Annotated in this window: 52 protein-coding genes and 1 tRNA gene (1 of these 53 only partly in view); 24 read left to right on the top strand and 29 right to left on the bottom strand. The window is 72.5% G+C overall.

What is annotated here, in order from left to right; genetic code table 11:
- Positions 1–92, bottom strand: the beginning of a protein-coding gene (locus IE109_RS06165; protein WP_189549725.1) for a cystathionine gamma-lyase. Its footprint begins 1,030 nt before the window's first position; the window shows 92 of its 1,122 coding nt (coding positions 1–92); its start codon is at positions 90–92; the stop codon falls past the left edge of the window.
- 80 nt (positions 93–172) lie between these two features.
- Positions 173–553: a phage holin family protein gene (locus tag IE109_RS06160; RefSeq protein WP_189549724.1), complete on the bottom strand. Its 381-nt coding sequence runs from the start codon at positions 551–553 to the stop codon at positions 173–175.
- Positions 554–604: 51 nt separating this feature from the next.
- On the opposite strand from IE109_RS06160, the gene IE109_RS06155 reads away from it, so the two are divergent.
- From IE109_RS06155 to IE109_RS06140, 4 genes are all read left to right on the top strand, one after another.
- Complete coding sequence (locus IE109_RS06155; RefSeq protein WP_189549723.1) at positions 605–922, top strand: cupin domain-containing protein; 318 nt, start codon at positions 605–607, stop codon at positions 920–922.
- Between the two features lie 163 nt (positions 923–1,085).
- Positions 1,086–1,298 (top strand): DUF5326 family protein, encoded by a 213-nt coding sequence (locus tag IE109_RS06150; protein ID WP_189550097.1) that lies wholly within the window; start codon positions 1,086–1,088, stop codon positions 1,296–1,298.
- 368 nt (positions 1,299–1,666) lie between these two features.
- Complete coding sequence (locus IE109_RS06145) at positions 1,667–2,392, top strand: IclR family transcriptional regulator (protein ID WP_229890628.1); 726 nt, start codon at positions 1,667–1,669, stop codon at positions 2,390–2,392.
- Between the two features lie 149 nt (positions 2,393–2,541).
- Positions 2,542–2,976: an SsgA family sporulation/cell division regulator gene (locus tag IE109_RS06140; protein WP_189549722.1), complete on the top strand. Its 435-nt coding sequence runs from the start codon at positions 2,542–2,544 to the stop codon at positions 2,974–2,976.
- A gap of 116 nt (positions 2,977–3,092) precedes the next feature.
- Here IE109_RS06140 and IE109_RS06135 read toward each other — a convergent pair whose 3' ends face one another.
- Complete coding sequence (locus IE109_RS06135) at positions 3,093–4,427, bottom strand: YibE/F family protein (RefSeq protein ID WP_189549721.1); 1,335 nt, start codon at positions 4,425–4,427, stop codon at positions 3,093–3,095.
- 199 nt (positions 4,428–4,626) lie between these two features.
- Between IE109_RS06135 and thiC the strand changes: the two genes are divergently transcribed.
- Entirely contained in the window at positions 4,627–6,408 is a 1,782-nt protein-coding gene (gene thiC / locus IE109_RS06130) for a phosphomethylpyrimidine synthase ThiC (RefSeq protein WP_189549720.1), read from the top strand.
- A gap of 95 nt (positions 6,409–6,503) precedes the next feature.
- Here thiC and IE109_RS06125 read toward each other — a convergent pair whose 3' ends face one another.
- The 3 genes from IE109_RS06125 to IE109_RS06115 all read right to left on the bottom strand — a co-directional run bounded on the left by IE109_RS06125 (position 6,504) and on the right by IE109_RS06115 (position 9,919).
- Entirely contained in the window at positions 6,504–7,328 is an 825-nt protein-coding gene (locus tag IE109_RS06125; protein WP_189549719.1) for an ABC transporter permease, read from the bottom strand.
- 160 nt (positions 7,329–7,488) lie between these two features.
- Positions 7,489–8,580, bottom strand: coding sequence for a metallophosphoesterase (locus tag IE109_RS06120; protein WP_189549718.1), 1,092 nt, complete (start codon positions 8,578–8,580; stop codon positions 7,489–7,491).
- A gap of 232 nt (positions 8,581–8,812) precedes the next feature.
- Positions 8,813–9,919, bottom strand: a complete 1,107-nt coding sequence (locus tag IE109_RS06115; protein ID WP_189549717.1) for a LacI family DNA-binding transcriptional regulator — start codon at positions 9,917–9,919, stop codon at positions 8,813–8,815.
- A 448-nt stretch (positions 9,920–10,367) separates the two neighbouring features.
- On the opposite strand from IE109_RS06115, the gene hisC reads away from it, so the two are divergent.
- Positions 10,368–11,450, top strand: a complete 1,083-nt coding sequence (hisC, locus tag IE109_RS06110) for a histidinol-phosphate transaminase (RefSeq protein WP_189549716.1) — start codon at positions 10,368–10,370, stop codon at positions 11,448–11,450.
- A gap of 397 nt (positions 11,451–11,847) precedes the next feature.
- Here the strand turns inward: hisC and IE109_RS06105 are convergent, their stop codons facing one another.
- A complete protein-coding gene (locus IE109_RS06105; protein WP_189549715.1) occupies positions 11,848–12,219 on the bottom strand; it encodes a cyclophilin-like fold protein in 372 nt (123 codons plus the stop codon).
- Between the two features lie 198 nt (positions 12,220–12,417).
- Here IE109_RS06105 and IE109_RS06100 point away from each other — a divergent pair, with 198 nt between their 5' ends.
- The 5 genes from IE109_RS06100 (at position 12,418) to IE109_RS06080 (ending at position 21,721) form a co-directional block, all read left to right on the top strand.
- A complete protein-coding gene (locus IE109_RS06100; RefSeq protein ID WP_189549714.1) occupies positions 12,418–13,944 on the top strand; it encodes a cytochrome ubiquinol oxidase subunit I in 1,527 nt (508 codons plus the stop codon).
- A gap of 16 nt (positions 13,945–13,960) precedes the next feature.
- Entirely contained in the window at positions 13,961–14,962 is a 1,002-nt protein-coding gene (cydB, locus tag IE109_RS06095; RefSeq protein ID WP_189549713.1) for a cytochrome d ubiquinol oxidase subunit II, read from the top strand.
- 23 nt (positions 14,963–14,985) lie between these two features.
- Positions 14,986–18,552, top strand: a complete 3,567-nt coding sequence (gene cydD / locus IE109_RS06090) for a thiol reductant ABC exporter subunit CydD (protein WP_189549712.1) — start codon at positions 14,986–14,988, stop codon at positions 18,550–18,552.
- A 23-nt stretch (positions 18,553–18,575) separates the two neighbouring features.
- Positions 18,576–20,438 (top strand): sensor histidine kinase, encoded by a 1,863-nt coding sequence (locus IE109_RS06085; RefSeq protein ID WP_189549711.1) that lies wholly within the window; start codon positions 18,576–18,578, stop codon positions 20,436–20,438.
- Positions 20,439–20,527: 89 nt separating this feature from the next.
- Positions 20,528–21,721, top strand: coding sequence for a M23 family metallopeptidase (locus tag IE109_RS06080; protein WP_189549710.1), 1,194 nt, complete (start codon positions 20,528–20,530; stop codon positions 21,719–21,721).
- Between the two features lie 92 nt (positions 21,722–21,813).
- Here IE109_RS06080 and IE109_RS06075 read toward each other — a convergent pair whose 3' ends face one another.
- On the bottom strand, positions 21,814–22,671 hold the full coding sequence (locus IE109_RS06075; protein WP_189549709.1) for a Cof-type HAD-IIB family hydrolase: 858 nt from the start codon (positions 22,669–22,671) through the stop codon (positions 21,814–21,816).
- A 95-nt stretch (positions 22,672–22,766) separates the two neighbouring features.
- Here IE109_RS06075 and IE109_RS06070 point away from each other — a divergent pair, with 95 nt between their 5' ends.
- Positions 22,767–23,660, top strand: a complete 894-nt coding sequence (locus IE109_RS06070) for an LLM class flavin-dependent oxidoreductase (RefSeq protein WP_189549708.1) — start codon at positions 22,767–22,769, stop codon at positions 23,658–23,660.
- Between the two features lie 102 nt (positions 23,661–23,762).
- On the opposite strand, the gene IE109_RS06065 is transcribed toward IE109_RS06070, so the two are convergent.
- From IE109_RS06065 to IE109_RS06055, 3 genes are all read right to left on the bottom strand, one after another.
- Positions 23,763–24,395: an RNA 2'-phosphotransferase gene (locus IE109_RS06065; RefSeq protein ID WP_189549707.1), complete on the bottom strand. Its 633-nt coding sequence runs from the start codon at positions 24,393–24,395 to the stop codon at positions 23,763–23,765.
- A gap of 122 nt (positions 24,396–24,517) precedes the next feature.
- Entirely contained in the window at positions 24,518–25,474 is a 957-nt protein-coding gene (locus tag IE109_RS06060; RefSeq protein ID WP_189550095.1) for a MerR family transcriptional regulator, read from the bottom strand.
- A gap of 126 nt (positions 25,475–25,600) precedes the next feature.
- Positions 25,601–27,379: an SDR family oxidoreductase gene (locus IE109_RS06055; RefSeq protein WP_189549706.1), complete on the bottom strand. Its 1,779-nt coding sequence runs from the start codon at positions 27,377–27,379 to the stop codon at positions 25,601–25,603.
- Positions 27,380–27,933: 554 nt separating this feature from the next.
- Between IE109_RS06055 and IE109_RS06050 the strand changes: the two genes are divergently transcribed.
- From IE109_RS06050 to IE109_RS06035, 4 genes are read left to right on the top strand one after another with little or no spacing between them, the layout of a single operon-like run.
- Positions 27,934–28,908, top strand: coding sequence for an ABC transporter ATP-binding protein (locus IE109_RS06050; protein WP_189550094.1), 975 nt, complete (start codon positions 27,934–27,936; stop codon positions 28,906–28,908).
- Complete coding sequence (locus IE109_RS06045; RefSeq protein WP_189549705.1) at positions 28,905–29,798, top strand: ABC transporter permease; 894 nt, start codon at positions 28,905–28,907, stop codon at positions 29,796–29,798. The genes IE109_RS06050 and IE109_RS06045 overlap by 4 nt, the downstream gene beginning before the upstream one ends.
- Positions 29,795–30,706 carry an ABC transporter ATP-binding protein gene (locus IE109_RS06040; protein WP_189549704.1) on the top strand — a complete coding sequence of 304 codons (912 nt, stop codon included), beginning with the start codon at positions 29,795–29,797 and terminating at the stop codon, positions 30,704–30,706. The genes IE109_RS06045 and IE109_RS06040 overlap by 4 nt, the downstream gene beginning before the upstream one ends.
- A gap of 16 nt (positions 30,707–30,722) precedes the next feature.
- Positions 30,723–31,442: an ABC transporter permease gene (locus IE109_RS06035; RefSeq protein ID WP_189549703.1), complete on the top strand. Its 720-nt coding sequence runs from the start codon at positions 30,723–30,725 to the stop codon at positions 31,440–31,442.
- Positions 31,443–31,497: 55 nt separating this feature from the next.
- Here the strand turns inward: IE109_RS06035 and IE109_RS06030 are convergent, their stop codons facing one another.
- Complete coding sequence (locus tag IE109_RS06030) at positions 31,498–32,763, bottom strand: CynX/NimT family MFS transporter (protein WP_189549702.1); 1,266 nt, start codon at positions 32,761–32,763, stop codon at positions 31,498–31,500.
- Between the two features lie 192 nt (positions 32,764–32,955).
- The gene (locus IE109_RS06025) at positions 32,956–33,633 is read right to left on the bottom strand and encodes a FadR/GntR family transcriptional regulator (RefSeq protein ID WP_189549701.1); all 678 of its coding nucleotides are present in this window, start codon (positions 33,631–33,633) and stop codon (positions 32,956–32,958) included.
- Positions 33,634–33,744: 111 nt separating this feature from the next.
- Here IE109_RS06025 and lpdA point away from each other — a divergent pair, with 111 nt between their 5' ends.
- Entirely contained in the window at positions 33,745–35,148 is a 1,404-nt protein-coding gene (lpdA, locus tag IE109_RS06020) for a dihydrolipoyl dehydrogenase (protein ID WP_189549700.1), read from the top strand.
- Positions 35,149–35,435: 287 nt separating this feature from the next.
- Here lpdA and IE109_RS06015 read toward each other — a convergent pair whose 3' ends face one another.
- The 9 genes from IE109_RS06015 to IE109_RS05975 all read right to left on the bottom strand — a co-directional run bounded on the left by IE109_RS06015 (position 35,436) and on the right by IE109_RS05975 (position 45,010).
- Positions 35,436–36,242 (bottom strand): HAD family hydrolase, encoded by an 807-nt coding sequence (locus IE109_RS06015; protein ID WP_189549699.1) that lies wholly within the window; start codon positions 36,240–36,242, stop codon positions 35,436–35,438.
- The gene (gene serS, locus IE109_RS06010) at positions 36,239–37,516 is read right to left on the bottom strand and encodes a serine--tRNA ligase (RefSeq protein ID WP_189549698.1); all 1,278 of its coding nucleotides are present in this window, start codon (positions 37,514–37,516) and stop codon (positions 36,239–36,241) included. Before serS ends, IE109_RS06015 begins: the two co-directional genes overlap by 4 nt.
- A 522-nt stretch (positions 37,517–38,038) precedes the next feature.
- A complete protein-coding gene (gene pheA / locus IE109_RS06005; protein ID WP_189549697.1) occupies positions 38,039–38,974 on the bottom strand; it encodes a prephenate dehydratase in 936 nt (311 codons plus the stop codon).
- Between the two features lie 34 nt (positions 38,975–39,008).
- The gene (gene efeB, locus IE109_RS06000) at positions 39,009–40,247 is read right to left on the bottom strand and encodes an iron uptake transporter deferrochelatase/peroxidase subunit (RefSeq protein ID WP_189549696.1); all 1,239 of its coding nucleotides are present in this window, start codon (positions 40,245–40,247) and stop codon (positions 39,009–39,011) included.
- A 7-nt stretch (positions 40,248–40,254) separates the two neighbouring features.
- Positions 40,255–42,171, bottom strand: a complete 1,917-nt coding sequence (locus IE109_RS05995; protein ID WP_189549695.1) for a copper resistance CopC/CopD family protein — start codon at positions 42,169–42,171, stop codon at positions 40,255–40,257.
- Positions 42,168–42,608 carry a copper chaperone PCu(A)C gene (locus tag IE109_RS05990; RefSeq protein ID WP_189550093.1) on the bottom strand — a complete coding sequence of 147 codons (441 nt, stop codon included), beginning with the start codon at positions 42,606–42,608 and terminating at the stop codon, positions 42,168–42,170. Before IE109_RS05990 ends, IE109_RS05995 begins: the two co-directional genes overlap by 4 nt.
- 35 nt (positions 42,609–42,643) lie before the next feature.
- Positions 42,644–43,336, bottom strand: a complete 693-nt coding sequence (locus IE109_RS05985; RefSeq protein ID WP_189549694.1) for an SCO family protein — start codon at positions 43,334–43,336, stop codon at positions 42,644–42,646.
- A gap of 35 nt (positions 43,337–43,371) precedes the next feature.
- Positions 43,372–44,109, bottom strand: coding sequence for a YcnI family copper-binding membrane protein (locus tag IE109_RS05980; RefSeq protein ID WP_189549693.1), 738 nt, complete (start codon positions 44,107–44,109; stop codon positions 43,372–43,374).
- An 85-nt stretch (positions 44,110–44,194) separates the two neighbouring features.
- Entirely contained in the window at positions 44,195–45,010 is an 816-nt protein-coding gene (locus tag IE109_RS05975) for a hypothetical protein (RefSeq protein WP_189549692.1), read from the bottom strand.
- Positions 45,011–45,244: 234 nt separating this feature from the next.
- On the opposite strand from IE109_RS05975, the gene IE109_RS05970 reads away from it, so the two are divergent.
- On the top strand, positions 45,245–45,697 hold the full coding sequence (locus IE109_RS05970; RefSeq protein ID WP_189549691.1) for an ATP-binding protein: 453 nt from the start codon (positions 45,245–45,247) through the stop codon (positions 45,695–45,697).
- Positions 45,698–45,774: 77 nt separating this feature from the next.
- Here IE109_RS05970 and IE109_RS05965 read toward each other — a convergent pair whose 3' ends face one another.
- Both IE109_RS05965 and IE109_RS05960 read right to left on the bottom strand, forming a co-directional pair.
- Complete coding sequence (locus IE109_RS05965; RefSeq protein ID WP_189549690.1) at positions 45,775–47,238, bottom strand: aminopeptidase P family protein; 1,464 nt, start codon at positions 47,236–47,238, stop codon at positions 45,775–45,777.
- Between the two features lie 122 nt (positions 47,239–47,360).
- The gene (locus IE109_RS05960) at positions 47,361–48,875 is read right to left on the bottom strand and encodes a PP2C family protein-serine/threonine phosphatase (RefSeq protein ID WP_189550092.1); all 1,515 of its coding nucleotides are present in this window, start codon (positions 48,873–48,875) and stop codon (positions 47,361–47,363) included.
- Positions 48,876–49,408: 533 nt separating this feature from the next.
- On the opposite strand from IE109_RS05960, the gene IE109_RS05955 reads away from it, so the two are divergent.
- Both IE109_RS05955 and IE109_RS05950 read left to right on the top strand, forming a co-directional pair.
- Entirely contained in the window at positions 49,409–50,122 is a 714-nt protein-coding gene (locus IE109_RS05955; protein ID WP_189549689.1) for a bifunctional DNA primase/polymerase, read from the top strand.
- A 178-nt stretch (positions 50,123–50,300) separates the two neighbouring features.
- Entirely contained in the window at positions 50,301–50,897 is a 597-nt protein-coding gene (locus IE109_RS05950; RefSeq protein ID WP_189549688.1) for a hypothetical protein, read from the top strand.
- A 222-nt stretch (positions 50,898–51,119) separates the two neighbouring features.
- On the opposite strand, the gene IE109_RS05945 is transcribed toward IE109_RS05950, so the two are convergent.
- The 3 genes from IE109_RS05945 to IE109_RS05935 all read right to left on the bottom strand — a co-directional run bounded on the left by IE109_RS05945 (position 51,120) and on the right by IE109_RS05935 (position 53,962).
- Positions 51,120–52,097 (bottom strand): DUF5926 family protein, encoded by a 978-nt coding sequence (locus tag IE109_RS05945; protein ID WP_189549687.1) that lies wholly within the window; start codon positions 52,095–52,097, stop codon positions 51,120–51,122.
- A 390-nt stretch (positions 52,098–52,487) separates the two neighbouring features.
- Complete coding sequence (locus IE109_RS05940) at positions 52,488–53,108, bottom strand: ATP-binding protein (RefSeq protein WP_189549686.1); 621 nt, start codon at positions 53,106–53,108, stop codon at positions 52,488–52,490.
- Positions 53,109–53,161: 53 nt separating this feature from the next.
- On the bottom strand, positions 53,162–53,962 hold the full coding sequence (locus IE109_RS05935) for a glycerophosphodiester phosphodiesterase (protein WP_189549685.1): 801 nt from the start codon (positions 53,960–53,962) through the stop codon (positions 53,162–53,164).
- A 223-nt stretch (positions 53,963–54,185) separates the two neighbouring features.
- On the opposite strand from IE109_RS05935, the gene IE109_RS05930 reads away from it, so the two are divergent.
- From IE109_RS05930 to IE109_RS05915, 4 genes are all read left to right on the top strand, one after another.
- Complete coding sequence (locus tag IE109_RS05930) at positions 54,186–55,622, top strand: S1C family serine protease (protein ID WP_189549684.1); 1,437 nt, start codon at positions 54,186–54,188, stop codon at positions 55,620–55,622.
- Between the two features lie 68 nt (positions 55,623–55,690).
- Positions 55,691–55,915, top strand: coding sequence for a hypothetical protein (locus IE109_RS05925; protein ID WP_189549683.1), 225 nt, complete (start codon positions 55,691–55,693; stop codon positions 55,913–55,915).
- Between the two features lie 67 nt (positions 55,916–55,982).
- Positions 55,983–56,069, top strand: a tRNA-Ser gene (locus IE109_RS05920).
- Positions 56,070–56,259: 190 nt separating this feature from the next.
- Complete coding sequence (locus IE109_RS05915) at positions 56,260–56,478, top strand: hypothetical protein (protein WP_189549682.1); 219 nt, start codon at positions 56,260–56,262, stop codon at positions 56,476–56,478.
- 18 nt (positions 56,479–56,496) lie between these two features.
- Here IE109_RS05915 and IE109_RS05910 read toward each other — a convergent pair whose 3' ends face one another.
- A complete protein-coding gene (locus tag IE109_RS05910) occupies positions 56,497–56,802 on the bottom strand; it encodes a transcriptional regulator (RefSeq protein ID WP_189549681.1) in 306 nt (101 codons plus the stop codon).
- Positions 56,799–57,296 carry a hypothetical protein gene (locus IE109_RS05905; protein WP_189549680.1) on the bottom strand — a complete coding sequence of 166 codons (498 nt, stop codon included), beginning with the start codon at positions 57,294–57,296 and terminating at the stop codon, positions 56,799–56,801. The genes IE109_RS05910 and IE109_RS05905 overlap by 4 nt, the downstream gene beginning before the upstream one ends.
- Positions 57,297–57,335: the final 39 nt, after the last annotated feature.

Raw genomic sequence — 57,335 nt, 5'->3', positions numbered from 1 at the left:
GCGGCGAACACCGGCCCCGGCAGGGTCGGCTCGTAGGCCCTCGCTTCGGGCAGCCCGGCCCGTACCGCCCTCGTCCCCTCGCCCCACGTCATGCGCCACGCTCCTTCGGACTCCGCCGGGCCTCGGGGCCGCGGCAACCGTATTCTCGTGGACCCGCCGGACCGGGCGACGGTCAGTCCTTGCCGTCGGGGAGGACCACGTTCATCGCCCACGAGACCACGGAAATGATCAGGCCGCCCAGGACCGCGGTCCAGAAGCCCTCGACGTGGAAGCTCAGGTCGAGCTTGTCGGCCAGCCACGAGGTGAGCAGCAGCATCAGCGCGTTGACGACCAGCGTGAACAGGCCGAGCGTGAGGATGAACAGGGGCAGCGTGAGCAGCTTCACGACCGGCTTGACCAGAACGTTCACGATGCCGAAGACCAGGGCCACCAGGACCAGCGTCAGGGCCTTCCTGCCGGTGCTGTCACCGGTCAGGGTGATGTCGGCGAGCAGCCAGATCGCCACGGCCAGAGCGGCCGCGTTCGCGATCGTCTTGACGAGGAAATTCATCATGTGTCTGATCGTGGCAGACATGACAGCACCGAGCGCAGGGACGGACGGGCGATGAGGGCATTCCGACTGGACGAGCTGGAGGCGGAACGCGCCGCCAACGACGGCGCGTATCTGCAGTTCCTGCGTGAGCGGAACATGTCGGTGGGCCTGTACGCGCTCGACGCGGGACAGCTCGACCCGCAGCAGCCGCACAAGGAGGACGAGGTGTACTTCGTCGTCAGCGGGCGCGCGTCGATCACGGTGGGGACGGAGACCACGCAGGTGGGGCGGGGCAGCGTCGTCTACGTACCGGCCGGCGTGCCGCACAAGTTCCACCACATCACCGAGGACCTGCGGGTCATGGTGGTGTTCTCCCCTCCGGAGAGCTGACGGCCGGCGCCCGGCCGGAGGCTTCGGGGCGGGGTTCCCTAGGGGGAGGATCAGGGGGAAGCGGGGGCCGGGGAGCGTCCGGCCGGGGTTCCCGGCACCTAGCATCGAGGGTGTCCGAACGACAGGACGTGTCACCGGAGATGAGGTAGGGACAATGGCGGCGATTCGGAACGTTCTCGCGGGGATGCCCTGGTGGGTGAAGTGGATCGCCATACCCGTCATCGCCCTCGTGGTGTTCGGCAGCCTGATCGGGACGGTGCTCGGCGTGCTGATCGGGCTGTTGTTCAAGGTGCTCGTGTTCGCGGTGCTCGTCGGCGGACTGATCTACGTCGTGCGGAAGTTCATGTCCTCGTCGTCGTCGCGCGGGGACTGGTGACGCCTTCCGGGACCGCGCCGGGACAGGCGTACGAAAACCTCGTCCGCCTGCCCGGCCGGGAATCCGGCCGTTAGCCCGCGCGGGGGAACGGCCCCGGCGAAACCTCACCCCGAACGGAGGCTGCCATTAGAGTGGCGAGTCTCCACTGCCCTTGGATTCAAGGGGTCTACTTACGCCCTACCAGCGGTTTGTACGACTGTACGGGGCGAAACGCCTGGGGGTGACCTTTGGCCACGGCACCGCATTCCCGTACCCCTTCCCGAACCGCGACCTCTCCCACGATCCCTGTCCCGAGCCTTTCCGCGAGCCCCGCAACGAGCCCTTCGGCGAGTTCTTCCGCGCCCGCTCCGCCGACCCTGATCGCCTCCGTGCAGCGGGCGTTGCGGCTGCTGGAAGCCGTCGGGTCGCATGCCGACGGCGCTCCCGCCAAGCAGCTCGCCCGTGAGGCGGGTATGCCGCTTCCCACGGCGTACCACCTGCTGCGGACGCTCACGTACGAGGGTTATCTGCGCCGGGAGCAGGGGTTGTTCGTCCTCGGTGACGCGGTGGGGCGGCTGGCGCGTGGCGAAGCTCTGCAGAATCGTCGCAGCAAGATCGAGAATTCTCTCGCGCACTGGCGCGACACGATCGGCGTCCCGGTGTACTTCGCGGTGTACCGGGACGGTGAGATCGAACTCGTCTCGGTCTCCGACACCCCCGCGGCGCCCGCCGTCGACGAGTGGGCCGACTTCCGCGAGACGGGCCACGCCCATGCGATCGGCCAGTGCCTGCTGAGCCAGCTCGACGAGCGGGACCGCCGCGACCACCTGGACCGCCACCCCGTCCAGCCCATCACCCCGTACACCGTGCGTGACGGCCGGACGCTGCTGGCGAGGCTGAGGACCACCGAGCGGACCGGGCCGGTGATCGAACGTCAGGAGTACGCCCTCGGTACGGTCTGTGCGGCCATCCCCATTTCGGCGGGTTCCGCCGTTGCCACAATGGCCATTTCCGTACCCTCCCACCAGGAACAACGGTTGCTTCCGGCAGTCGATCGGCTGCGCCGGGAGGTGGGACAGCTCTTCAACTCGCTTGCTTTCTCTATCAGTATCTGAAAACTCACTCCTTGTGATCCTGTAGTGCTTACAGGACGATTACGTCAAGAGGTCAGCACGGATCATTACTGGCCGTTTTTCCAGCCGCTTTCCTCACCGATCTTCATCAGCCGTTGTTCACCACTGCTTCATCCATTGCGGGGTACATGATGCGCGAGTCGGTTCAGGCCGAAGTCCTGATGAGCTTCGTCGTCTCCGAGGAGCTGTCCTTCAGGATTCCGGTCGAGCTGGGGTACGAGACCAGAGACCCCTTTGCTGTCCGGATGACATTCCACCTTCCCGGCGACGCGCCTGTGACCTGGGCATTCGGTAGAGAACTGTTGGTGGACGGCATCAACGGACCGAGCGGCGACGGCGATGTGCACATCTCCCCGACCGGCCTCGAGGACCTGTCGGACGTCAGCATCCAGCTGCAGGTCGGTGCCGACCGCGCGCTGTTCCGGTCCAGCGCCCCCCCGCTGGTGGCCTTCCTCGACCGGACGGACAAGCTGGTGCCGCTGGGCCAGGAGCGCACGCTCGGGGACTTCGAGGAGCACCTGGAGGAGGCCCTCGGCCGGATCCTCGCGGAGGAGAACGCCGGCTGACGGCGGCGGCCGGCCCGGGGACGCCGCACGGCGCGCCCCGGGCCGGCCGCTCCCCGCGGACACGGCGTCAGGGAGCGGCCGTCGCCGGTGCGTACGGCACCGGCCGGCCGGTGCGGTTACTTCTTGCGCCGCCGGCCGCGTCCGCCTCCACGTGCCGCCGTCGCCGGTGTGGCGCCCGGCCGGTCCGCTGAGACGACCAGGGCCGCCAGCGCGGTGGTCACCGGCACCGAGGCCACCAGGCCGATCGAACCCACCAGAGTCCGCACGATTTCCTCGGCGACCAGTTCGCTGTTGGCGACCGTCCCGACGCTGCTCTGCGCGATCGAGAACAGCAGCAGCAGGGGAAGCGCCGCACCCGCGTAGGCGAGCACCAGGGTGTTCACCACCGAGGCGATGTGGTCACGGCCGATGCGGATGCCGGCGCGGTACAGGGCGCGTGGCCCCATCCTGGGGTCCGCTTGGTGCAGTTCCCACACCGCCGACGTCTGGGTCACCGTCACGTCGTCCAGGACGCCGAGCGACCCGATGATGACGCCCGCGAGCAGCAGACCGGACATGTCGATGTTCGGGTAGAGGCCGTGGATGAGGCCCGTGTTGTCGTCGGTGTTGCCGGTCAGCGAGGCCCAGCCGATGAACAGCGAGCCCAGCAGCCCGATCAGCAGCAGCGAGATCAGCGTGCCGATCACGGCCACCGAGGTGCGTGCGGTCAGGCCATGGCAGCTGTAGAGCGCGATCAGCATGATCGCGCTGGATCCCACCACCGCCACCACCAAGGGGTTGGAACCCTGGAGGATGGCGGGGAGGATGAACAGCGTCAGGACGGCGAAGCTGACCGCCAGCGCGACCAGGGCCATCACGCCCCGCATCCGGCCGACCGCCACCACGGCCAGCGCGAAGATGCCGGCCAGGAGCAGCATCGGTACCTTGCGGTTCACGTCGGTGACCGAATACTGCAGGTCACGAGGGGCGTCGGGGGCGTACGCCACCACCACGCCCTGGCCCTGCTCCAGTTGCCGGGGAGCGTCCGGCTGCACGATCTCGACGAAGGTGCGGCCCTGGTTCTCCCCGGTGGTGACCTCGATCGTCGCCTTCGCGCACTGTCCCCGCTGGGCGTCGACCGCCTCGCGCCCCTCGGGCGTGGTGGTGTCGCCGGTCGGCGGGACCTGCGCGGCGTTCACGTCCTTGCAGTCGACCCGGTCGACCCGGACCACCGTCCCCTGCTCGGTCTGCCGGTCGAAGCCCACACCCGTCCGCTCGTGCTCCGGGGCGCCGCCCGGCCACAGGACGGCGAGGCCGACCAGCACCGCGGTCGCGAAGGGGATCAGGACCGCGGCGATGACCTTGCGCAGGTGCTTGGAGACGGGCGCCGCGGGGCCGTGGCTGTGGCCGTGGCTATGGGTATGACCATGTGCCTGTCCGGTCGGTTCGGGGGACTGCTGCGAGGAAGTCACCGACCGATCATCGCAAGAACGACCGGGGCCCTCTGTTCAGCGCGGCCGGGATGGCGCTAGCGTGGTGGCACCTTTGCACACGCGGGAGCTCGGAGCACCGGGCTGAGAGGGCGCTGACATCCGTACGAAGGGTACGGAAACGGCTGCGTCGACCGCCGAACCTGTTACCGGGTAATGCCGGCGTAGGGAGTAGGTCACGATGACCGTTCAGGACGCACGCACGCCTGCCTCGAACCAGAACGACGAGGCCGGGAAGTCCATCGGCTGGCACAAGGGGTACATCGAGGGCTCGCGCCCCGACCTCCGGGTGCCGGTCCGCAAGGTGCACCTCACCAACGGCAAGGACGTGACGCTGTACGACACGTCGGGGCCGTACACCGACCCGAACGTCGAGACCGATGTACGCCGCGGCCTGGAGCCGCTGCGGGAGAACTGGATCATCGCCCGTGGTGACACCGAGGAGTACGCGGGCCGCCCGGTCCGCCCCGAGGACGACGGGATCAAGCACACCTCGCCGCGCGGTGGACTGCGCAACCTCGACGCGGTCTTCCCCGGCCGCCCGCGCCAGCCCCGCCGAGGCCGCGACGGGCAGGCGGTGACGCAGCTGGCGTACGCCCGCCGGGGCGAGATCACTCCCGAGATGGAGTACGTCGCCATCCGCGAGAACGTCTCCCCCGAGGTCGTGCGGGAGGAGATCGCGGCCGGCCGGGCGGTGCTGCCGGCCAACGTCAACCACCCGGAGATCGAGCCGATGATCATCGGCAAGCGGTTCCTGGTCAAGGTCAACGCCAACATCGGCAACTCGGCGGTCACCTCCTCCATCGAGGAGGAGGTGGAGAAGATGACCTGGGCCACCCGCTGGGGAGCCGACACGGTCATGGACCTCTCCACCGGCCGCAACATCCACACCACCCGTGAATGGGTGCTGCGCAACTCGCCGGTCCCGATCGGCACCGTGCCGCTCTACCAGGCCCTGGAGAAGGTCGACGGCAAGGCCGAGGAACTGACCTGGGAGATCTACAAGGACACGGTCATCGAGCAGGCCGAGCAGGGCGTCGACTACATGACGGTCCACGCCGGCGTGCTCCTGCGGTACGTGCCGCTGACGGCCCGCCGCAAGACCGGCATCGTGTCCCGTGGCGGCTCCATCATGGCGGCGTGGTGCCTGGCGCACCACAAGGAGTCGTTCCTGTACGAGAACTTCGAGGAGCTTTGCGAGATCCTCGCCGCGTACGACGTGACGTACTCGCTCGGCGACGGCCTGCGCCCCGGATCGATCGCGGACGCGAACGACGAGGCGCAGTTCGCGGAGCTCAGGACGCTCGGTGAGCTGAACACGATCGCCAAGCGGCACAACGTACAGACCATGATCGAGGGCCCGGGCCACGTCCCGATGCACAAGATCAAGGAGAACATCGACCTCCAGCAGGAGATCTGCGAGGAGGCGCCGTTCTACACGCTCGGACCGCTGACCACCGATGTGGCCCCGGCCTACGACCACATCACCTCGGGCATCGGCGCGGCGATGATCGCCTGGTGGGGTACGGCGATGCTCTGCTACGTCACGCCCAAGGAGCACCTGGGCCTGCCCAACCGGGACGACGTGAAGACCGGTGTCATCACCTACAAGATCGCCGCGCATGCGGCGGACCTCGCCAAGGGCCACCCGGGGGCTCAGGAGTGGGACGACGCGCTGTCGGACGCCCGGTTCGAGTTCCGGTGGGAGGACCAGTTCAACCTGGCCCTCGACCCGGACACCGCGCGGGAGTTCCACGACGAGACGCTGCCCGCCGAGCCGGCCAAGACCGCTCACTTCTGCTCGATGTGCGGGCCGAAGTTCTGCTCCATGAAGATCTCCCAGGACATCCGGCGCGAGCACGGTGGTGATCTCAAGGAGCGGGAGATCGAGGACGGCATGGCGGAGAAGTCCAAGGAGTTCGCCGCGGCGGGCAACCGGGTCTACCTGCCACTGGCCGACTGACCGCGACCGGGGGAGCGCCGGCCTGTTTCACGTGAAACATCTGTTCGTTCCACGTGAAACAGGCGCTTGTCCCGGTGAGTACCGGCCAGGGTGCCTCAATCAGGCCGGTGCTCCGGGCCCCCGAAATCGGGGCTGCTGAAGTCGGGGCTGGTGAAGGTGGGCCGGGAGCCGGTGCCGCCCTCACTGGGGCTCGAGAACTCCGGTCCGCTGTACCCCATCTTCGGGATGCGGCCGACGTGGTGCGGCGGCACCCCTGAGAGGGGGTCCGCACTGGGATCCGCCAGCGCGTCCCGCAGGAACGGCAGGATGCCCCGCTCCAGCAGGGCGTGGCGCCACGCCTCCTTGGCGCGGGCGACCTCGTCGGGCAGCTCGTCCCCCGGCTCCTGCGCGGGTACCTGGGTTGAGCTGTTGCGCAGCGCGGTGATCAGCAGGCCGATCGCGGCGGCGAGGATGCCGACCGCCGTGACGGCTCCGAAGAACCACCCTGCCGCCAGCAGGGAGTCCGCGAAGGCGGGAGCCGGGTCGAGCATCTTCAGGACGTAGCCGACCAGCAGGAAGATGACGGCGGCCGTACCGGCCAGAACCGGCGCCAGCACGGTGACGATGACACCGACCCCGGCGCCCGGTCCGTCGCCGGTCCCGTCACCGGGTGAAGCCAGGACGGACTCGATCGCGGACACCCCGCCGGAGGTGCGGGATTCCTCGCGCACCTTGACGAAGTGGTCGTACTCCGCGGCGGCGGCCGCGGATATCAGCGCGGTTGCGTTCAGCGCCATGGTGCGCAGCTGCTCGTTGTTGAGCCGCTGCCCGATCCCGGCGAGATCCGGACGGTCGTGCGCGGTGCGCAGTGCGTCGTCGAGGACCCGCTCGTACTCGGCGCGGTCCTCGGTCAGCAGGTGCGGAGCGCTTTTCATCTGCATCCCCCGATGCTCCGTAGGACCCGGACCGCCCGCGGAGAACGGGCCGCCGGGCAGAAACGGAGGAGAGCCTGCCAAGGAAATACCGATGGTAGAGCGGGCACGGCCGGGGGTGACAGGGGAATTCCTGAAATCGCCTGGTCCGACTGCGCTGCGTTATGCCTCAGTTGGGCAAGGGGAGCTGTACGACCAGCAGCTTTCCGGCCATCGTCACACCGCCGTCCATGGCGATCGCCAGACCGTCCGCGTATACGTGTGGTCCTTCGACGGTCGGGCCGCCGCCGTCCTCGCCGTCCTCGGACCCCACTTCGCCCAGCAGATACGGAATCGGGCTGTGGCCGTGGACGATGCGCTCGCCGCCGTAGGCGGCGAGCAGCTCCTGCACGGCCGTGGACCCGGACTCGTCCCGGAAGGCGAAGCGCTTGGTGAGCTTGCGGAACAGGTCCCAGCACTCGTCGGCGTCGTTGCGGGTGAGGATCTCGTGGACGGTGTCGTTGACGTCCTCGATGGTGGATCCGTACTCCAGGTAGGCGGTGGTGTCGGAGTGCACCAGCAGGTGCCCGTCCTCCTCCACCACGGCGTCCAGCCGGGACATCCACTGCAGGTGGACGTCCTGGAGGCGGTCCATGTCGCTCTTCTGGCCGCCGTTGAGCAGCCAGGCCGCCTGGAAGGTGGCCGTGCCGGCGCCCGAGTTGACGGGGGTGTCCGCGAACCGCTTGGCACCGATCAGCAGCAGCTCGTGATTGCCCATCAGCGCCTTGCAGTAGCCGCCCGCGGCGGCCGCCTCGGCGGAGAGGCGCATGACCAGGTCGATCACGCCGATGCCGTCGGGGCCGCGGTCGGTGAAGTCGCCGAGGAACCACAGCCGGGCGTTGCCCGCCGCCCAGCGTCCCTCGGAGTCGATGAGGCCCTGCTGGTGCAGGGCCGCGAGCAGCTCGTCGAGGTAGCCGTGGACGTCGCCCACCACGTACAGGGGACCAGGCCCGCCCTCGGGCGCGGGTGCCGCCGCCGGTGCCTGGGCGGGCACCTGGTCGGGGGCGACGGTCACCTGGACGGTGTCGCCGCGATTGATCACCGGCAGGTCGCGCTCGGTCGGCGTGTACCCCTCGGGCAGCTCACCCTCGGGGAACGCGTTGCCCGGGTGAGCGGCATGAGCCGACTGAGCCTGCACGGGCACCTGGGCGTACGGCGGTACGCGGAAGTCGCGCAACGTCGCCGTCCGCACCACGGGTCCTTGACCGGCCCCCTGAGTCATCGACCCCTCCACCACCGTCGCGACGCCCTACACCTGGCGGACCGGCCTGGTCGGGGCGGTCCGCGGTGTCGTCCGCCCATCATAGGAATGAGCCTTGTGCTGTGTGACGCACCAGGGGTGGTGAATCCGGGTGCGCCCCGGGTTCTCCGGTCGATTCTTCCCCAATTGCGGCAGTATGCCCTTGGTGTTGACCGCGTCGCGGCGCCCGTCGTCGACGGGCGCCACGTGTCGGTCACTCCTGGGAGGGGGACCGCGGGGGGCTGACGGTCGTCCGCGGGGGCCGCCGCTGGGACGATGTCCGGACGATCAACTCGGTCGGTATCACCTGCTCGACGGGCCGATCGGTGTCGATGCCCTCGATGGCGTCGATGAGCAGTTGGACGACCGCGGTGCCGATCCGGCGGGGCTTGAGCGAGAGCGTGGTGATGGGTGGCTCGGTGGCGGCGTAGACGGTCGACTCGCTGCAGCAGACCAGCAGCAGGTCGTCCGGTACGCGCAGGCCGTAGCGCCGGGCCGCCGCCAGCAGATCGGTGCCGTTGGGGTCGAAGAGCCCGTACACCGCGTCGGGGCGGTCGGGGCGGGCCAGCAGCCGGTCGGCGGCGACCGCGCCGGCGCAGGGGTCGTGGGCCGGATAGGCCTCGTAGACCGGGTCCTGACCGACCCGCTCGCACCAGCTGAGGTACGCGGTGGTGGACAGACGGGTGTACGTGTCGGTGGTGGTGCCGGTGAGCAGGCCGATCCGGCGGGCGCCGGCGGCGGCGAGGTGGTCGAGGAGGTCGAGGACGGCGGCCTCGTGGTCGTTGTCCACCCAGGCGGTGACCGGGAGGGTGCCGGCCGGGCGGCCGTCGGAGACCACGGGCAGGCCCTGGCGGACGAGCTCGGTGACGACGGGGTCGTGGTCGGACGGGTCGATGACGACGGTGCCGTCGAGGGCGACGTTCGACCAGACGTCATGGCGGGAGGTGGCGGGCAGGATGACCAGGGCGTAGCCGCGCGCGAGCGCGGCGGAGGTGGCGGCCCTGGCCATCTCGGCGAAGTACGCGAACTCGGTGAAGGTGAAAGGTTCATCCCCGTAGGTCGTCACGGTCAGGCCGATGAGGCCGGACTTGCCGGTACGGAGCGTGCGGGCCGCTGCGGACGGGCGATAGCCCAGCCGGTCGGCGACCTCGCGGACATGGCGGCGGGTGGCGTCCGGGAGCCGGCCCTTGCCGTTGAGCGCGTCGGAGACAGTCGTGATGGAGACCCCGGCTGCGGCGGCCACGTCCCGGATGCCCGCTCGCCCTTGCCGGCTTCCCCGGGTCTGTGCCCGGCTCACCTGGTGCTTCCCTGCTGCTGTCATGGCGAGCCGATAGTAGGGCGATGTCGGGCGGTTGGGCCGTTCGCATATTCACTTGTTGACAGGCACGTTTCTGCACGGTCGCCACCCCGCAATGGCCATGGAAAGCAAGGCAGTTAAGGCGTTTTGCTTGCTGCCGCGAGTTGTCGGCGTGCGTGAGCCTGCCAAATGGACGAGGTTTCGACGAGGTCTCAACTCACCTCTACGGGGGACGCGCGCCACGGCGCGAGCCATGGGCGCACGCCACCCGGGGGAGCGCTCCCCCAGGCCGTCGCGCCGGGGGCGCGGGTGCGCGCCGGCACGGACGGCGTGCGCGGAGCCCCGTCAGGAGGCCGTCGGCGCCCCTCCGGGACGCCCGGTGAGGGCGGCTGGAAAATCGGCCATTCGCAGCGGGCCGGAATCCTCATATGGTGAGCAGTATTGGTGGTACGTACGGTCGAGGAGGACCAGAGTGAGCGAGACGAGCCCGAAGCTGCGCGCCGTGCTGGGCGGCATCCCCACCTACAAGCCGGGCAAGCCCGCCGCGGCCGAGGGGCCGGTCGCGTACAAGCTGTCCTCCAACGAGAACCCGTACCCGCCGCTGCCGGGGGTCATGGAGAGCGCGCTGGCCGCGGCCGCGGCGTTCAACCGGTACCCGGACATGGCCTGTACGGGGCTGATGAACGAGCTCGCCGAGCGGTTCGGGGTGCCGGTCTCGCACCTGGCCACCGGCACGGGCTCGGTGGGCGTGGCCCAGCAGCTGGTGCAGGCCACCTCCGGCCCGGGCGACGAGGTGATCTACGCCTGGCGCTCCTTCGAGGCGTACCCGATCATCACGCAGGTCAGCGGTGCGACGCCGGTGCAGGTGCCGCTGACCCCCGGTGATGTGCACGACCTGGACGCGATGGCCGACGCGATCACCGACCGCACGCGGCTGATCTTCGTCTGCAACCCGAACAACCCGACCGGCACCGTGGTGCGCCGGGCCGAGCTGGAGCGCTTCCTGGACCGGGTGCCGTCCGACGTGCTGGTCGTGCTGGACGAGGCGTACCGCGAGTTCATCCGGGACGTCGAGGTGCCGGACGGCGTGGAGATCTACCGCGAGCGCCCCAACGTGGCCGTGCTGCGCACGTTCTCCAAGGCGTACGGCCTCGCCGGGCTGCGCGTCGGCTTCGCGGTCGCGCACGAGCCGGTGGCCGCCGCGCTGCGCAAGACCGCGGTTCCGTTCGGCGTCAGCCAGCTCGCGCAGGACGCGGCCGTGGCCTCCCTGCGCGCGGAGGACGAGCTGCTGGGGCGGGTGGGCTCCCTGGTGTGCGAGCGGCAGCGGGTCTCCGAGGGGCTCGTCGGCCAGGGCTGGACGGTCCCGGAGACGCAGGCCAACTTCGTCTGGCTCCGGCTGGGCGAGCTCACCGTGGACTTCGCGGCGGCGTGTGAGCAGGCAGGCGTGGTCGTGCGGGCGTTCCCGGGGGAGGGCGTCCGGGTCACCATCGGCGAGACCGAGGCGAACGACATCTTCCTGCGCGCGGCGGAGGCCTTCCGCAAGGAGCGGTACTAGGCGGCCGGTCCGCGGGGCCCGGGGTGAGGTCCCGGGCCTGGGCGGTCGGGCGGTCCGGCGGCGCGTGGCGGGCGCATGGACGGACAGGCCGCCCGGGACCGGATTCCCGGTCCGCCGCCGCCGCCGTCGCCGTCGCCCTCGCCACCGGTGCCGGTGCCGGTGCCGGTGACGTGCGGCCGGCCGCGCGTCGGCGTCGGGGGCCGGGCCCGCGGGGTCTCGGGCCCGCCCTTGACCTCTTCCGCGCGGGGCGGGGGCGGCGGGAGGCGTACACCGTTCCGGCGGTGACGCGTTCCGGCGGCGAGGCGGCCCGGCAGCGGTGTTCCGTACGTCCGTGCCTACGCCTGCGCGGGGGCGGACCCGGATTCCGTCCGGGCGCCGGTGCCGACCTCGGGCGGGATCACGACGCCGGTTCGACGCGGATGGGGTCGCCCGGGCGGACCGTGGCGAGGGCGCGGGGGTCGCCGTCGATCCGGCCGAGCACGTTGCACGGGCTCGCCAGCCGGGACTCTTCCCCGCGCGAGATCGGTGTGGGGCCGTAGGGGAGGGCCAGGGCGTCGCCCTCGGTCCAGAAGGCGACCGTGCCGGGCTCGACCACCTGCCGGGCGCCGGCCTCCAGGGCCGGGGAGGCCGGGGTCTCGAAGTAGACCTCCTCGCCCCAGGTGCGGGCGGTCGAGGTGATCGGGAGGACCGCTGCGAGCGCCTTGGCCGTGGGCGTTTCGTCAAGCGTGGCGGTGACCTGGCCGGCGGGCCAGGAGATACGTATCTGCATGGCGAAAATTCAACAAGATGTTGAAGTTTTCGGGAAGGGCACCCCCGGCTTCGGCTTCGGATTTCGTTTGAGTCATAATAGCTTGTGATTGTGAACGCATTCACAAGCGCGCCTGGTTCCTCCCAAGATCCACCGGAATCGGCGGGGCGACGCAAGGACGTCCGGACCGCAGGACGTAGGCCGTAAGGAGAAGCTGACGTGGACCTGGCTCTGGCGCCAGAGACGCTGGCGAGGTGGCAGTTCGGTATCACCACCGTCTACCACTTCCTCTTCGTCCCCCTGACGATCTCCCTCGCCGCACTCACCGCCGGTCTCCAGACGGCATGGGTGCGGACCGAGAAGGAGAAGTACCTCAGGGCGACGAAGTTCTGGGGGAAGTTGTTCCTCATCAACATCGCGATGGGCGTGGTCACCGGCATCGTGCAGGAGTTCCAGTTCGGTATGAACTGGTCCGACTACTCGCGCTTCGTCGGGGACGTCTTCGGGGCGCCCCTCGCCTTCGAGGCACTGATCGCGTTCTTCTTCGAGTCGACGTTCATCGGGCTGTGGATCTTCGGCTGGGACAAGCTGCCGAAGAGGATCCACCTGGCCTGCATATGGATGGTGTCGATCGGCACCATCCTCTCCGCGTACTTCATCCTGGCGGCGAACTCCTGGATGCAGCACCCGGTCGGCTACAGGATCAACGAGAAGACCGGCCGTGCCGAGCTCACCGACTTCTGGCTCGTGCTCACGCAGAACACGACCCTGACGCAGGTCTTCCACACCATGTCGGCGGCCTTCCTGACGGGTGGCGCGTTCATGGTCGGCATCGCCGCCTTCCACCTGGCGCGCAGGAAGCACATCCCGGTCATGAAGACCTCGCTGCGGCTGGGTCTGGTCACCGTGGTGATCGGTGGCATGTTCACCGCCATCAGCGGTGACTTCCTCGGCAAGGTCATGTACGAACAGCAGCCGATGAAGATGGCCGCCGCCGAGGCGCTGTGGGAGGGGGAGAAGCCGGCGCCGTTCTCGGTCTTCGCCGTGGGTGACGTGGACAAGGGCCACAACAAGGTCGCGGTGGAGATCCCCGGGCTGCTGTCCTTCCTCGCCCACAGCGACTTCGAGTCGTACGTCCCCGGCATCAACGACACCAACAAGGCCCTCCAGGAGAAGTACGGCCCCGGTGACTACCGGCCCAACATCCCCGTCGCCTACTGGGGTTTCCGGTGGATGATCGGCTTCGGCATGGCGTCCTTCTCTCTCGGCCTGCTCGGCCTGTGGCTGACCCGCAAGCGGTTCCTGCTGCCCGAACGGCTGCGGGTGGCGCGGGACGAGGTGCCCCACCTGGTGCTGTTCCGCACACCCCTCAGCCCGAAGCTCACCCGGCTCTACTGGCTGGTCGCCCTGTGGACCCTGGCCTTCCCGCTCATCGCCAACTCCTGGGGCTGGATCTTCACCGAGATGGGCCGCCAGCCCTGGGTGGTGTACGGCGTGCTGCGCACCCGTGACGCCGTCTCGCCCGGTGTCTCGCAGGCCGAGGTGATCACCTCGATGGTGGTCTTCACCGCTCTCTACGCGGTGCTCGCCGTGATCGAGGTCCGGCTGCTCGTGAAGTACGTGAAGGCCGGCCCGCCCGAGCTGAGCGAGTCCGACCTCAACCCGCCCACCAGGATCGGCGGCCACGACCGGGACCCGGAGAACCCCGGGCGTGAAGTCGACCGGCCGATGGCCTTTTCGTACTGAGGACTGGAGCTGAGGCATGGAACTTCACGACATATGGTTCGTCGTCATCGCGGTCCTGTGGACCGGGTACTTCTTCCTGGAGGGCTTCGACTTCGGCGTCGGCGTCCTGACCAAGCTGCTCGCCCGCAACCGGATCGAGAAGCGGGTGCTGATCAACACCATCGGACCCGTCTGGGACGGCAACGAGGTGTGGCTGCTCACGGCCGGTGGCGCCACGTTCGCCGCCTTCCCCGACTGGTACGCCACCCTCTTCTCGGGCTTCTACCTGCCGCTGCTGGTCATCCTGGTCTGTCTGATCGTGCGGGGTGTCGCCTTCGAGTACCGGGCCAAGCGCCCGGAGGAGAAGTGGCAGCACAACTGGGAGCAGGCCATCTTCTGGACGTCGCTGATCCCCGCGTTCCTGTGGGGCGTCGCCTTCGGCAACATCGTGCGGGGCGTGAAGATCGACGCGACCAAGGAGTACGTCGGCACGGTGGCCGACCTGCTCAACCCCTTCGCGCTGCTGGGCGGGCTGGTGACGCTGACGCTGTTCACCTTCCACGGCACGGTGTTCACCGCGCTGAAGACGGTCGGGGACATCCGGGTGCGGGCGCGGAAGCTGGCGCTGGCGCTGGGGGCGGTCACCGTGGTGCTGTCCCTCGGCTTCCTCGGGTGGCTCCAGGTGTCCCGGGGTGACGGGACGAGCCTCGTCGCCATGGCGGTCGCCGCCGTGGCGCTGGTCGGGGCGGTCGGCGCGATCAAGACGGGACGCGAGGGGTGGTCGTTCGCGCTCTCCGGTGTCACGATCGCGGCCGCGGTGGCGATGCTGTTCCTGACGCTCTTCCCCAACGTCATGCCGTCCTCGCTGGCACCGGAGTGGAGCCTGACCGTCGCCAACTCGGCGTCCAGCCCGTACACCCTGAGGATCATGACGTGGTGTGCGGCGATCGCCGCCCCGCTGGTGATGCTGTACCAGGGCTGGACGTACTGGGTCTTCCGCAAGCGCATCGGCACGCAGCACATCGCCGACGCCCACTAGCGCACCGGTAGGGGATGTTTCACGTGAAACCGATCGACCCGCGTCTGCTCCACCACGCCCGGGCCACCCGTCTGTTCCTGGCGGCCGTGGTGGGCCTGGGTGTGACCGGGGCGGCGCTGGTCGTCGCCCAGGCCATGCTCATCGCCGAGGTGGTGGCGGGCGCGTTCCGGCGGGGGCTGGACGCCGGGGACCTGGGGACGCCGCTGGTGCTGCTGGCCGTGGTCGCGGTCGGGCGGGGCGTCGTCACCTGGCTGACCGAGCTGGCCGCCCATCGCGCGAGTGCCGCGGTCAAGTCGGAGTTGCGCGGCCGGCTGCTGGAGCGGGCGGCCGCGCTCGGGCCGGGCTGGCTGAGCGGGCAGCGGGTCGGTTCGTTGGTGGCGCTGGCCACCCGGGGGGTGGACGCGCTCGACGACTACTTCTCGCGCTACCTGCCGCAGCTCGGACTGGCGGTGGTGGTGCCGGTGGCGGTCCTTGCGCGGATCGTCACCGAGGACTGGGTGTCGGCGGCGATCATCGTCGGCACCCTGCCGCTCATCCCCATCTTCATGATCCTCATCGGGTGGGCCACGCAGGCCCGGATGGACCGGCAGTGGAAGCTGCTGTCCCGGCTGTCCGGCCACTTCCTCGACGTGGTGGCGGGACTGCCGACGCTGAAGGTGTTCGGCCGGGCCAAGGCGCAGGCGCGGTCGATCCGGGCGATCACGTCCGAGTACCGTCAGGCCACGCTGCGGACGCTGCGGATCGCCTTCCTGTCGTCGTTCGCGCTGGAACTGCTCTCCACGCTGTCGGTGGCGCTGGTCGCGGTCGGTGTCGGCATGCGGCTGGTGCACGGTGACCTGGACCTGTACACCGGACTGGTCATCCTGATCCTGGCGCCCGAGGCGTACCTGCCGCTCCGGCAGGTCGGCGCCCAGTACCACGCGGCGGCGGAGGGGCTGTCGGCCGCGGAGGAGATCTTCGCCGTCCTGGAGACGCCCGTCCGGGCGGCCGGGGGCGCGGAGGTGCCGGCCTCCGTACGGCTCGAACTGGACGACGTGACCGTGCGGCACGCGGGCCGGGCCGCACCGTCGCTCGCCCATGCCTCGCTGGTCGTGGAGCCGGGCGAGACGGTCGCACTGGTCGGGCCGAGCGGCGTCGGCAAGTCGACGCTGCTGGACGTGGTGCTGGGGTTCGCGGACCCCTCGGACGACGGGGGCGCGGTCCGCGTCGGGGGCACCGATCTGCGGTCGCTGGACCCGGAGCGGTGGCGGGAGCGGATCGCGTGGGTGCCCCAGCGGCCGTACCTGTTCGCCGGGACCATCGCGGAGAACGTGCGCCTCGCCCGGCCCGACGCCGACGACGACGCCGTGGCGCGGGCGCTGCGGGACGCGGGCGCGGCCGGGTTCGTGGACGCGCTGCCGGCGGGCGCCGGGACGGTGCTCGGCGAGGACGGCGCGGGTCTGTCGGCGGGTCAGCGCCAGCGCCTCGCCCTGGCGCGGGCCTTCCTGGCCGACCGGCCGCTGCTGCTGCTGGACGAACCGACCGCCGCGCTGGACGGCGCGACCGAGGGCGCCGTGGTGGACGCGGTGCGCCGCCTCGCCGCCGGGCGGACGGTGCTCCTGGTCGTCCACCGCCCGGCGCTCCTGGCGGTGGCGGACCGGGTCGTCACGCTCGGGGAGCCCGCCGGTGGCGGGACGGTGACCGGCGGGACGGGCGCGCCGCGCGGTCTGGACGCGCTGGACGCGGCGTTCGGGCTCGTGGGCGGGCGCCAGGACGCCGTTGAGGCCGCCGGGGCCGCCGGGACCGCCGTGCGCGGTGGCGGGGTGCTGGCGCGGGTGCGCGCGACGGCCGGGGAACTGCGCGGCCGGCTCGGTCTGGCGCTGGTGCTGGGCAGCCTGGCGCTGGGCTCGGCCGTGGGGCTCATGGCCGTGTCCGGGTGGCTGATCTCGCGGGCCTCCGAACAGCCGCCGGTGCTGCACCTGATGGTGGCCGTGACGGCGACCCGGGCGTTCGGCATCGGCAGGGCCGTGTTCCGGTACGCCGAGCGGCTCGTGTCGCACGACACCGTGCTGCGGATGCTGGCCGACCTGCGGGTCGCCGTCTACCGCGGGCTGGAGCGCATCGCGCCGGCCGGGCTGCGCACGGTGCGCCGGGGCGACCTGCTGTCGCGGCTGGTCTCGGACGTGGACGCCCTGCAGGACTACTGGCTGCGGTGGCTGCTGCCGGCCGGGAGCGCCGCCGTGGTCGGCGCGGGGGCCGTGGGGTTCACCGCCTGGCTGCTGCCGCAGGCCGGGGCCGTCCTGGCGGCCGGGCTCCTCGTCGCAGGCGTGGCCGTGCCGCTGGTGAGCGGCGCCGTGGCGCGGCGCGCCGAGCGGCGGCTCGCCCCTGCGCGCGGCGCGCTCGCCGGCCGGATCGTCGACCTGCTGCGCGGTTGCGCCGAGCTGACGGTGGCGGGCGCCCTCCCCGGGCGGATCGCCCGGGCGCGCGAGGCGGACGGCGCGCTGACCCGGATCGCCACCCGCCAGGCCACCGCCACCGCCCTGGGCGGCGGGCTCTCCACCCTGGTCACCGGGCTCACCGTGGCGGCGGCCGCCCTCGTGGGCGTCCAGGCGGTACGGGAGGGGCGGCTCGACGGCGTGGCGCTGGCCGTGGTCGTCCTGACGCCGCTCGCCGCGTTCGAGGCGGTCACCGCTCTGCCCCTGGCCGTGCAGTACCGCCAGCGCGTCAAGCGGAGCGCGGAGCGGGTGTACGAGGTGCTCGACGCGCCCCTGCCCGTACACGAACCGAGCGAGCCCCGGCCGGCGCCGGACGGCCCGTTCCCGCTGGAGCTGCGCGGCCTCACCGCCCGGTACGCGGGCCAGGAACGGGACGCCCTCGCGGAGTTCGACCTGCGCCTGGAGCCCGGCCGGCGGGTCGCCGTCGTCGGGGCGTCCGGCTCCGGCAAGACGACGCTCGCCCAGGTGCTGCTGCGGTTCCTGGACGCCCGGGAAGGGACGTACCGGATCGGCGGCACCGACGCGGCCACCCTCGACGGCGACGACGTGCGGCGCCTGGTCGGGCTGTGCGCCCAGGACGCGCACACCTTCGACAGCTCCGTCCGGGAGAACCTGCGGCTGGCCAGGACGGACGCGAGCGACGGCGACCTGCGCGCGGCGCTGGACCGGGCCCGGCTGCTGGACTGGGTGGACGGCCTTCCCGAGGGCCTGGACACCCTCGTGGGCGAACACGGCGCCCGGCTCTCCGGCGGCCAGCGGCAGCGCCTGGCCCTCGCCCGCGCCCTCCTCGCCGACTTCCCGGTCCTCGTGCTGGACGAGCCCGCCGAGCACCTCGACCTCGTCACGGCGGACGCACTCACCGACGACCTGCTGCGGGCCACCGAGGGCCGCACGACCGTGCTGATCACCCACCGGCTGCACGGCCTCGACGCGGTCGACGAGGTCGTCGTCCTGGAGGACGGACGCGCGGTGCAGCGCGGGCCGTTCGCCGAGCTGGCGGCGACCGAGGGGGTGCTGCGCCGCATGCTGGAGCGCGAGCGGGCGGCGGACCGGCTGCTGCGCTCCCCCGCCGCCACGGCGGCTCCCGGCGCCGCACATCCGACTTTCATGGATTAAGGGGACTGCTTACGCTCGGGGGCATGACCGCGCCCGAGCGACCGGAGCACCAAGGGCCACAGGAGCCCCAGGAGCACCAAAAGCTTCGAGAGCACGAGGAGCTGCTCCACGAGCGACCGGATCGGCCCGAGCGGCCGGGCCACCAGGAGCGACCGGATCACCGGGAGCCCGCCACGGCGGCGACCGCGCGGGCGGCGCCCGACCACCTCCGGGGGCTGTCGGCGGAGCTGACCGACCGGGTTCCGCGACTGCTGGAGGCCATGCGGTCCGTGGGCACCGGGCTCGAGCTCCGCACCACCCTGGACCGGATCTGCGAGACCGCCGCCGCGCTCGCCGACGCCCGGTACGCCGCCATCGGCGTGGTCGACGAGGAGGGCGAGGGCCTGTCGGACTTCGTGACGTACGGGGTCCCCGGCGAGACCGCGCGCGTCATCGGCCGCCGCCCCGACGGCCAGGCCGGGCTCCTCGGCGCGCTCATCCACCGTCCCCGGGCGATGCGGCTCGCCGATCTGACGGCGAATCCGGGCGCCGCCGGGTTCCCGGCCGGCCACCCCCCGATGCGTACCTTCCTCGGCGTACCCATCCGCGTCCAGGGCGAGATCTTCGGCAACCTCTACCTGACGGAGAAGCGGAGCGGGGCCGAGTTCGACGACCAGGACCTGCACACGGTGCGGGTGCTGGCCACCGAGGCGGGCATCGCCATCGGCAACGCCCGCCTGTACGAGGCGGCGCGCCGGCGCGAGCGGTGGATCGACGGTTCGGTGGCCGTCACCACGGCGCTGCTGTCCGGCGGCGACGCCGACGAGGCCCTCATGGTGGTGGCCGAACAGGCCCGGAAGCTCGCCGGGGCGTGCGCGGGCATCGTGCTGTCGCCGGCCGCCGACGGCAGCGGGGGACTGGAGATCGTCGCCGTCTCCGCCGACGACCCCTCGACCGCGCTGGGCGTGGTCGTCCCGCCCGAGAGCCCGGTCGTCGAACGGCTGCTGGCCGGGGAGGCGGTGTTCGTGGCGGACGCGGCGACCGACCCGCGCATGATCACGGGCCTGGCGCGGCGGTACGGGCCCAGCATGATGCTGCCCCTGCGCAGCGGCGGCCGCGTCCTGGGCGCGCTGGCCACCCCCCGCGCTCCCGGCGCCCGCCAGTTCAGCGCGACGGAGCGCACGCTGGCCACCCAGTTCGCCTCCCAGGCCGCGGTGGCGCTGATGATGGCGGAGGCCCAGCGCGACCGCGAGCGCCTCGCGGTGTACGAGGACCGGGACCGGATCGCCCGCGACCTGCACGACCTGGTCATCCAGCGGCTGTTCGCCACCGGGCTGATGCTGGAGAGCGCCCAGCGCCAGGACCTCGCCCCCGGCGTCCAGGAGGGCGTGGAGCGGGCCGTCGGCGAACTGGACGTCACCGTCCAGGAGATCCGCACCGCCGTCTTCGCGCTCCGGCCGGGCCCCGGCGAGGGGCCGTCGGACCTGAGCACCCGCGTCCTGCGGGAGATCACCATGGCGGCCGTGCCGCTGGGCTTCACGCCCGCGCACCGTTTCGCCGGCCCGGTCGACACGATGGTCGGCGAAGTGACCGGCAAGAACCTGGTCGCGGCGCTGCGCGAGGCGCTGTCCAACGCCTTCCGGCACGCGCACGCCCGGCGGATCGAGGTCCTCGTGGACGCCACGGCGACGCTCCCGGACGGGACGGACGGCGTACGGCTGACCGTCGCGGACGACGGCGTGGGCCTCCCGGAGGGCGGGCGGCGCAGCGGCCTGCGCAACCTCGCGCGGCGCGCCGAGTCGCTGGGCGGATCGAGCCGGTGCGGGCCGGGCATCGGCGAGGGCGGCGGCGGTACGACGGTCGTCTGGGAGGCGCCCCTCCAGGGACCCTTCCGGGTGCGAAGGTAGGCCGCTCGGGGCAACGGCTGTGGGCCGGTCGGCGGTACGACACCCCCGGGGTGCCGGACATCGGGGGCGCCCGGCGCCACCATCCCAGGATGGTGCTCGTGGCGCTGGCCGTCCTGCTCGCCCTGCTCCCCCAGCCCGAGGCGACCGCCGCCGACGGGCCGGGCGGCGCGTCCGTGGAGGTGGCGCGGCTCTACGACGAGGCGGCGCGGGCCACCGAGACGTACGAGAGAGGCAGGCGGGCGGCTGCCGGGCAACGCGCCCTCGCCGGCCGGCTCCAGCGGAGGCTGGCCCTCAAGCGGCGCGAGCTGGCCGTGCTGAACGACCGGATGGGTGAGGTCGCGCGGGCGCAGTACCGGGCCGGCGGGTCCGCGGGCCTGACCGCGCGGTTGCTGCTGGGCGACGACGTCGACGAGGTGATGCGGGCGGAGCGGCTCGCCCGGCAGGCGGACCGGGCCGTGAACCGCCTGATGGAGCGCACCCGGGAGGCGGAACGGCGCTTGGCGGAGGCGGAGGCGCGGGCCCGTGCCGCGTGGCAGGACCTGGACGCCCGCCGGAAGCGGCTGGCCACGATCAAGCGGGGCATCGAGGCGCGGCTGGTGCGGGCCCAGTGGCGGCTCCAGGCCGAGGCGGACGAGAGGGTGGCGGCGGGCCGGTGCGCGGGCGGGGGCGGTGCGGTGGGCGTGCCGGATGGCGTGAGTGCGGTGGGCGGTGTGGGCGGCGTGGGCGGCGTGGGCGGCGTGCGCGGGGGGCCGCCCCTTCTTCAGCCACCCCTTGGCGAGGGGGCGGTCGGTGTTCCTGGTGCCGGAGGTGGCGGTGCGGCCCCGGGGCCCGCCCGGCAGGCCGGGCGGCAGGCCGCGCGGCTCGGCGGTGTGCGTGGCTGGGTGGCGCCGGTGGAGGGGTACGCCCTGTCCGCCGGGTTCCACCGGGCGGGCGCGCACTGGGCGCACCGGCACACCGGGCAGGACTTCGCGGTGGCCGTCGGCACCCCGGTGCGGTCGGTCGGGGCGGGCCGGGTGCACTCCGTCTCGTGCGGCGGGGCGTTCGGGATCCAGGTGGTGGTCCGGCACGCGGGCGGCTGGTACTCCCAGTACGCGCACCTCGCCGCACCCGGGGTGGTCGCCGGGCAGCCGGTCGTCGCCGGGCAGGTGATCGGGCGGTCGGGCAACACCGGGAACTCGACGGGGCCGCACCTCCATTTCGAGGTGCGGCTCACTCCGTACATGGGCTCGGCGGTGGACCCGGTGCGCTGGCTGGGCGAGCACGGCGTCCGGCTGCGCGGGTGACGTGCCCCGCGGTGTGCGCAGGCCGTGCGCGGGTTGTGCGCGGGGGGCTCAGGGCGTGCGCGAGGGGGCGGCTCCGGCCGTGCGCGGGGGGCTCAGGGCGTGCCGAGGATGTCCTCGATGACGCGCGCGACACCGTCGTCGTTGTTGGCGACCGTCCGGCCGGAGGCGGCGGCGACCACGTCGGGGTGCGCGTTGCCCATCGCGTACGAGCGGCCCGCCCAGGACAGCATCTCGATGTCGTTCGGCATGTCGCCGAACGCCACGACCTCGTCGGCGGAGATGCCGCGCTCGGCGCAGCACAGCGCGAGGGTGCTGGCCTTGGACACGCCCAGTCCGCTGATCTCCAGCAGCGCGCTGGGGCTGGAGCGGGTGATGTTCACCCGGTCCCCGGCGGCGGTACGCGCCAGGGCGAGGAAGCCGTCCGGGGTCAGGTCCGGGTGGTGGGCGAGGAGCTTGAGCATCGGTGCGCCGAGGCCGGGCTCCTCCTCGTGCAGGAGCTCCTCGACGGGGGCGATGGTGGCGTCCGGGTCGAGCCAGAAGGGCGGGTAGTCCGGCTCGTAGTGGAAGCCGGTGCTCAGTTCGACCGCGAAGGCGGTGCCGGGTGCCTCCCGGCGCAGCGTCCGCACGACGTCGAGGGCGGTGCCGCGCTCCAGCGGCCGGACCTCCAGCAGCCTGCCGCCCGAGTGCAGGTCGACGACGGCGGCGCCGTTGGCACAGATGGCCAGGCCGTGGCCGTGCACATGGTCACTGACGACACCCATCCAGCGGGCGGGCCGGCCGGTGACGAAGAAGACCTCGATGCCGGCCTCCTCGGCCGCGGCGAGCGCTGTGATCGTCCGGTGGGAGACCGATTTGTCGTCGCGCAGAAGCGTTCCGTCGAGGTCGGTGGCGATCAACCGGGGACGTCGGTGTGCCGTGGGCCGGGGGCGGGGAGAGGTCGCTGAGGTCACGCGCCCATTCTCCCGTACGCCGGTGCACGGGCGTGCGGATAGCCGCACATCTGAGCCGGAACGGGTTCGCCGGCGGGACGTCGTAGGCTCGTTCCATGCGTCTGAGCACCGTGATCCTCCCCACCACCCGCTGGCACGACGGCGGTCGCGAGGCGTGGCTGGGGGCCGAGCAGCTCGGCTTCCACGCCGCGTACACCTACGACCATCTGTCCTGGCGGGTGCCGTTCCGGGACGGGCCGTGGTTCGGCGCGATTCCGACGCTGACGGCGGCTGCCGCCGCCACCGGGAGGATGCGGCTCGGCACGCTGGTGACCTCCCCGAACTTCCGGCATCCGGTCACGCTCGCCAAGGAGCTGATCTCGCTGGACGACATCTCCGGCGGCCGGATCACGCTGGGCGTCGGCGCCGGTGGCAACGGCTTCGACGCGACGGCGCTCGGACATGAGGCGTGGACCCCGCGCGAGCGGGCCGACCGCTTCGCGGAGTTCGTCCCGCTGCTGGACCGGCTGCTGACGGAGGAGTCGGTGACGCACCGGGGGGCGTTCTACTCGGCGGACGGGGCGCGCAACGTCCCCGGGTGCGTACAGCGCCCGAGGCTGCCCTTCGCCGTCGCCGCCACCGGGCCGCGGGGCATGCGGCTGGCGGCACGGCACGGGCAAGCGTGGGTGACGACCGGGGACCCGAAGCTGTACGAGACGGGTACGCCGGAGGAGTCGTACGAGGCGCTGAGGGGCCAGCTGGAGAGGCTCGACAAGGCGTGCGCGGAGGCGGGGCGGGACAGCGGGGAGCTGGACAGGGTCCTGCTGACCGGATTCACTCCGGACCGGCCGCTGGAGTCCTTCGACGCCTTCGTCGACTTCGCGGGCCGCCACTTCGCACTCGGCTTCACCGAGATCGTGATCCACCGGCCGATCGCGGACACGATGTTCGCCGCCGACCGGGCGGTCTGGGAGCGGATCGCGACGGAGGCTCTCGCCCAGCTGCGCTGAGCCCCCGGCGCACCCTGGTGCGGCCGGGGCCCGGGCGGGGCCGCGTCGCGCCGCGATCCGGCGTCGGCGGCGGCTCCCGCCGTTTCCGCGAGGTGTCCGCGATCAGCCCGGCGACGGGAACCGGAGGTAGGCGGGTGGCACGGCGGCGGTGAGCCACACCCCGTTGGCGCTCACGTGGAAGACATGGCCGTCCCGCCGCATGGCGCCGGCGTCCACCGAGAGCACGACGGGCCGGCCCCGCCGGGCGCCGACCCGGGTGGCGGTCTCGCGGTCGGGCGACAGGTGGACGTGGTGCCGGGCCATGGGGCGAAGCCCCTCGGCGCGGATCGCGGGCAGGCTGCGGGCGACGGTGCCGTGGTACAGGTACGCGGGCGGTTCGGCGGCCGGCAGGTCCAGGTCGACCTCGACGGTGTGGCCCTGGTTGGCGCGGATGCGGTCACCGTCGATCGTGAAGCGCCGCTTGTCGTTGACCGCGACCACGTGTTCCAGTTCGGCGCGGCTGATCCGTACGCCGTGCTCGGCGGCCGCCCGCAGCAGGTCGTCGATCCCGGCCCAGCCGTGCGGATCCAGGACGAGCCCGATGCGCTCGGGCTGGTGGCGGAGGTGCTTCGCGAGGTACTTGGACAGCTTCACGGTCCGGCCGGCGGAATCCGCGTCCGCCGTCCCGTGCGGGATCCGCGCGCTCCGTGTGCCGCCCGCCCCGTCCCTCTCGTCCGTCCCGCTGTCGTCGTTCATGGCGCTCAGCGTGTCAGGTGTCACGCCGCCGGACCACAGGAATGTCGGCGCGTAGGTTTGATCCACAAACAACTCCGGTTATCCACAGGTATTTTGACGATTCTGTGGACAAGTGGCCTGTGTTATCGCGTGGTTTGGTCGACTTCAGGTGATTTAGGGCCTGTTGGTACAAGTGCGTCCAATGTCCTTGCCTGTACTTCCCGTTCCGCCGCCGCCGCGATGAACGCCGACGCGTTCCGGGGGCCAACGAGCGTGTGGACGGCGCGGATCGTGGCGGTGGGCAATGCCACCTGCCGCGTCCCGTCCTCGCTCACCGGTCGCTCCTCGGGCACGAGGTGCTGCTGGAGGTGCCGGGCGGCGAACGTGCGCATGGCCCGCGCCAGTTCGGCGTCCACGGCCTGCTGGGCCAGCGGTCGCAGCCGCCGTACCAGGGCCGCCGCCTCCGCCGCGTCCGCGTCCGTGGGCGGCCGGTGCCCGAGGTAGCGGGCGAAGACGTGCTCCGTGGTGAACTCCAGGAAGCGGCCGGCGATCTGCTCCACCTGGCCGCGAAGTTCCCGCAGGTGCCCGGCTATCGCCGCCAGTGGCACGCCCGCGGCGTACAACTCGGCGGCCACGGACAGTTCTTGCGGGCTCGGCACCAGGAACTCGCCGTCGCGCCCCGGGATTCGCTCCAGTACGCCGAGGTCCAGGGCCTCCTTCACCGCCTGCTCGTCCGGGGCACCGCCGAAGGTGGCGTCCAGCTCCGCGCGCGTGATCCGGGCCGCCTCCTCGTCCGTCCACGGCCCGTGCACCTCGGCGACCAGCCCGAGGACGCCGCCCAGCCCGCGCCCGGAGTCCCAGGCGTCCAGCAGCTCCTTGATGGACGCCAGGGTGTAGCCGCGCTCCAGCAGGTCGGCGATCTGCCGCAGCCGGGTCAGATGGGCGTCGCCGTACACGTTCGACCTGCCCCGCCGCTCCGGCCTCGGCAGCAGCCCACGGTCCTGGTAGGCACGGATGGTCCGGACCGTGGCGCCGCTGTGGTGCGCCAGGTCCTCGATCCGGTACTCGGCCCCCGCCGTCCGTGCCGCCCGCTCGTCCACGCCCACTCCCCGCTCCTCGCCACCCGGCTCCTCCACCCCCTGCCCTCGCCGCCCGCCCCGCTCCCCGCTACCCCGGTCCGCCCTGCGGAGGATCGCCGTGCGGGGGATCGTACGACCACCGCCTGGTCACCACCTCACCTCCAGCCGGGCCAGCCTGCGCAGGACCCCCGGAGCCAGCCTCGACAGCAGCCGGGCGCCATGCGCCTCCGAAGTCACCGGCACCACGGCCTCGTTCCTCACGACGGCCCGCAGGATCGCGTCGGCGACCTTCTCCGGCGGATAACCGCGCAGCCCGTACAGCCGGGCGGCCTTCTTCTGCCGGCGCTTCTCCTCGTCCCCGGACACACCCGTGAAGCGCGCGGTGGCGGTGATGCCGGTGTTCACGATGCCCGGGCAGACGGCGGTGACCCCGATGCCCCGGTCGGCCAGCTCCGCGCGCAGGCATTCGCTGAGCATGAGCACCGCCGCCTTGGAGGTGCTGTACGCGGGGAGCATCCGGGACGGCTGGAAGGCGGCGGCGGAGGCCGTGTTGACGATGTGGCCGCCCTGCCCACGCTCGGCCATCCGCCGGCCGAAGATCCGGCAGCCGTGGATGACGCCCCACAGGTTGACGTCGAGGACCTTCTTCCAGTCGTCGCTCGTCGTCTCCAAAAAGGGGCCCGACAGGCCGATCCCGGCGTTGTTGACCAGGACGTCGACCACCCCGTACTCGCGGGCGACCTTGTCGGCGAGTTTCTCCATGGCCTGTTCGTCGCCGACGTCGACCACCTCGCCCCAGGCGTCCGGCGCTCCGACCAGCCGGGCCTTCGGGGCCGTCCGGGCCGCGCCCTCCGCGTCCCGGTCCACCGCCACCACCCGCGCGCCCGCCTCGGCGAACGCGAGCGCCGTGGCCCTGCCGATACCGCCGGCGGCCCCCGTGACCAGCACCAGCTGCCCGCCGAACCGGTCCGCGTACCGGCGGCCGGTCGCCACCGGTGCCGGCAGCCCCGCGCCGTCCGGATCCTCGTGCGCGTGGACGAACTCGGTGATCCACGCGGCGATCTGGTCCGGGCGGGTGCGCGGCACCCAGTGCTTGGCCGGCAGCGTCCGGCGCACCAGCCGGGGGACCCATGTCCCCAGGTCGTCGTAGAGCCGCTCCGACAGGAAGGCGTCACCGGTCGGCGTGATCAGCTGCACGGGCGCGTGGGCGTACGCGTCCGCGCGCGGGCGCCGCAGCCGCGCCCGGATGTTGTCCCGGTAGAGCCAGGCCCCGTGCGCCGCGTCCGCCGGGAGCGAGGCGGTCGGATAGCCGTCGTCCGGCATCTTCTCCATCCGCCGCACGAGCCCGGGCCACCGCTTGCCGAGCGGCCCGCGCCAGGCCAGCTCCGGCAGCACGGGCGTGTGGAGCGCGTACACGTACCAGGACCGGGCGCCCTGGCCCAGCAACTGGCCGACCCGGCGCGGGGTGGGCCGGTGCGTGCGCCGCTTGATCCAGTGCCCGAAGTGGTCCAGGGACGGACCGGACATCGAGGTGAAGGAGGCGATCCGCCCCTCGGTCCGCCGGACGGTGACGAACTCCCACGACTGCACCGACCCCCAGTCGTGCCCGACCAGGTGCACCGGCTCGTCCGGGCTGACCGCGTCCGCCACCGCCAGGAAGTCGTCGGTCAGCTTCTCCAGCGTGAACCCGCCGCGCAGCGGCTTCGGGGCCGTCGACCGGCCGTGGCCGCGCACGTCGTAGAGGACCACGTGGAAGTGCTCGGCGAGCCGCGTCGCGACCTCGGACCACACCTCCTTGGAGTCCGGGTAGCCGTGCACCAGGACGACCGTGGGCCGGCCCGCGTCCCCGAGCTCGGCGACGCACAACTCGACCCCGCCGGTGCGGACTCGGCGCTCCCGCGCGCCCCGCAACCCGTCCACCGCCATCAGACCGCCTCCCAGCGCCGCACGTGCGGCAGATCGTCGTCCGGCCGGAGCGCGCTCCGTCCGGGGTCCTGGAGTCGGTGACGACCAGCAACTCCCCGAACGTCACGCCCGTGCCCTGAAACCGATGGACGGCGCGACCGCCCACGGCCCCGGCTGCGCTCACCGCCCGTGCCGGGCGTACGCCCAGCCGTACCCCTACCCGTGCCCCGTTACCGCGCGCCAGTGGCGCCCTCGCTCGCCGCGCCTAACCGCGCCGAACGCGCCGCCCGGCCCCCCGGCAGGCCGCCGGACGCCGCGCAGCCCGCCGGCGCGCACCACATCGCCGCGCGGCCCGTCGCCGTGCGTGTCACCGCGCGTGCGCTCCGCGTCCGCCATGTGCCACTGATGAATGTGACAATGCCCGGCGGCTGCGTCAAGAGCGCGGCGTCCGCTGTGGAAAACCCCGACTCCGGTGCCAGGCCCCTCAGGGCCGCGTACTCCTCGAGGGGGACACGAATCCAGCCGCCTGGTCTGACGTCCGGTGTGGCCCCGGCCACTACCGTCGAAGCGTGACTGTGATCGCGACCGAAAGCCTCAGCAAGCGGTTCCCCCGGGTGACCGCTCTCGACCGGCTCTCCCTGGACATCGGGCCCGGTGTGACCGGACTTGTGGGTGCCAACGGAGCCGGCAAGTCCACCATAATCAAGATCCTGCTGGGTCTGTCCCCCGCCACCGAGGGCGGGGCCCGGGTCCTCGGCCTCGACGTCGCCACCGACGGCCCCGCCATCCGGGAGCGGGTCGGCTACATGCCGGAGCACGACTGCCTGCCGCCCGACGTCTCGGCCACCGAGTTCGTGGTGCACATGGCGCGCATGTCCGGCCTGCCGCCCACCGCCGCGCGGGAACGCACGGCCGACACCCTGCGCCACGTCGGCCTGTACGAGGAGCGCTACCGGCCCATCGGCGGCTACTCGACCGGCATGAAGCAGCGGGTCAAGCTCGCCCAGGCCCTGGTGCACGACCCGAAGCTGGTCCTGCTCGACGAGCCGACCAACGGTCTCGACCCGGTCGGCCGCGACGAGATGCTGGGCCTGATCCGCCGGGTGTACACGGACTTCGGCATCTCGGTCCTGGTCACCTCCCACCTGCTGGGCGAGCTGGAACGCACCTGCGACCACGTCGTCGTCATCGACGGCGGGAAGCTCCTGCGCTCCAGCTCCACCAGCGACTTCACCCAGCTGACCACCACCCTCGCGGTCGAGGTCACCGACACCGACACGCATCCCGACGGCACCGCCGTGCTCCGGGAGGCACTCACGGCCGCCGGAATCACCCTGCACGCACGCGTGGAGGACGGCATGCCGGGCGCCGGCCACGTCCTGCTGCTGGAGGCGACCGGCGAGCAGACGTACGACCTGGTGCGCGACACCGTCGCCGACCTCGGACTGGGCCTCGTCCGGATGGAACAGCGCCGCCACCACATCGCCGAGGTCTTCCGCCCCGGGCCGGACCCGGCCGCAGCCCAGCCGCAGGAGGTGCGGACCCGATGAGCACGCCCACGCCCCACGCGGAGACCCGGATCCACAACATCGGGTACCGCGACTACGACGGGCCCCGCCTCGGCCGCGCCTACGCGCGCCGCTCGCTGTTCTCGCAGTCGCTGCGCGGCGCCTACGGACTGGGCCGGAGCGCCAAGTCCAAGGTGCTGCCGATGATCCTGTTCGCGGTCATGTGCATCCCCGCGCTGGTCGTCGTGGCGGTCGCCGTGGCCACCAAGCTGAAGGACCTGCCGCTGGACTACACGCGGTACGCGATCTTCACGCAGGCCGTCATCGGGCTGTACCTGGCCTCGCAGGCGCCCCAGTCCGTCTCGCGCGACCTGCGGTTCAAGACCGTGCCGCTGTACTTCTCCCGCCCCATCGAGCGGGTCGACTACGTCCTCGCCAAGTACGGCGCGATGGCCGCCGCCCTGTTCATCCTGACCGCGTCGCCGCTGCTCATCCTCTACATCGGGTCGCTGCTGGCGAAGATGGACTTCGTCGACCAGACCCAGGGCTTCGCACAGGGACTGGTCTCCGTGGCTCTGCTCTCCCTCCTCTTCGGCGGAATCGGCCTGGTCCTCGCCGCGCTGACGCCGCGCCGTGGCTTCGGTGTCGCCGCCGTGATCGCCGCCCTCACCATCTCCTACGGCGCCGTCTCCACCCTCCAGGCCATCGCCTGGAGCACCGACTCGCTGGACGCCGTCCCGTGGCTGGGCCTGTTCTCCCCCATCACCCTCATCGACGGCGTACAGACCGCCTTCCTGGGCGCCACCTCGTCCTTCCCGGCCGAGGCGGGGCCGGGCGCCGGACAGGGCGTGGTCTACCTGCTGGTGGTGCTCGCGCTCGTCGCGGGCTCCTACGCCGTCCTGATGCGCCGCTACCGAAAGGTCGGGCTGTGACCACCATCGACATCGACCACGTCTCGCGGTGGTTCGGCAACGTCGTGGCCGTCAACGACGTCACCATGACCATCGGACCCGGTGTGACCGGGCTGCTCGGCCCCAACGGCGCCGGCAAGTCCACCCTGATCAACATGATGGGCGGCTTCCTCGCCCCCTCCAACGGAACCGTCACCCTCGACGGGGAGCCGATCTGGCGCAACGAGTCGGTCTACCGCCGGATCGGCGTCGTGCCCGAGCGGGAGGCGATGTACGACTTCCTCACCGGGCGCGAGTTCGTCGTCGCCAACGCCGAGCTGCACGGGCTGGGCGCGGCCGAGGCCGGGAAGGCCCTGGCCACGGTGGAGATGGAATACGCGCAGGACCGCAAGATCGCCACGTACAGCAAGGGCATGCGGCAGCGCGTGAAGATGGCCTCGGCCCTCGTCCACGAGCCGTCCGTGCTGCTGCTGGACGAGCCGTTCAACGGCATGGACCCGCGCCAGCGCATGCAGTTGATGGACCTGCTGCGGCGGATGGGCGCCGAGGGCCGTACGGTCCTGTTCTCGTCGCACATCCTGGAGGAGGTCGAGCAACTCGCCTCCCACATCGAGGTGATCGTCGCCGGACGGCACGCCGCGAGCGGCGACTTCCGCCGCATCCGGCGCCTGATGACCGACCGGCCGCACCGCTACCTCGTCCGGTCCAGCGACGACCGCGCCCTCGCCGCCGCGCTGATCGCCGACCCGTCGACGGCCGGTATCGAGGTGGACGTGACGGAGGGCGCTCTGCGCATCCAGGCGGTCGACTTCGCGCGCTTCACCGAGCTGCTGCCCCGGGTCGCCCGGGAGCACTCCATCCGGCTGCTGACGGTCTCGCCCTCGGACGAGTCCCTCGAGTCGGTCTTCTCGTACCTCGTCGCGGCCTGAAGGGAGCCTTACGACCATGTACAACCCCACAGTCGCCCGGCTCACCTACCGGGCCCTGCTCGGCCGCCGCCGGGCCGCGATCCTCTTCGTCCTGCCGGGGCTGCTGCTGCTCATCGCGGCCGCCGTGCGGGGCTTCAACGGCCCCGACGACCAGATCGCCGCCGACGTCCTGGGCGGGTTCGCGCTCGCCACGATGGTGCCGCTGATCGGCGTCATCGCCGGTACGGGCGCGATCGGGCCCGAGATCGACGACGGCTCGATCGTCTACCTGCTGGCCAAGCCGGTGAAGCGGCCGACGATCATCCTCACCAAGCTGATCGTGGCCATCGCCGTGACCATGGTGTTCTCGGCGGTCCCGACCTTCCTCGCCGGGCTGATCCTCAACGGCAACGGCCAGCAGGTGGCGGTCGCCCACACCGTCGCCGCGCTCGTGGCCTCAATCGCGTACAGCGCGCTCTTCCTGCTGCTCGGTACGGTCAGCCGCCACGCGGTCGTCATCGGCCTGGTGTACGCCCTGGTGTGGGAGGCCCTGTTCGGCAGCCTCATCGAGGGTGCCAAGACGCTCAGCGTCCAGCAGTGGGCGCTGGCGGTCGCCGAGAGGGTCACGGGTGACGGGCTGGTCGCCTCCGACGTGGGCCTGCCGGCCGCGGTGGCGCTGCTCGCGGGCGTGACGGTGGCGGCGACCTGGTACGCCGGCCAGAAGCTGCGGACGCTGACGCTGGCGGGGGACGAGTAGTCACGCGAAAAGGCCCTCCACGCACGCGTGGAGGGCCTTCGTCGTTCACCCGGTGCTAGACCTTGCGGTCCCGGGCCGCCAGCAGGCCCACCACCAGGGCCGCCGCGCACACGCACAGGACCAGGGCGATCGGCACCGTCCAGCCCCCGGTCGCCTCGTGCACCGCGCCGGCCGCGAGCGGTCCGGCGGCCGCCAGCAGGTAGCCGACCGTCTGCGCCATCCCCGACAGCCGCGACGCGGTCACCGCGTCCCCGCTGCGCAGCACGATGAGCGTCAGCGCCAGGCCCACCGCGCCGCCCTGGCCGACCCCGAGGACGGCCGCCCAGAGCCAGGCGCCCGACACCGGGGCGGCCATCAGCCCCACGTACCCGGCCGCCACCAGCGAGGTCACCAGCGCGACCAGTGGCCGCTGGGAGCGCATCCGGCCGGCCAGCAACGGCACCAGGAAGGCGCCGGCCACCTGGACGAGGTTGTTGAAGGCGAAGACGACCCCGGCCGCCGAGCGGCTCATGCCGTGGTCGGTGAAGATGGTCGGCATCCAGGCGATCAGGACGTACGACCAGAGGGACTGCAGGCCCATGAACAGCGTGACCTGCCAGGCCAGCGCCGAGCGCCACACCCCGCGGCCGGTCCCGGGGGCCCGTACGGCGCTGCGCTCCTCACGCCCGGTCCGCCCCCGGGCGATCAGCACCTGGGGCAGCCACGCCACCGCCGCCACCGCCGCCAGCAGCGACCAGAACGCCAGCGACGCCTCCCAGCTGCCCCCGAACGCCCGCTCCAGCGGCACGGAGGCCGCCGCCACCACCGTCGCGCCCGCGATCATCGAGCCGGTGTAGACGGACGTCATGGAAGCGGCCCGGTCGGGGAAGTCCCGCTTGATCAGGCCGGGCATCAGGACGTTGAGCAGCGCGATCGCCGTGCCCACCAGGACGCCGCCGCCGTACAGCGCGTACCCGGAGGGCAGGACGCGGACGAGGATGCCGGCGGCCAGCAGCACCAGCGCGCCGAGCAGCACCTGTTCGGTGCCCAGCCGCCGGGCCAGCCTGGGCGCGACCAGCGCGCCCAGGCCGAGGAACAGCACCGGTACGGACGTGACCAGCGAGGTCGCGGTCGACGACAGCCCGAAGGCCGCGCTGATCTCACCGGCCAGCGGCGACACGCTCGCGAGCGCCGCCCGCATGTTCAGCGAGGCCAGCACGATCCCTGCGAGCAGCAGTACGGGATGGGCGAGCAACGCCCGCCGGGCGGCGGCTCCTTGTGGCGAGGGCCGGACATCGGCCTCCGCGTCGAGGAGCAGCTGATCGGCTTCCGGGCGTGACAAAACGTGCACCTTTCTCGATGACGTACATCCGGCGCACGTCCGATGTGTGAGTCCGGCGTGTGCGTCCGGCGTGCGCCGGCGTGTACCCGCCACGCGCGTGGCGTTCCGGCACGCGCGTGGCGGGCGTCCGGCGCGCGACCGGCGTCCGGCGCGCGTCCGGGACGCGGACGGCTTGCTTGGCGGGAGGGGGGATCAGCGGGTGGCGACGATCGCCCTGACCGCTTCCATCGGCGCGCGCAACAGCTCCCGCACCGCGTCACCGGCCGCCTCCGGGTCGCCCGCCTCGACCGCCTCGACCAGCGCCTCGTGCGCGTCCAGGTCGATGGCGGGCATGGCGTGGTCGCCGAGCGACTCGACGAGGCTCTCGTGCACCTGCACGGAGAAGAACCGGTACACCTCGGTGAAGGCGGCGTTGTGCGTGGCCTCGACCACCGCGCGGTGGAAGGCCAGGTCGGCGTCCGCGTCCCGGTCGCCCTCCTCGCGGAGGGTCGCGAGCGCGGCGCGCAGCCGCAGCAGGTCGTGGGTGTCCCGGCGCGCGGCGGCGAGCCGGGCGGCCTCCGTCTCCAGGGCGATCCGCAGCTCCAGGACGTCGAGGGCGCCGGCCGCCCGGACGGTGCGCAGCACGGCGGCGGGGTCGGCGGTGGAGCGTACGAACGTGCCGTTGCCCTGCCGGGACTCCAGCAGGCCGGCGTGGACCAGGACGCGGACGGCCTCGCGGACGGTGTTGCGGCCGACACCGAGCTGCTCGGCCAGCTCGTGCTCGGTGGGGATGCGGTCGCCGACGGCCCATTCGCCGTGGGTGAGCTGGGCGCGGAGCTGGTCGACGACCGCGTCGACGAGGGAGGTCCGTCCCGCGGCCTTCAGCACCATCTGTCCACTGCTCCATTCCGCCCATTCACCCGGTTGCCCAGTCATCCTACAACTTGCCTCCAGGATTACTGTGGGCACATCCGCACTCACTCACACCCTGGGGAGCAAGCCATGTCAGACCGCTTCGACGTCGTCGTACTCGGAGCAGGCCCCGGCGGATACGTCGCCGCCATCCGCGCCGCCCAGCTGGGCAAGCGCGTCGCGGTGGTCGAGGAGAAGTACTGGGGCGGTGTCTGCCTGAACGTCGGCTGCATCCCCACCAAGGCACTGCTGCGCAACGCCGAGCTGGCCCACCTCTTCACGCACGAGGCGAAGACGTACGGCATCAAGGTCGACGGACAGGTCTCCTTCGACTACGGCGAGGCGTTCCGGCGCAGCCGCACGGTCGCGGACGGCCGGGTCAAGGGCGTCCACTTCCTGATGAAGAAGAACAAGATCACCGAGTTCACCGGCCGGGGCACCTTCCTGGACGCGAACACGATGCGGGTCGCGCTGGCCGACGGCTCGTCCACCACGATCTCGTTCGACAACTGCGTCATCGCCACCGGGGCGACGCCGCGCCTCCTGCCGGGCACGCGGCGCAGCGAGCGGGTCGTGACGTACGAGGAGCAGATCCTCACCCAGGAGCTGCCGCGCTCGATCGTGATCGCCGGGGCCGGCGCCATCGGTATCGAGTTCGCGTACGTGCTCCACAACTACGGCGTGAAGGTCACCATCGTCGAGTTCCTCGACCGGATCGCGCCGCTGGAGGACAAGGACGTCTCGGCGGAGCTGGCGAAGCAGTACCGCAAGCTCGGCATCGACGTGCTGACCTCCACGCGGGTGGAGTCGATCGACGAGTCCGGTGACCAGGTGCGGGTCGCGGTGACCGGCAAGGACGGCAAGCAGCAGGTGCTGGAGGCCGACAAGGTGCTCCAGGCGATCGGCTTCGCGCCGAACGTCGAGGGGTACGGCCTGGAGAACACGGGCGTGAAGCTCACCGAGCGCGGCGCGATCGACGTCGACGGCCGGTCGCGCACGTCGGTGCCGCACATCTACGCGATCGGTGACGTGACGGCGAAGCTGATGCTGGCGCACACGGCCGAGGCCATGGGCGTCGTGGCCGCCGAGACGCTCGCGGGCGCGGAGACCATGGAGCTGGACTACCCGATGATCCCGCGCGCGACCTACTGCCAGCCGCAGATCGCCAGCTTCGGCTGGACGGAGGAGCAGGCGCGGGAGAAGGGCTTCGACGTCAAGGTCGCCAAGTTCCCGTTCATGGCGAACGGCAAGGCGCACGGGCTGGGTGACGCGACCGGGTTCGTGAAGCTGATCAGCGACGCGAAGTACGGCGAGATCATCGGTGCCCACCTGATCGGGCCGGACGTCACGGAACTGCTGCCCGAACTGACCCTGGCCCAGCAGTGGGACCTGACGGTGCACGAGGTGGCGCGGAACGTCCACGCCCACCCGACGCTGGGCGAGGCCGTCAAGGAGGCCGTGCACGGCCTCGCGGGCCACATGATCAACTTCTGAGGCCCCGGCGGCAGCGGTACGGGCCCGGCAGCGGTACGGGCCCGGCAGCGCGGCGCCCCGGTAATCCGGTGGCGCCGCGCCACGCGCGCGCGGCACATTGGTGAGGCACGGGCAGCTGCCGGGGGCGGCCGCTTCGAGCGCGCGACCCGTCGCGCGGGCCGCCCCTCCCGGCACACCGGCCCGTCGCCCCGCTGCCCGTACCGCCCCGGAACCGCCCGCCGCCCGCTCACCGGGCGCCGGTCACCGACCCACGGTCACCGCTCCCCGGCCCGCCGGCCGGTCGCCGCTCAGCCGGCCAGCAACTCCTCCAGCACCACCGCGATGCCGTCCTGGTCGTTGGACGCCGTGATCTCGTGGGCCACGGCCTTGAGGTCGTCGTGCGCGTTGGCCATGGCCACGCCGTGGTGCGCCCAGGCGAACATCGGGATGTCGTTCGGCATGTCCCCGAACGCGATGGTGTCCGCCGCCTTCGCGCCCAGCCGGCGGGCCGCCAGGGACAGCCCCGTGGCCTTGCTCAGGCCCAGCGGCAGGATCTCCACGACTCCCGCGCCCGCCATCACCACGTCCACGAGCCCGCCGACCGCCTGGCGGGCGGCCAGCGCCAGGGCGTCGTCGTCCAGCTCGGGGTGCTGGATGTAGACCTTGTTGAGCGGGGCGGACCACAGGTCGGCCGGGTCCTCGTAGGGGAGGTACGGCAGCGGCCCCTCCTGGACCCGGTAGCCGGGACCGACCAGGACCTCGCCGTCCAGGCCGTCGCGGCTGGCGGCGAGGGCCAGCGGACCGACCTCGGCCTCCAGCTTGGACAGCGCGAGTCCGGCGAGCTGGCGGTCCAGGGTCACGGAGGTCAGCAGCCGGTGCTCGCCCGCGTGGTAGACCTGGGCGCCCTGGCCACAGACGGCGAGGCCGTCGTACCCCAGGTCGTCCAGGATGTGGCGCGTCCAGGGGACGGCGCGGCCGGTGACGACGATGTGCGCGGCGCCCGCCGCCGTGGCGGCGGCGAGCGCGTCACGTGTGCGCTGCGAGACCGTGTCGTCGGACCGCAGCAGCGTGCCGTCGAGGTCGGTCGCGACCAGTTTGTAAGGGAACCCGGTCACTTGGAGACGGGCTCCAGGAGTTCCCGGCCGCCGAGGTACGGGCGGAGGACCGGGGGGACCCGCACCGAGCCGTCGGCCTGCTGGTGGTTCTCCAGCAGCGCGACGATCGTGCGGGGCACGGCGCACAGGGTGCCGTTCAGCGTCGCCAGCGGCTGCACCTTCTTGCCGTCGCGCATCCGCACCGACAGGCGCCGCGCCTGGAAGCTGTCGCAGTTCGACGCGGACGTCAGCTCGCGGTACTTGCCCTGGGTCGGGATCCACGCCTCGCAGTCGTACTTGCGCGAGGCGGAGGCGCCGAGGTCACCGGTGGCCACGTCGATCACCTGGAACGGCAGCTCCAGGGAGGTCAGCCACTGCTTCTCCCAGTCCAGCAGCCGCTTGTGCTCGGCCTCGGCCTCCTCGGGGGCGACGTACGAGAACATCTCCACCTTGTCGAACTGGTGGACCCGGAAGATGCCCCGGGTGTCCTTGCCGTACGTGCCGGCCTCGCGCCGGTAGCAGGGGGAGAAGCCGGCGTACCGCAGCGGCAGCTTCTCCGCGTCGAGGATTTCGTCCATGTGGTACGCCGCCAGCGGTACCTCGGACGTGCCGACGAGGTAGTAGTCGTCCTTCTCCAGGTGGTACACGTTCTCGGCGGCCTGGCCGAGGAAGCCGGTGCCCTCCATGGCGCGCGGGCGGACCAGGGTCGGCGTCAGCATCGGGATGAACCCGGCCTCCGTCGCCTGGGCGATCGCGGCGTTGACGAGGGCGAGTTCCAGCAGCGCGCCGACGCCGGTCAGGTAGTAGAAGCGCGAGCCGGAGACCTTGGCGGCGCGTTCGACGTCGATGGCGCCCAGCGCCTCGCCGAGTTCCAGGTGGTCCTTGGGCTCGAAGCCCTCGGCGCCGAAGTCGCGGACGGTGCCGTGCGTCTCCAGGACGACGAAGTCCTCCTCGCCGCCGACCGGCACGTCCTCGTGGACGATGTTGCCGAGCTTCAGCAGCAGCCGCCTGGTCTCGTCGTCCGCCTCGTTCTGGGCGGCCTCGGCGGCCTTGACGTCCGCCTTCAGCTGCTCGGCCTTCCGCAGCAGCTCCGCGCGCTCCTCCGGGGACGCCTTGGGGATCAGCTTGCCGAGCCCCTTCTGCTCGGAGCGGAGTTCGTCGAAGCGCACGCCGGACGACCTGCGCCGCTCATCGGCGGAGAGCAGGGCGTCGACGAGGCCGACGTCCTCTCCACGGGCGCGCTGGGAGGCGCGAACACGGTCGGGGTCCTCACGGAGCAGGCGAAGGTCAATCACCCCACCAGGCTACCGGTGCGTGCTCGTGTCACCCCAGCCGATATGCCGTGTGGGCCTTGCGTGTCACTTTGCCCGATATGCAGGAGTTTATCCCCGAGGAAAGCGCACCGGAATTCCGCCTCCCCGCCCCTCTCGCCCGGGAATGGGCGACAGGCCGCTGTGTCCGGCCGCCGCTCCCCGGCGGTGTTCGAGCGTCGTTGTCCACAGAGGCCCGCCGATTCGGCAAGTTATCCACAGGCTGTGCGAATCCGCTGTGGACTCAGAAATCGATCATTCCGATTGCTGTGTCGTCACCGTGGATTCACCCGGGATTCCCCGGCCAAACCCGTCCCACCCACTCATTCGGGTGGGAAATTCTCGCCCTAAGGAGTTGATCGGCGGAATTGAGGTGACACGCGCCCGGTGCGGCACTCTGAAGCCACTTGAGGCCACCGGGGAGATTTGTCGACCCTGTCCCGTTGTGTTGTCGACTTGTCCCCAGGTCGAGAAGCACCCCTGTGGATAACTTCTGTGGATGTACGGTCAGGCCCGGCCGTCCTGGCACCGGACCAGCCAGTCGGACGCCGCCGTGAACTCCCGGTCGGACGTCCCGGGCCGGAGCGGGGTCACGTCCTCCTCCGTCGCGCCGGCGCGCGGGTACGAGCCGAGGAACCGGACGTTCGCGCAGATCCGCTTCAGACCCATCAGCGCCTCGCCGACCCGCCGGTCCGCGATGTGCCCCTCGGCGTCGATGGCGAAGCAGTAGTTGCCGATGCCCGCACCGGTCGGCCGCGACTGGAGCAGCATCAGGTTGACCCCGCGCGCCGCGAACTCCTGGAGCAGCTCCAGCAGCGCACCCGGGTGGTCCTCGCGCTGCCAGATGACCACCGACGTCTTGTCAACGCCCGTCGGCGCCGCCGGCCGGGCCGGCCGGCCCACCAGCACGAACCGGGTCTCCGCGTTCTCCGCGTCGTGGATCTCGGAGACCAGGGCCTCCAGCCCGTACGTCGCCGCCGCGAACTCACCGGCGAAGGCCGCGTCGAAACGCCCCTCCTGCACCAGCCGCGCCCCGTCCGCGTTCGAGGCGGCCGACTCCCACACCGCCTCGGGCAGGTGCGCCCGCAGCCAGTTGCGGACCTGCGGCTGCGCGACCGGGTGACCGGTGACGGTCTTGACGTCGGACAGCTTGGTGCCGGGCCGGACGAGCAGCGCGAACGCGATCGGCAGCAGCACCTCGCGGTAGATCATCAGCGGCTCGCCGGACGCCAGTTCGTCGAGGGTCGCGGTCACCCCGCCCTCCACCGAGTTCTCGATCGGTACGAGGGCGGCGGCGGCCTCCCCGTTGCGCACCGCGTCCAGCGCGGCGGGCACCGAGACCATCGGCACCAGCTCCCGTGTGGCGGCTTCCGGGAGAGTGCGCAGGGCGGCCTCGGTGAAGGTGCCCTCGGGACCGAGATACGTATAGCGAGTGGCCGACATACCGGTCACCCTAATGCGCCGGACGCCCGCGCGGTCACGCCTCCAGCAACCGCTGTCCCACGTACTCGCCCGCCCCCGGCCCGCCCGGAACGGCGAAGAGGCCGCTCGCCTCGTGGCGGATGAACGGCGACAGCGCGTCCCCCCGGTCCAGCTTGCGCTGCACCGGTACGAAGCCCCTGCGCGGATCGGCCTGCCAGGCGATGAACAGCAGCCCCGCGTCCGGCGTCCCGTCCGCCCCGATGCCGTCGTGGAACGAGAACGGGCGCCGCAGCATCGCCGCGCCACCGTTCTGCTCGGGCGCCGAGATACGGGCGTGCGCGTCGGCGGGGACGACCGGCTTCCCGTCCGGCCCCGTCCTGTCCAGGTCGAGCTCCGACGTCTCGCCGCCGCCCGTCAGCGGCGCCCCGTCCGACTTGCGGCGCCCGATGACCCGCTCCTGCCGCTCCGGCGGCAGCTTCTCCCAGTCGTCCAGCAGCATCCTGATCCGGCGGACGACGGCGTACGAACCGCCCGTCATCCACGGCTGGTCCCCGCCCGCCGCGACGAAGATCCGCTTCTGGAAGTCCGGCTCGGACGGCTTCGGGTTGCGGCTCCCGTCGACCTGACCCATCAGGTTGCGGGCGGTCATCGGCCGCGCGGTGGCACCCGGCGAGCGGTTGAAACCGTTCATCTGCCAGCGCACCCTCGCCGCCGCGCCCGCCTCCTTCTGCACGGCGCGCAGCGCGTGGAACGCGACGAGCGCGTCGTCGGCGCCGATCTGCACCCACAGGTCGCCGTTCGACCGCCCGGCGTCCAGCCGGTCGGAGGAGAACGCGGGCAGCGGGTCCAGCTCCGCGGGACGCCGGGCCACCAGCCCCGTCCGGTCGAAGAAGGAGGCGCCGAAGCCGAACGTGACCGTCAGCGAGGACGGCCCGGCGTCCAGGGCGACCCCGGTGTCCCCGGGGCCCGCCGGCTCGCCCGCCATCAGCCGCTCGGCCACCGCCGACCAACGGCGCATCAGCGCGACGGCCTCCTTGCGCCCCGCCCCGGGCGCCAGGTCGAAGGCCACCAGGTGGCCCCGTGCCTGCAACGGCTGGAGGATGCCCGCCTGGTGCGTGCCGCGGAACGGCACGGCGGTCGAGCCGACGGACGCCAGCGCCGTACCGGCGGGCTGCGAACCGGCGGCGTAGGCCGCGGCGCCGCCGGCCGCGCCGAGCGCCAGCCCGGTCGCGCCGGCCGCGCCGACGGTGCCCAGCAGCTTGCGCCTGGAGATGTCGAGGTTCTCGGTGCTCACGGTCAGGTCAGCCGATCTTCACGTTCTTGTCGATGGTGGTCTGGTCGATGTCGGAGGTCCGCACGGTCACCTGGAGCTTCCACTCGCCGGGCATCGGGATCTGCACGGCGGCCGACGTCCAGTGCCCGGCGGTGACCCGGTCGGGCACGACGGGCAGCGGACCGATCTGCTGCGACTCCAGGGTGAAGGACACCTTCAGCTCCGGTACGTCCAGGGGGCGCCCGTCCGGGCCCTCGGCGTACACGTGCATCGCGTTCCCGCCGGAGCGGCCGGGATCGAGGGTGAGCCGCACCGTCCCCTTGCCGTTCACGCCGCCCGTGTCGAAGGGCAGCGCCAGGTCCAGCGGCCGGTCCGGCACCGCGGCCGGGGCGGACGCCTGCGCGCGCCCCGCCTCCTCCTCGGTACGGCCCGGCTCGGTCGTCGTCAGTACGGTCGTCACGGCGAGCAGCACCACCGCGACGCCCGCCTCCGCCAGCACGGAACGGCGCAGCCCGGCCCGCTCCGGGTCGGCGTCGCGGGCGCGCCGGGCGCGGGCGGTGGCGAGGGCGGCCCTCTGCCGGGCGAGCTGGGCGGCGCGCTCCGGATCGTCCGGCACGGCCACCTGCCCCCGAGCGCCCCCGGCGTCCTCCCCGGCTTGCCCGGCTTGCCCGGCCTCCGTGTCCTCCCCGGCCCCCGCGTCCTCCTCCTGGGTCACGGCGGCCGTCTCCGCGAGCCGCTCCGTCCACCGCCGCGAGACCCACGCCACCCCGACCAGGACGGCGACCAGCCCCACCTTGAGCAGCAGCAGCCGGCCGTACGCCGTACCGGTCAGCGCCGACCAGGAGCCGACCTGCCGCCAGGACTGGTAGATCCCGGTGGCGGCCAGCACGACCACGGATCCGAACGCGACGCGGGAGAAGCGCCGTACCGCCGACCGCTCGATGGACGGCTCCCGGTACAGGACGACCAGCAGTGCGGCCAGCCCGCCCAGCCAGGCGGCCATCGCCAGCAGGTGCAGGATGTCCACGGGCATCGCGACGAGCGGCTGGAGCCCCGCCGAGGCGTGCTCGGACAGCGCCCACGTACCCGCGATCCCGGCGGCGACCACGGTGCCCCCGATGGCGAGCCCGAAGGTGAGGTCCTTCTTCTCGCCCTCGTCCTCCCGCCGGGTGTAGGCGCCGAACAGCACGGCGACGAACAGCGCCGCCGCGCCCAGCAGCAGCAGCCGCGAGACCAGCGCGGCGCCGGTCTTGGTCTCCAGGACCGCGCCGAGCGAGCCCGGCCCGAAGTCGGCGCCGGTGTACGGCCCGCGCAGCAGCAGCAGCGCCGCGGTGGCCGCCGTCAGCGCCACCCACCCGCGCACCACGAGCCGTTGCAGCGGCCGTACGGCCGCGCCGCGCGGCCAGCAGGCCAGGACGAACGCGGCGCCGCCCACCAGCAGGACGAACCCGCCGTAAGAGACGTACCGCGCGATCCCGTAGAGCACCCCGACGACCCCGCCGCCCGCCTTCTCCCCGGGCAGCGCGACGGTGGTCTTCGACGGGGCGCCGATGGAGAAGGTGAACGCGCCGGAGATGGGGTGGCTGTCGGCGGACACGGCCCGCCAGGCGACGGTGTACGTGCCGTCCGGCAGCCCGGCGTGCAGGTTCACGCCGTACTTCACGACCGATCCGGCGCACAGGTCGCGCAGCTCGCCGGTGTCGGCGCGCTTGCCGCTGGGCTCCAGGACCCGGATCGCGTCGTCCCCCAGGGCGACCTGCTCGGAGAAGGTGAGCGTGACGCCCTTGGGGGCGGTGGCGACCACCGCCCCGTCCTTCGGGTCGCTTCCGGTGAGCGCGGCGTGGGCGCTCGCCGTGCCGGAGAGCACGGTGCCGAGCAGCGCCGCGGTGGCCAGGATCAGCCACAGGACGTGGGCGGTTCCGAAGCGCGGGGCGGTGGGCGTCATGGGTGTCGGTCCCCCGGTGCCTGGTGCTTCGACGGGTTGTGGGTCGCGGCCTCCACCGGGAGGTCGACCTCGATCGGGCCGGACTTCTCGAAGTGCAGCTCTATCCGCACCTTGTCGCCCCGCTTCGGCTGCTTCTTGATGCCCATGAACATGATGTGGCTGCCACCGCGTTCGAGCCTCAGCTCACCCTCGGCGGGGATGTCGAAGGACGTCACCTGCCGCATCTTCTGGTCCTTCGTCTCGTGGATCTGGACGTCGTCGGAGAGGGGGCTGGTGACCGAGGTGAGCTTGTCCGCGGCGTCGCCGCTGTTGCTGACGGTCAGGAAGCCGCCGGCCATGTCGCCCACCGGCTGCGGCATGAAGGCCCCGTGGACCTCCAGTTCCGGACCGCCGCCGGAGGAGCAGCCGCCGAGCGCCATGGCCCCGGCGAGGGCCATGGCGGTCGTCAGGGAGGTGAGGGCGGAACGGCGGGTCACGGGTTCTCCCCCTTGATGATCTTCGGCAGGTCCTTCTCGTACTCCTCGGCGGTGGTGTCGTCGTCGTAGACGACGTAACCCTGGTCCGTCTTCGGCGAGAACGCGATCACCTGCGCGCCGTGCATGGAGACGACCGAGCCGTCCTTCTCCTTCTTCGGCGGGTCGATGCTGATGCCGATCTGGCGCGCGCCCGCCTGGATGGTCGGGAAGTCGCCGGTGAGGCCGGTGAAGGACGGGTCGCCGGCGCCGGGCAGCCACTTGGCGAGCTCGGCGGAGGTGTCCCGCTCGGGGTCGGTGGTGACGAAGACGACTCGGAGCTCGGCCCGGTCGGCCGGGGGGAGCTCCTTGTAGGCCAGCGCGATGTTGCTCATCGTCAGGGGGCAGACGTCGGGGCAGTGCGTGTAGCCGAAGTAGATCAGCGTCGGCTTGCCCTTGGTCCGCTCCCGCAGGTCGTACGTCTCGCCCTTGGTGTCCTTCAGGACGAGGTTCGGCTTCTCGAAGGGCCGGTCCAGTACGGTCGCGGCCTTGTCCGGCGACGGCGTCCCGACGGACAGGCCGGTGGACGAGGTGTCCTCGTCACCGCCGCCGCACGCCGACAGGGTGAGTGCCGAGACCGCGACGAGCGCGGCGGCGAGCACGCGGGTGCGGCGGCGCGGACGGAACCGTCCGCGGGTCTTCTGGAGGTGCATGGGGTTTCTCTTTCGGGGTGTGCGGGGGACGGCCGTCAGGCCGAGCGGCGGCGTCCGGCGAGGACGCCGAAGGCGACACCGGCGGCGCCGACGAGGATGCCGATGACACCGAGGACCCGGGCGGTGGTGTCACCGGAGCCGGCCGCCGCGGCCTTCTCCCCCGTGCCGTGGTCCTTGTCGCCCGCCTTGCCGGCCGCGTCGTCGTCCGACTCGCCGGCGCCGTGGTGGTCGTCCGTCGCCGCGGACAGCTTCAGGACGGGCGCGGGGGTCTGCGGCTCCGGGGCGCCGTCCTTCGGCTCCTCGATCCAGCGCACGACTTCCTTGTTGTCGTACGTCTGGAGGGCCTTGAAGACGAGACGGTCGGTGTCCTCGGGGAGCTGCCCGAGGGAGACGGTGAACTGCTGGAACTCACCGGGAGCGATCTTCGAACCGGTGGCGGTCCAGGTGATCTTCGTGGCCGCCTCGGTGATCTTCTTGCCGTGCATCTCCAGCGGCTTGTCGAGCCTGGCCTTGGTGACCTCGGCCTTCCAGCCCGGGATCGGCTGCGTCGAGACGGACGCGAGGGGGTGGGCGGCGGGGAGGGTCACCTCGAGCTTCACGGTCGAGGCGTTGTCCCGCTCGTTCGGGACCTTGAAGGCGACCGTGGCGTACCCGCCCTTGGCCGCCTCACCCTGCGGCTGCACGCTGACGTGCGCGGAGGCGGTCCCGGAGAGCAGGACCACGGAGGAGAGGGCGAGGCCACCGGCCAGGGCGACACGGGAAGAGACGTTCATGACGGAACACACTCCACAGAGAGCAGGAAAGCGGTGAAAGCGCGCGAGGGCGCACCACGGCACCACTCCCGTCGAGTGGGCCGTGTCAGGCTGCGAGGGCGTAGAGGGATACGGCCGGGGGGCCGCGCCTGATCACCGTGTGCTGGAGTGCTTCCGCCGCGGCGGGCGGCGGGGGGTCGTCCTCGGCGCGCGGCGGCCTCGGCCCGCCCGCGGGCAGCGCGGGCAGCCCGGCGACCAGGGCGCGTACGAGGGCGAGGGAGGCGCGCAGCGAGCGTACGAGCGCCCCTTCGGCGAGCCCGGTGGCACCGCGCGACGACAGCCGGCCCAGCTTCAGCAGGGCGAGGTCGCCGCGCCGCAGCAGCCAGCCGGTCGCGACGGCGGCCAGCAGGTGTCCGAGGATCATGGGGAGGCCGGGCCACAGCCCGGCGGCGGGTTCCGCCACGATGCCGGCGACGCCCGTGTGCCCCGCGTGTCCGGCGTGTTCCGCGCGGGACACGGCCGTGGCCGGGTCCAGTCCGGCGCGGGTGACGATCCGGTGCGCGTCCGCGGGGCTCAGCGACGAAGCGCCCGCCCCGCACACCAGTTTGGCAGCCATCCGGATCAGCGCGTCGTCCGCCCGGTCGCCGATACCCACCGTGAGCCGCTGTCGCTGTCCGAGCCCGAACAGCGCGTGCAGGCCGAGCTGGCCGCCGGCCAGCGCCGTGGCGATCACGGGAAGCGAGCGCTCGCGCCCGGCGAACGGCACGACCGACACGAACACGCAGAGGAAACCGAGGGCCAGCGTCCACCACGGGACGGTCTCGCAGGCCGCGAGCACATGTCCCAGCGCGGACAGCACGAGGCAGACCGCGGTGAACACCGCGGCCCTCAGCAGCCGCGGACCAGCGGAAGGGGCATACATGGCCGGGCCATCATCGCACTGCGCCCCTTCCGCGCACACGGCAGGTCCGGAAGGTCACCGTTTGGCCACCGGAGTCCGCATGGCCCGGACAGAGTGCGACACACGCCGACATACACCGGCGTACGGGCTACGCATATCCGCCGAACGGGGGCCCTCGCGTCAACGCGGGGCTTACTACGCAGAGGTGGGGGCAATACGTAACGGTATGTCGAGCCGCAGCCAGGAGGCTGGAGCATGAGCATCTGGTGGTCACTCCATTTGCGGCGCGAGGCCGCGAGCGTTCCGCTCGCCCGTCGCCTCCTCCTCGGCACCATGGAGACGGCGGGCGTCGACCCGGAGATCTCCTACGACCTGTCCCTCGCCCTCACCGAGGCGTGCGCCAACGCGGTGGAGCACGGCGGGCGGACGGAGACGGGGGACGTCTCCGCGGAGTACCGCGTGACCGCGTACCTGGACGGCGAGAAGTGCCGCATCGAAGTGGCGGACTCGGGCCCCGGTTTCCCCGCCGGACCCGCGCCCACGGTACGCCGGCCCGTCCTGGAGGCGGAGAACGGCCGGGGCCTGCGCCTCATCGAGGAACTGGCCGACCACGTCCACTTCGGCAACAGATCGGGGCGCGGCGGCGCGGTCGTCAGCTTCGACAAGATCGTCAAGTGGCGTACGGACGCCCCGCTCGTGGCCTCCTGAAGCGCACGCGTACGACGAGGCCCCCCGCCGGTGGCGACCGGCGGGGGCCTCGTGGCGACGGGGGCCGGGGCAAAGGCTCAGCCCTTCAGGCCCGCCATCCACGCCTCGACCTCGTCCGACCTGCGGGGCAGCGCGGCCGACAGGTTCCGGTTGCCGTCCTCGGTGACCAGGATGTCGTCCTCGATCCGGACGCCGATGCCCCGGTACTCCTCCGGCACCGTCAGGTCGTCCGCCTGGAAGTACAGACCCGGCTCGACGGTCAGGCACATGCCCGGCTCCAGGACGCCGTCCACGTACGTCTCGGTCCGCGCGGCCGCGCAGTCGTGGACGTCCATGCCCAGCATGTGACCGGTGCCGTGCAGGGTCCAGCGGCGCTGGAGACCCAGCTCCAGAACCTTCTCCACGTCCATGTCGCCGAGCAGGCCCCAGGACACCAGCCGCTCGGCCAGCACCCGCTGCGCGGCGTCGTGGAACTCGCGGTACTTGGCGCCGGGCCGCACCGCCGCGATGCCCGCCTCCTGGGCGTCGTACACGGCGTCGTAGATCTTGCGCTGGAGCTCGGTGAACCGGCCGTTGATCGGCAGGGTCCGCGTCACATCGGCCGTGTAGAGGGTCGTCGTCTCCACGCCCGCGTCCAGCAGCAGCAGCTCGCCGGAGCGGACCGGGCCGTCGTTGCGCACCCAGTGCAGGGTCGTGGCGTGCGGTCCGGCCGCGCAGATGGAGCCGTAGCCGATGTCGTTGCCCTCGACGCGGGCGCGCAGGAAGAAGGTGCCCTCGATGTAGCGCTCGCTGGTCGCCTCGGCCTTGTCCAGCACCCGGACGACGTCCTCGAAGCCCCGCGCGGTCGAGTCGCAGGCGCGCTGGAGCTCGCCGATCTCGAACTCGTCCTTCACCAGGCGCGCCTCGGAGAGGTACACCCGCAGTTCCTCGTCGCGCTCGGCGGTGACCTTGTCGGTCAGGGCCGCCTCGATGCCCGCGTCGTGGCCGCGCACGTTGCGCACCGGGCCGGTCGCCTCCGCCAGGGCGGCAGGCAGGTCGCGCACGTCCTTGGCCGGGATGCCGAGCAGTTGCTCCGCCTCCGTGAGGGAGTGCCGGCGGCCCACCCACAGCTCGCCCTGCCCGTCGAGCCAGAACTCGCCGTTCTCCCGGTCCGAGCGCGGCAGGAGGTAGACCGTGGCCTCGTGGCCGCCGGCCTTCCGCGGCTCCAGCACCAGGACGCTGTCGTGGGTGTGGTCACCGGTGAGGTACGCGTACTCCGTCGACGGGCGGAAGGCGTACTCCGTGTCGTTGGAGCGGGTCCGCAGGTTGCCCGAGGGGATCACCAGCCGCTCGCCGGGGAAGCGCTCGGACAGCGCCGCGCGGCGGGCCGCGGTGTGCGCCGCCTGCGCTATGGGCTCCAGGCCGCGCAGCTCGGTGTCGGCCCAGCCCGACTTCATGTTCTCCGCGAGCTCGTCGGACACGCCCGGGTACAGGCCGTTCTTGCGCTGCTTGATCGGCTCGTCGGTCTCTTCCGGGGTCTCCGGGGTGAGCTCTTCGGCCACGGGTCCGCCTCCTGATCGGTACGACATCGACCTCCCCCACGCCCGGGTGCCGGGCAGGGGGGATCCCCACCATCGTACGGTCGTGCGGACGGCCGGCCCCAGGGCCTTTCGTCACCGCGCCGTCACTCGAAGCGGGCGGCCAGCACCACCACGTCCTCGTCCCCGCGCCCGCCGTCCGGCAGCACCGTCCGCAGGACGTGGTCGGCGACCGCGCCCGGGTCGGCCCGGTCCGCCTTGGAGACGGTCGTGGCGGCCGCGTGCAGCCGCGCGAAGGCCCGGTCCATCGTGTCCCCCGTGCGCCGCAGCAACCCGTCCGTGCACAGCAGCACCGTCTCGCCCGGTTCCGGGGCGATCTCCACGCTCGGCGCCTCCCAGCAGGCCAGCATCCCGAGCGGGGCCGACAGCGACGTCTCGACGAACTCGGTGCGCCGCTCGCCCACGATCAGCGGCGGGGTGTGCCCCGCCCCGGCCAGCACGACCCTGCGGTGCGCGGGCTCGGCGTACGCGAACAGCGCGGTGGCCGACCGGGCCGGCTCGGTCAGGCGCAGCAGCAGCTCCAGGTCGGAGAGCACGGCGACGGGATCCTCGCCCTCCATCACCGCGTACGCCCGCAGCGAGGCGCGCAGCCGGCCCATCGCGGCCAGCGCGCTGGGCCCCGACCCGGACACCGACCCGACCGCCATGCCGAGCGCGCCCTCCGGCAGCGCCAGCGCGTCGTACCAGTCGCCGCCGCCCTGCGGGCCGGTCCGGTGCCGGGCGGCGAGCTGGACGCCCGGGACGCGCGGCAGCCGGCTGGGGAGCAGCTCCTCGGCGATGGTGGCCAGCCTGGCGCGGCCCCGCTCCAGCTCCAGGAGCCGGGCCAGGTGCTCGGAGGCGTACCTCCCGTACAGGCCGACGAGGTGGCGCCGGCCCTCGGCCGGTTCGGCGGGCTCGTCGTACAGCCAGACGGCGGCACCCAGCCTCCCGGCCGCCGCGGTGGTGAGCGGCACGGCGTAGCTGGCGGCGTAGCCGAGGCGGGCGGCGACCTCCCGGTGGCGCGGATCGAGGCCCTCGTCGGCGAACAGGTCGGGAACGGCCACGGCCGCGGCGCCGGAGGGCCGCCGCTCGGCGGGGGGCCCGTCGGGCAGGTCGTCGAGGATGCGGCCGTAGGACGTGGCGCTGCGCGGCACGGTCTCGATGGTGCCGAGGTCGGCGTGGGCGAGGCCCAGCCCGATGGTGGTGGTGGGTCCGAGGCCGTCGGCGGGTTCGAGGACGGCCATGCCTCGGCGGGCGCCGACGAGCGCGGCGCCGGCGCGCAGGACCTCCTGGAGGGCGTCGTGGAGGGTGCCCGTGCGGGTGAGGCGTTCGGTGAGTTCGTGCAGCGTGGTGAGGTCGGAGACCCAGCCCGCCAGCTTGTCCTGGATCATCGCGCCGGGTGCGACGGGTGGGGTCGGGAGGCCGTGCAGGGGCTCCGCAGTGTGCGCGGGCGCCGGAACAGTTGGATCGATTCCAGCCACTTTCGGCAGGTGAGGGGCGCTCATGGCAGTCGAGTCTTCGACGGGCGCGTTTCGCTGGATAGCATCGCAAACCCCCATGTCAATCTGCGCCGCTGTCACTGCAACCACATCTACACGCACAAGTGAGGCGATGTCCAGCATTGTCACGGCTCGGGCACCCGGTATTTACCTGAGTCGCAACCTGGCTCAAAAATGCCCCCCATGGACAGGATTTGCGGTCGACTGAGCCCCGTTCGAAAAGGGGCACCCCCTACAGGCGGCGTCGGTGGACGCGGTCCGAGGGGGCGTCGTTCCGAGTCGGCTGGGTACGTAGACGGTGTCGGCCAGGGGCAGTTGGGGCAAGCCCGGAACCCGGCGGGAAGCCCTGGCGTCCTTGACCCCGAAGGCCGCGCCCCGTCCCCGAGTGGCGGGGAAAGAGAACAGCGCTACCGCCAGTGCGCGCCATGGGCGCGCCACCCTCCGCCACGCGTTTAATGGGACACCCGGTCCGGGCTGTGGATCGGCCCGTGTTCGGCGGGCCCCGGCGGTGTGTCCTGCCGCAGGCGAAGAGAGGCCGGCCCCATGCCGGCACCGGCACGGCGGTGACGCGCCGGACCGTACGCACAGTGAAGTGACGCACACCTTTTGTTGTGATGTGGATGACCTCGGCGTTCAACGGAAAGGAACGAGCGCTCATGCGCGAGATCCTCGGAAGGCGGCGCAGGCTCCGGTTCCGGCGCAGGAGGAGGCCCGCCCATTTGGACGCGGCGCTCCTGTGCGCCACCGAGTGGGACTGGCCCGTACTCCCCGGCGTGGGGCTCGAAGCGGCTGGGGGCACCTCCCGGGGCGAAGCCCCGGGGGGCCGCCGCGGCGACCGGGAACGCGGCTGTGCCTGTCCCGACCCCGAGTGCGTCGTACCCGGCGCACACCCCTTCGACCCCGGCCTGCTCGCGGCCTCCACCGACGAACGCCTGGTGCGCTGGTGGTGGGGCAACCGGCCCGACGCGCCGGTGCTGCTCGCCACCGGCGGCCGCGCGCCGTGCGCCGTGAGCCTGCCCGCCGTCGCGGCGGCGCGGGCGCTGAGCGTGCTGGACCGGCGGGAGATGCGGCTCGGCCCGGTGGTGGCGACGCCCACCCGCTGGTCCCTGCTGGTCGCCCCGTACACCCTCGAACAACTCGGTGAGCTGCTGTACGTGAAGGACTGCGTGCCCAGCTCCCTGCGGTTCCACGGCGAGGGCGGCTACCTGGTGCTGCCGCCCTCGGACACCGGGACCGGGCAGGTGCGCTGGGAACGCGCGCCGCTCGCCGGGTCCGCGTCCCCGTGGCTGCCGGACGTGGAGGCGGTCGTCGACGCACTGGTCGAGGCCAGCACGAGCGCGCCGGACGGCGGCAGCCGACTGCGTTACTGAGGACCGAAACCGCGCCTGCCGGCTCCTGGCCCCGCTGTCGCCCGTGCGTCACTCGTACGGGTGTGAGCGGGGCCGAGTTGTACGGGATTCGGGCGCGCGACCGCCGGGGCGGTCGCGTTCCGTCGCTATCGTCGCCTGACCGTCAAGTTTCCCGGGCAGTTGGGCAGGTGGGGTTCCCATGAATCTGCGCGTCATCGGGCTCGGGGCCGTGGTGGTGGCCGCCGCGCTGCTGTCGCCGGCCGCCTCCGCCGGACCGGCCGGGGGGCCGGCCGGTGGCCCCGGCTGGGGGCCGGGCGGTTCCCCCGGCGGTCCGAGCGGTCCGGGCGGCGGTCCGGGCGGCCCGCTCGTGGACGCGACGCCGCCGCGGGGGGCCGGGGAGGCGCCCGGGGGCGCGCCGGCACTTCTGGCCGGAATCCATGCCCCGGCCGCCTCGGGCGCGGCGAGCTGCGGGCCCGAGGTGGCCTCGCCGGACGGGGTGGAGGCCCAGACGTGCGTCCTGGCCGAGGGGCGCGACACCTGGGCGCGGGCGTACTACCGGAATGCGACGGGCGAGGAGCTCGGCGCCGTACTCACCCTGATGGGACCCGCCGGGCGCACCGTACAAGCGCATTGCGAGGTGCGTGCGGAAGACGAACCGGGGGTATGCGAGACGCCCAGAGAGCCGTCACGCGGGACTTCCGCCGAATACACGGCGGTGGCGGAGTTCGCGGAGAGCGGGGAAAGCCCGCTGCTGCTGCGCTCGGGGAGCAACTCGCCGGAGGGCGCCACCAGTTGAGGCGCCGGGGTGGAGGCTCCCATTCCGCGGAAATGGAAGGGCCCGGTCGCTGGCGACGGGGGATGCACCAGCGACCGGGCTTCAAGCACCGTAACAAGAGATCGGCTGTTCGCAAATTCGATCTCAGTTATTCGGACAGGAATTTACCCTCGGGTACGGGCACTTGTGGCGGAAGTCACCGACCGGTCGGGATGTGAGGACGAGGGTGCCTCTGGTAGAGGATCAGCTGAGGGTGACCTGGCGGTTGGTGAGCCCGCCGCGCGCCCGCCGCTCCTCGGCCGTCAGCGGCGCGTCGACCGCGAGCGCCTCCGCGAGCCGCTCCGCGAAATCGGCGGCCGGCTGCTCGCACTCCTTCGCGCCCATCCCGGTCGGCAGGTCCCACACCGGCACCATCAGCCCGTGCGCCCGGAACGAGCCCACCAGCCGGGTGCCCTCGCCGAGCGAGGACCGTCCGGCGGCGTGCAGCCGGGCCAGCGCGTCGAGCAGCTGCTCCTCGGGGTGCGGCATGACCCACCGCAGGTGGTTCTTCTCGGGCGTCTCGCACCAGTACGCGGCGTCCGTGCCGGACAGCTTGACGGTCGGGATCGCGGCGGCGTTGGCCCGCTCCAGGGAGGCGGCCACCTCCGGCGACGCGCTCTTGTCGGAGTCCGGCACCCAGAACTCGAAGCCCGAGTGGACGTCCGGCTCGAAGGCGGCGCCCGTGTCCAGCAGGTCCTGGAGGCGCGGGCCGTCGGCCGGCACCCGGTGCGAGGCGACCGGCGTACCGGGCTCGGCGGCCAGCGCGCGCTGGAGGGTGTCGGCGAGGTCGCGGCTCAGGTCCCCGGAGGAGGTGTCGTTCTGGAGGGCGAGCAGGACGGAGCCGTCGTCGCGGCGCAGCGCGGGCCAGGCCATGGGCAGGACGGTCGCGAGCGTCACCGACGGCACGCCCTCGGGCAGGCCGTCCTTGAGGTGCAGCGGCGCGGTGGCGGCGGGGACCAGCTCGCGCAGGGCGACCCAGTCGCACTCGCCGGGCAGCCCCTCGAAGGGACGCTGGACCAGCTCGGTCACCGCGTGGGCGGCCGCCCGGCCGTGGCAGGCCTTGTAGCGGCGGCCCGAACCGCAGGGGCAGGGCTCGCGGGCGCCGACGACCGGGATCTCGCCCTCCTTCAGCTGCGCTTGCGGCTTCCCGGCCCTGGTCGTCTGGGGACGCTTCTTGCCCATGGTGTGACTTCTCCCGTAACGGCGGTGCGGCACTGGTGTGTCGGCCGCGAGCCTAGCCGCCCGGAGGCGCCGGCCGGGCCACGCGCCCGTGCGCCGCCCGGCCCGGGCCCCCGTCGGTCCTGCGGGCCTCCCGTGGGGTCCACGGGATCCCTCGGCGGTTCCGCCGGGGTTCGCGACGAGTGCCGCCGACGATCCCCAGGGGGTGGGTGCGGCGGTCCCAGTGGGTGCGGCGGGGTCCCGACGGGTGCGTACGCCGGACCCGGCGCGGTGGACGCGGCGGGTGCGTGCGGGGTGCGTGCGGGGTCGTGCGGGTCTCCACGCGGTGCGCACGGCGGCCCCGACACAGTGGCTACAGCGGCCCCCGACGGGTGCGTGCGGGGTCCTACCGGGTCAGTCGACGTCCCCGAAGGCGTCGCACGTCCCGTACGCGTCCAGGAGGTCGAACCCCGGAGCCGTGACGCGCGTAGCGAAGTCGTCGCGCCGGTGGCCGCCGGTGAGGACCACCCACACCGTCACCTCGCCCGACGCGCTGTCCCGTACGCCCCAGTCCTGCGCGAGCGCGCTGATGATGTTCAGCCCCCGGCCGCCGCGCGCGGTCACCGAGGGCGTCGAAGGAACGGGCCGGGTCGGACCACCGCCGTCCGTCACCTCGACGGTCAGCGTGCCGTGCCGGTCGACGCGCCAGGCGGCGCGGACGTCGCCGTCGCCGACCTCCACGCCCCGGCCCAGCGGCCTGCCGTGCCGGCAGGAGTTGCTGAGCAGTTCGGAAAGGACCAGTACGGCATCGTCGACGACCTCTTCGGTCATACCGCTGCGGCGAAGCTGCTCCCGCATGCGGTGCCTCGCCTCACCCACGCCCGCAGGGCCATGGGACACGGCCATGCTCGACGACGTGGGCACCTCCTGTGCCACCACCAACGCCACCCCCGAGACCTCCTTCGCCCCACGCCACCCTGTGGATGCCCCAGTGGACTGGACCGGAAACCGGCCAATCGGTACGTGGTGACGCACTCGGCACGGCCGGACACGCACCGAACGCGCCGGAGTACTCCCCGTAACAGGAGTTACAGGCGACCCAGTTGGGACAGAACCTGTTTGGGGCGGTTGGTGATGATCGCGTCCACTCCGAGGCGGGCGCACAGCTCCACGTCCTCCGGCTCGTTCACCGTCCAGACATGGACGCGGTGGCCGGCCCGGTGGAGGCGGGCGACGTATCCGGGGTTGCCGCGGACGATCCGGAGCGAGGGGCCCGCGATCCGGGACCCGGCGGGCAGTCGCCCGTCACGCACGCGTGGGGTCACGAACTGCATCAGGTACACGGTCGGCACGGCGGGCGCGGCGGCGGCGACCCGGTGGAGCGAGCGGGCGGAGAAGCTCATGATCCGTACGGGGCTGGTGGTGCCCGGGCGGGGCCGGGCCAGCCCGAAGCGCTCCAGCAGCTCCACCAGCCGGGCCTCGACCTGGCCGGCCCAGCGGGTGGGGTGCTTCGTCTCGATGGCCAGCTCGATGCGCCGCCCGGCGTCGGCCACGAGGGCGAGCAGCCGTTCGAGGGTCAGGACGGACGTGTACTCGGGGTCGCCCCAGTCCGGACTCTCGTTCGGGTCCTTCCAGGCGCCGAAGTCCAGCGCGGCCAGATCGGCCAGCTCCAGCGTGGAGACGGCGCCGCGTCCGTTGGAGGTGCGGTTGACGCGGCGGTCGTGGACGCAGACGAGGTGGCCGTCGGCGGTGAGCCGTACGTCGCATTCGAGGGCGTCGGCGCCGTCCTCGATCGCCTTCGTGTACGCGGCCAGGGTGTGCTCGGGCGCGTCCTCGGAGGCGCCGCGGTGGGCGACGACCTGGATCGTGTGCTGGCGTGCGTGGGTCACCGCGACATGGTGCCACCGCTGTTCGGCCCTCTTCGACGGGCGTCTGATTTGCCGGAAATAAAGGATGGCCCGAAGACGCACAGGTCCGGCTTACAGTGGCCTGACGGGCTGTGGGAAAAGCTGACCGCAGACACCCGCACAGCGGACCCTTGCCGAAGCCGCCGCAGACGACGCAGACGACGTAGATGACGCAGACGACGTGGAACCCCGAGGAGAACGAGCTGTGAGCACCGAGAACGAGGACAACGCGGTCCCGCCCGCCCCGTCCGTACCTCCCGTGCCGCCCTCTTCGGCCGCGCCGGCGGGGGGCGCCCACGAGACGGCGGCGCCGGAGCCGCCCCGTACGCCCCCGCACGCGCCCCCGCACGCCCCGTCGGCCGCCACGGCTCCGACGCGGGCCCACGGCGTGCCGCCGCACCACACGCCCGGTACCCCGCCCGTCGCCCCGCCGCCCGCCGGTACCGGCTGGCCCGCTCCGCCGCCCCCGCCCGCGTGGGGCGCGCCGCTGTCGCCCACCGCCGGGCCGCCGCGCAAACGTTCCGGCGGGATGGTCGCTGCCCTCCTGGTGGCCGCGCTGGTCGCGGGCGGCATCGGCGGCGGTGTCGGGTACTGGGCGGCCGAGCAGAACGACGGCTCGACCAGCTCCACGACCGTCGCCGCCGGCGAGGCCCCGGCCGGCTTCAAGCGCGAGCCGGGCACGGTCGCCGCCGTCGCGAACAAGGCCCTGCCGAGCGTCGTCACCATCGAGGCCAAGTCCGGCGGCTCGGAGGCCGAGGGCGGCACGGGCACCGGGTTCGTGTACGACAAGGAGGGCCACATCCTCACCAACAACCACGTGGTGGCCTCCGCCGCGGACGGCGGCACCCTGTCCGCGACCTTCTCCGACGGCAAGACGTACGACGCCGAGGTCGTCGGCCGCGCCCAGGGCTACGACGTGGCCGTCCTGAAGCTCAAGAAGGCTCCCTCGGGGCTGACCCCGCTCCCGCTGGGCGATTCCGACAGGGTGGCCGTCGGCGACTCGACGATCGCGATCGGCGCGCCGTTCGGCCTGTCCAACACCGTCACCACCGGCATCATCAGCGCCAAGAACCGCCCCGTGGCCTCCGGCGACGGCACCGGCGCCGGCCGCAACTCGTACATGAGCGCCCTGCAGACCGACGCCTCCATCAACCCGGGCAACTCCGGCGGTCCCCTCCTCGACGCGCGCGGTGCGGTCATCGGCATCAACTCCGCCATCCAGTCGGCGGGCAGCGGCGGCCTCGGCCAGTCCCAGGCGGGCTCCATCGGCCTGGGCTTCGCCATCCCGGTCAACCAGGCCAAGACCGTCGCCGACCAGCTGATCCGGACGGGCCGGCCGGTGTACCCGGTCATCGGCGCGACGGTGAACATGGCCGAGGAGACCGAAGGCGCCCGTATCGTCCCCCAGGGCGAGGGCGGCACCCCGGCGGTCGTCCCGGGCGGCCCCGCCGCGAAGGCGGGCCTGAAGCCGGGCGACGTGATCACCAAGTTCGGCGACCGGACCATCGACAGCGGCCCGACGCTGATCAGCGAGATCTGGACCCACAAGCCCGGCGACAAGGTCGCCCTGACCTACGAGCGCGGCGGCAAGAGCACGACGGTCGACGTCACCCTGGGCGAGCGCAAGGGCGACAGCGGCTGACCGGCGTCCCGTCACCCGGCTCCCGGCCCCGGCGTGCCGGGAGCCGGGCACCGGTCCACAGTGGGGGCATGACCGCAGACCAGCCGCCCGTGACCGTCTTCCCGCCGAACGCGTCCGGCGGCCGCGACGTCCACGCCGAGGGCAGCCCTCTGGGCCTCGCCCACAGCGTCGCCGACCTGGTCGACCTGCTCAGCGCCGTGGGCCTCGAACTCGGCCCGGACGAAGTGGCCACCACCCGCCTCATCCACTGGCAGGGCGGCGGCCCCGCCGTCTGGGCCGAGTCACCCCCCTGACCCGCCCGCCCCCCACCCGTCAACCGGTAGGCTGTTGCCCGCTCCACCGCCGGCGCGGCGGAGCACGGGTGGGTTGCCCGAGCGGCCTAAGGGAACGGTCTTGAAAACCGTCGTGGCAGCGATGTCACCGTGGGTTCAAATCCCACACCCACCGCTTGCAGGTCAGGGAAACAGCACGTCGCGCAGGGCGTGGCTCCGGGCAGGAGCCACGCCCTGCGTGCTTTCCGGGACCGGTTGAGCGGATCGGGGCGGGGAGTTGAGCCGGGCCGCCGGGCCGGGGGCGGGAACCCTGGGCGGTGGGTGCTCGTCCTTGAGGGTGAGGCTGTCCATGTAAGGGAGTTGCCATGACGGTGAACGACCCGATGAAGCTGGAGACGTCGCTCGGTGACGGCCGGCGCGTGACGCTGTCGTTGCCGCCGACGGAGGCGCCGTGGGGCGCCGGCGGGGTGGGGGCCCTGAAGGTCGTGCCCGCCACGCACACGGGGCGGGCCCAGGAGCCGCCGCCGTCGCCGGCCCCGCCGGTCCTCCCGCTCGAAGTGGCCCTGCTCGGCTTCGGGGCCTAGGGCGCCGCCCCGGGCGGGTCAGGGGCCGACGATGGCGCGCAGGGCGGCGAGGTGGGCGTGGTAGGCGTCGCGGCCGGGGCGGGTCAGGCGCAGCCAGACGCGTTGGCGGGTGTCGCGTACCGCCTTGCGCTGCTCGACGTAGCCGGCGTCCGCCAGGACGGTGACGTGCTTGCTCAGGACCGAGGCGGAGACGCCCAACTGCTGCTGCACGGTGCCGAACTCGGCCTCGCCTGCGGTGTCCAGGACGGCGCAGATGCGCAGCCGGTTGGGGGCGTGGATCGTGGTGTCGAAGCCGTCCATGGGGTCGGGTGTGGAGCCGCTCATGAGGCCTTCCGGTGCAGTCGGACGAAGACGAGATGGAAGGCGACGGACGTCCCGGCTCCGACGGCGGACGCGGCGAACAGCCACAACGGCTCGTGGGTGGCGCGGAAGACCATGGCCGATCCCAGCAGCACGGCGGGCAGGCCGATCATCAGCGGCAGGGTGACGTGCTTCGGCAGGACGTCGAAGCGGAGTGCCACACCTGTCTTCTTGCGCCAGTTGGAGGCCGCGACCGCGAAGAGCGACATGTACGCCGCCGTGAGCACCGCCATGATCACGGTCCAGGCCGCCCGGGGCAGCAACCAGTCGTGGTCCGCCAGCATGCCTCCGTACACGGGCGGTAGGGCGGCGGTGTAGAGCGTGACCGCGGCGGCGAACCAGCGCGGCCACGGGGTGGCGGACAAGGCGGTGGTCGACGCCGAGACCTGCTCGGCCTGGGCGAGGGCGGCGAGCGCCTGCTGCGCCGTCGGACGGATGACATCCCCGTTGGTTTCCATAACGGAAACAGTAGGGGTGAGTTTCCGGGATGGCAAGTG

This window comes from Streptomyces lavendofoliae, from assembly GCF_014649735.1.
GTDB lineage: Bacteria > Actinomycetota > Actinomycetes > Streptomycetales > Streptomycetaceae > Streptomyces > Streptomyces lavendofoliae.
This window is presented reverse-complemented; position numbering and strand designations above follow the sequence as displayed.

Coding starts and splice junctions, on each gene's coding strand:
- IE109_RS06025 (WP_189549701.1), bottom strand. CDS start 33,633: ATGGTGCTGAAGGCCGCGGGACGGACCTCCCTCGTCGACGCGGTCGTC.
- IE109_RS06070 (WP_189549708.1), top strand. CDS start 22,767: ATGCGTCTGAGCACCGTGATCCTCCCCACCACCCGCTGGCACGACGGC.
- IE109_RS06105 (WP_189549715.1), bottom strand. CDS start 12,219: ATGCAGATACGTATCTCCTGGCCCGCCGGCCAGGTCACCGCCACGCTT.
- IE109_RS06035 (WP_189549703.1), top strand. CDS start 30,723: ATGTACAACCCCACAGTCGCCCGGCTCACCTACCGGGCCCTGCTCGGC.
- IE109_RS06160 (WP_189549724.1), bottom strand. CDS start 553: ATGATGAATTTCCTCGTCAAGACGATCGCGAACGCGGCCGCTCTGGCC.
- thiC (WP_189549720.1), top strand. CDS start 4,627: ATGACCGTTCAGGACGCACGCACGCCTGCCTCGAACCAGAACGACGAG.
- IE109_RS05945 (WP_189549687.1), bottom strand. CDS start 52,097: ATGGGCAAGAAGCGTCCCCAGACGACCAGGGCCGGGAAGCCGCAAGCG.
- IE109_RS06120 (WP_189549718.1), bottom strand. CDS start 8,580: ATGACTCAGGGGGCCGGTCAAGGACCCGTGGTGCGGACGGCGACGTTG.
- IE109_RS05985 (WP_189549694.1), bottom strand. CDS start 43,336: ATGCACCTCCAGAAGACCCGCGGACGGTTCCGTCCGCGCCGCCGCACC.
- IE109_RS06085 (WP_189549711.1), top strand. CDS start 18,576: ATGACCGCGCCCGAGCGACCGGAGCACCAAGGGCCACAGGAGCCCCAG.
- IE109_RS05955 (WP_189549689.1), top strand. CDS start 49,409: ATGCGCGAGATCCTCGGAAGGCGGCGCAGGCTCCGGTTCCGGCGCAGG.
- IE109_RS05975 (WP_189549692.1), bottom strand. CDS start 45,010: ATGTATGCCCCTTCCGCTGGTCCGCGGCTGCTGAGGGCCGCGGTGTTC.
- IE109_RS05915 (WP_189549682.1), top strand. CDS start 56,260: ATGACGGTGAACGACCCGATGAAGCTGGAGACGTCGCTCGGTGACGGC.
- IE109_RS06155 (WP_189549723.1), top strand. CDS start 605: ATGAGGGCATTCCGACTGGACGAGCTGGAGGCGGAACGCGCCGCCAAC.
- IE109_RS05960 (WP_189550092.1), bottom strand. CDS start 48,875: ATGCTGGACATCGCCTCACTTGTGCGTGTAGATGTGGTTGCAGTGACA.
- IE109_RS05925 (WP_189549683.1), top strand. CDS start 55,691: ATGACCGCAGACCAGCCGCCCGTGACCGTCTTCCCGCCGAACGCGTCC.
- IE109_RS05950 (WP_189549688.1), top strand. CDS start 50,301: ATGAATCTGCGCGTCATCGGGCTCGGGGCCGTGGTGGTGGCCGCCGCG.
- pheA (WP_189549697.1), bottom strand. CDS start 38,974: ATGTCGGCCACTCGCTATACGTATCTCGGTCCCGAGGGCACCTTCACC.
- IE109_RS05905 (WP_189549680.1), bottom strand. CDS start 57,296: ATGGAAACCAACGGGGATGTCATCCGTCCGACGGCGCAGCAGGCGCTC.
- IE109_RS06045 (WP_189549705.1), top strand. CDS start 28,905: ATGAGCACGCCCACGCCCCACGCGGAGACCCGGATCCACAACATCGGG.
- cydB (WP_189549713.1), top strand. CDS start 13,961: ATGGAACTTCACGACATATGGTTCGTCGTCATCGCGGTCCTGTGGACC.
- IE109_RS06115 (WP_189549717.1), bottom strand. CDS start 9,919: ATGACAGCAGCAGGGAAGCACCAGGTGAGCCGGGCACAGACCCGGGGA.
- IE109_RS05995 (WP_189549695.1), bottom strand. CDS start 42,171: ATGACGCCCACCGCCCCGCGCTTCGGAACCGCCCACGTCCTGTGGCTG.
- IE109_RS05910 (WP_189549681.1), bottom strand. CDS start 56,802: ATGAGCGGCTCCACACCCGACCCCATGGACGGCTTCGACACCACGATC.
- IE109_RS06065 (WP_189549707.1), bottom strand. CDS start 24,395: ATGAACGACGACAGCGGGACGGACGAGAGGGACGGGGCGGGCGGCACA.
- IE109_RS05980 (WP_189549693.1), bottom strand. CDS start 44,109: ATGAACGTCTCTTCCCGTGTCGCCCTGGCCGGTGGCCTCGCCCTCTCC.
- IE109_RS05990 (WP_189550093.1), bottom strand. CDS start 42,608: ATGGCCCTCGCCGGGGCCATGGCGCTCGGCGGCTGCTCCTCCGGCGGC.
- IE109_RS06080 (WP_189549710.1), top strand. CDS start 20,528: ATGGTGCTCGTGGCGCTGGCCGTCCTGCTCGCCCTGCTCCCCCAGCCC.
- IE109_RS06125 (WP_189549719.1), bottom strand. CDS start 7,328: ATGCAGATGAAAAGCGCTCCGCACCTGCTGACCGAGGACCGCGCCGAG.
- IE109_RS06140 (WP_189549722.1), top strand. CDS start 2,542: ATGCGCGAGTCGGTTCAGGCCGAAGTCCTGATGAGCTTCGTCGTCTCC.
- lpdA (WP_189549700.1), top strand. CDS start 33,745: ATGTCAGACCGCTTCGACGTCGTCGTACTCGGAGCAGGCCCCGGCGGA.
- IE109_RS05970 (WP_189549691.1), top strand. CDS start 45,245: ATGAGCATCTGGTGGTCACTCCATTTGCGGCGCGAGGCCGCGAGCGTT.
- IE109_RS06055 (WP_189549706.1), bottom strand. CDS start 27,379: ATGGCGGTGGACGGGTTGCGGGGCGCGCGGGAGCGCCGAGTCCGCACC.